Raw genomic sequence first — 55,974 nt, forward strand, 5'->3', positions numbered from 1 at the left:
CGTCCGCCCAGCTGCCGGCACTTCCGTCGGCCAGTGCCTGCGCCACCGGGTGGCGCGACAGCCCGGCCAGGCTGCGGGCGACGTTCAGCAGCGCGTCGGCATCGGCGCCCTGGGCCCAGTGGCGACGCAGCTGCAGCCGGTCCTCGCTGAGCGTGCCGGTCTTGTCGAAGACGACGGTGTCGATGGCGCACAGCCGTTCCAGCGCCGCCAGGTCCGTCAGCAGCAACCCGCGCCGAGCAAGCGCGCCGCTGGCCGCGAGCCAGGCCGCAGGCGCGGCCAGCGTCAGCGCGCAGGGGCAGGTGACGATCAGCACGGCCACTGCGACCGCGACGGCGCGCGAAGGATCCAGCCACCACCAACCGACGCCCGCCACCAGCGCCAGCAGCAGCACGACCGCCGTGAAGCCCGCAGCGACACGGTCCAGCACGCCGTTGACAAAAGGCCGCTGGCTCTGGGCCTGCTGCATCAATCGCACGATGCCCTGCGCCGTCGTGTCTGCACCCACGCGCTGCACGCTGACGGTGAAAGAGCCGTCCATATTGATACTGCCCGCCACGACCGCATCGCCCGCCGTCTTGGCGACCGGCGCGGATTCGCCCGTCAGCAGGGCCTCGTTGGCCCAGCCCTGGCCGGACAGCACACGGCCGTCGGCCGCGAAGGCCTCGCCGGCCGCGACGCGGATGCGGTCGCCCACGTGCAGGGCCTCGGGCGCGACGCGTTCACTGCTGCCGTCCTCGCGCAGCCGCTCGGCCGCCGTTGGCAACGCACCGGCGACCGCTTCCAGCGCATCCGCCGCACGATGCCGCGCCCCCAGTTCGAACCAGCGCGCCAGCAGCAGCAGCGCGACGAACATCGTCAGCGAATCGAAGTAGACCTCGTAGCCCAAAGGCCCGCCGGGGTCGAACAAGGCGCCGGTGCTGGCCACGAAGGTGACGGCGATGCCCAGCGCCACCGGCACATCCATGCCCAGCCGCCCTGCCCTGAGCTGTCGCCAGGCGCCAACCATGAAGAGGGCGGCCGAAAAGGCCATGACGGGCAGCGTCAGCACCCAGCTGGCCCAGCGCAGCAGACGGTCCAGGTCGGCGCTGAGCTCACCCGGGGCGGCGACATAGGCCGGCGTCGCCATCATCATGACCTGCATCATCAGGAAGGCGGCGACAAAGAGCCGCCACAGGGCCTGGCGCCTTTCCTGCCTGCGCAGCTCGCGCGCCGGCGCTGCGACGTCGGGCGTGGCCCGGTAGCCCGCCACCTGCAGCGCGGCCAGCACGTCGGCGAGCGTGAGCTGTGAAGGCAACCACTGCAAGGCCAGCCGCGCCGACGCCGGATTGACGCTGGCACCGCGCACGCCCGGCAGTTTCAGCAGCGCCGCTTCGATCAATCCCGAGCAGGCCGCGCAATGCATGCCTGCCACCTGGAACTGTGACAGCGCCACACCGCCCCGGCCATCGGGCCAGGTCGTGAAGGGGGCGAGGAGGCGGGCGTCGGCATCAGCCGCACACAAGCCGGGAGGGGGTGCACTCACGCCGCCAATCTAGACGGCACGCCCCGCCGCCCCCATGACCTGGGTCAAGCTTTTGCGGGAACACATATTGCGTGTGCTCCAGCGCCTGCAGCATTTCAGGAGGTCACTCATGTCGGATCTGTCGATACCCGTGGACGCCGCCAACGACGCGTCCGCCACACAGTTCTCCCATGTCAAGCCCGGAGACACGCCCTGGCGCCCCGACGGCCTGAGAGATTTCTTCCTCTACCGCGACCTGGGCGTGGCCGAGGCCACGGCGGGCAAGGTCATCGCGCACCTTGTGAAGGCGAACATGGCCCCTGAAAAGGGCACGGGATGGCACCGCCATGAGGCGGAGTTCCAGATCGTGCTGATGACCAAGGGCTGGGCCAAGTTCATGTACGGCGACCAGGTGACGCTGGTCGAGGCCGGCGACTGCGTGCACCAGCGCCCCGGCATCGTGCATTACCTGTTCGACTACTCGCCGGACATGGAATACCTGGAGATCGTGTCGCCGGCCGACTTCAAGACGGTGGACATGCCGGCACCCTGCGAGGTGCCGATCCCGGCGCCCTGGGCGTGAAGCTCAAAAATCCATGTCGAGCTGCTCGATCTCGTCGGGCTCCTCGCGCGCCGCTGCGGTCCATTCCTTCAGCTCCGGCATCGCGCTGATGGCCTTGCAATAGGCCATGCAGGCGGGATTCAACGGCACGTCATAGGTCATGAAGCGCGTGACGACCGGCGCAAAGAAGGCGTCGGCCGCGCTGCGCTTGGCACCAAACAGATAGGGGCCGCCGTAGCGCGCCAGGCAGTCGGTCCAGATTTCGGTGATGCGCTCGATGTCGGGCTTGGCCCCGGCCCAGATCTTGTGGCGCGGAAAGTGGCCCTTGAGGTTCATGGGCAGCGACGCGCGCAAATTGGCAAAGCCGGAGTTCATCTCGCCGCAGATGGCCCGCGCATGGGCCCGCGCGACGCGGTCCGCGGGCCACAGGCCGGCTTTGGGAAAAAGCTCGTTCAGATACTCGGCAATGGCCATGTTGTTCCAGACCGTCACGCCGTCATGCCGCAGGCAGGGCACGCGGATGGAGGGCGCAAGCAGCAGCAGTTCCTTGCGCGCATCCTCGTCGTCGGGCGAGACCATGATCTCATCGAAGGCCAGGCCGGCGAAGCGCGTCAGCAGCCAGCCGCGCAGCGACCACGAGGAGTAGTTCTTGCTGCTCAGCGTGAGCGTGGCCGCGGGTGTCGCGGCCTTGGATTTGCGCGCCGGTGCTGGAGCGGTTTTCGCCGCCTTGGCGGCGGGGCGGGTCGGCGTGGCAACGGGCATGGCGTCTCCTTCTCGGTCTGGGCACTCCATCGACGCAAGGCCCATGCCATGCTGGCGCGCTCCTTGCGTCGCTCCTGGCATCACCGGCCTTGCAGGAGCAACCATGTACCCCGCCTACCAGGCCCATACCGATCTGCTGTGGCCTCTGCGCATGGCCACGCGCATGTCGCTTCCCTTCCTGCAGCAGCCCGGCATTGCTGACGCCAGCTGGCTGCCTGCGCGTCAGTGGTCGGCGGCAGGCAAGGTCTTCGAGCTGGCCCAGATCACCCACACCCGCCCGCCCTGGCGCATTGGTGAGATCGTCAGCGGCGACGAGCGCTGGCCTGTCACCGAAGAAACCACGCTGACCACGCCCTTTGCGACGCTGCTGCGCTTTCGCAAGGAAGGCGCGCCGGAGCAACCCAAGGTGATGGTGGTGGCGCCGATGTCGGGCCACTTCGCCACGCTGCTGCGCGAGACGGTGCGCACGCTACTGCAGGACCATGATGTCTACATCACCGATTGGCACAACGTGCGCGACGTGCCGCTGGCGGCCGGCCGCTTCGGGCTGGACGAATACACCGGCCACCTGATCGACTTCCTGGCCGCCATCGGCCCGCAGGCCCACGTGGTGGCCGTCTGCCAGCCCTGCGTCAGCGCGCTCGCCGCCGTGGCGCTGATGGCCGAGGACGACCACCCAGCCACGCCGGCCAGCCTGACGCTGATGGCCGGCCCCATCGATTGCCGCGTCAGCCCCACCGCCGTCAACGAACTCGCCACCAGCAAGCCCATCTCGTGGTTCAAGAAGAACCTGATCAGCCATGTGCCCTGGCAGCACGCGGGTGCGGGGCGGCGCGTCTACCCGGGCTTCGTGCAGCTGTCGGCCTTCATGAGCATGAACAAGGACAGGCACACCAACGCCTTCAAGGACTACTACAAGCACCTCGTCGCCGACGAGTTCGACAAGGCCGAGGTCACGCGCGTGTTCTACGAGGAATACCTTGCGGTGGCCGACCTCGCGGCCGACTTCTACCTGGAGACGGTGGAGCACGTCTTCCAGACCTACGACCTGCCGCGCGGCGAGATGTTCTTCAGGGGCCGCCGTGTAAACCCGGCGGCCATCCGCCGCACCGCGTTGCTGACCGTGGAGGGTGAGCGCGACGACATCTGCGCTGTCGGCCAGACGCTGGCCGCCCAGGACCTCGCCAGCAGCCTGCGGGCCTATATGCGCACCCACTACATCCAGCCCAACGTCGGCCACTACGGCGTGTTCAGCGGGCGGCGCTGGCAGCACCAGGTCTACCCGCTGGTGCGGCATGTGATCCAAGTTTCCCAATGACAAAGGCCGGCATCAGCCGGCCTTTGCATCGGAGCAAAACCGATCAGGCGAAGTTGCTTTCAGCGAATTGCCAGTTCACAAGGTTGCTCAGGAAGGCCTCGACGAACTTGGGGCGCAGGTTGCGGTAGTCGATGTAGTAGGCGTGTTCCCACACGTCGACGGTCAGCAGCGCCTTGTCAGCACCGGTCAGCGGCGTGCCGGCGGCGCCGGTGTTGACGATGTCGACAGAGCCATCGGCCTTCTTGACCAGCCAGGTCCAGCCCGAGCCGAAGTTGCCGACGGCGCTCTTGACGAAGGCTTCCTTGAAGGCGGCATAGCTGCCCCACTTGGCGTTGATGGCGTCGGCCAGCGCACCGCTGGGCTCGCCGCCGCCTTGCGGCTTCATGCAGTTCCAGAAGAAGGTGTGGTTCCAGATCTGGGCGGCGTTGTTGTAGATCGGGCCCGGATTCGGCGCCTTCTTGATGATCTCTTCCAGCGTCAGGGCTTCGTACTCGGTACCCTTTTGCAGGTTGTTGAGGTTCACGACGTAAGCGTTGTGGTGCTTGCCGTGGTGGAACTCCAGCGTTTCCTTGCTGTAGTGCGGGGCCAGCGAGTCGATCGGGTAAGGCAGCGGGGGCAGCGTGTGTTCCATCGTGGAGTCCTCAGGTGTTGGGGGGAAGGGAAACGCAAAGATTGTAGGGAGAGCCAATCACCCCTGCGGCGAAGGCTGTACCCCCAGAACGCGCAAGTCGAGGCTGCCGTCGGCCAGCACCGCACGCACCTCGGCGCCGGGCAGCAAGGCATGCACGGACGTCACCGCGCCGCCGGCGCCGTCGTCCAGCCAGGCGTAGCCGCGCGCCAGCACATGCTGCGGGTCCAGGGCCTGCAGGCGGGCCTGCAGCGCGTCCAGCCGAGTGTGCTGACGCGCCAGGATCTCGTGGTGCGCGCGTTCATGGCGCTGCTCCAGGTGGGTCAGCCGCTGGCCCTGCAGTTCAACGCGCCGCCGCGGCGCCGCGCTGGCACGCTGGGCGAGCAGTTCCAGCAGGCGGCGCTGGCGGGTCAGTACATCACTGGGGCGGGACAGGCGCAGCGCGAGGCGATCCAGGCGCTGAGCCAGGGTTTGCAGGCGGTGGTCGATGCGCAGGGTGAGGCTGCGCTCCAGCGCACCGAGGTGCTGCAGCAGGCTGGCGCGCGACGGCGCCGCCAGCTCGGCGGCGGCCGTGGGCGTGGGCGCGCGCAGGTCTGCGGCCAGGTCGCACAGTGTCACGTCGGTCTCGTGGCCGACGCCGCAGACGATGGGCAGGGCCGAATTGGCCACCGCGCGGACGACGCGTTCGTCATTGAAGGCCCACAGGTCCTCCAGCGAGCCGCCGCCGCGCACCAGCAGCAGCACGTCGACCTCGGCCCGCTCGTTGGCGCGCCTCAGCGCTTCGACCAGCGCCGGCGGCGCTTCGGCGCCCTGCACCGGACTCGGGTAGACCAGCACCTCGACCTGGGGCGCTCGCCGCGCCAGCGCCGTCAGCACATCGTGCAGGGCGGCACCGGCCGCCGACGTGATGACGCCGATGCGGCGGGGGTGGGTGGGCAGCGCGCGCTTGGTGTCGGCATCGAACAGGCCCTCGGCCGTCAGCCGCGCCCGCAGCGCGAGGAACTGCTCGTACAGCGTGCCGGCACCCGCACGGCGCATGGCCTCGACGACGAACTGCAGCTCGCCGCGCGGCTCGTAGACGGCGACGCGGCCGCGCACCTCGACCAGCACGCCTTCGGCCGGCGCAAAGTCCAGCATGGCGGCGGCGCGGCGGAACATCGCGCAGCGCAGGCTGGCGGCCTGGCCGTCGGCGTCCTTCAGTCCGAAATAGCAGTGGCCGCTGGCGGCGCGCGTGAAGCCAGTGATCTCGCCGCCAACGGCGACGACCGAGAAGCGCTCAGCCAGGCTCTGGCTCACCGCCTCCAGCAAACCAGCCACGCCCCAGACACGACGATTTGAAGCGGCTTCGCGGGGCTCAATCACGCGCAAACCCAATGCCGGCGCGGGCCGGGAAGTCCACAGCCGCGCCAATACTGGGCTGGCGGGCAATTTCGGCTCATTTCGCCCGTCACAGAGCTGTCATGAGCACATAAGGCCTTGTTTTTCAATTCGAATTCCACTGCTCAAACTTGAGGCAACTTGTCCAAGGCCTTGATTTGACGGCCTCTGCAGGCCAGCGCCGCTGCGTTGCCCACAAAGTTATCCACAGTAACGGTGGATTGTGAGAACGCTTTCGCAGTGGCGGAGATCGGCCGAGGCGCGCAAGGCTGGGGCCATAATCCCGCGCACTCATCCGGCCGTCAGCGGCCGTTTTTGTGACCGGCCTGCTGGCCTTTTCATCGACGGGGACGCCCTTGTTTTCGATCATACAAGCCGCCGGTTGGCCGATCTGGCCCTTGCTCCTGTGCTCCGTGGTGGCCCTGGCCCTGATCATCGAAAGGCTGTCCAGCCTGCGCGCCAGCCGCATCCTGCCGCCGCGGCTGCTGGAGGACGTCATGAACGTCAGCGCCCAGCAACTGCCCGCGCCGGACATGATCGACCGCCTGGCCGAAAACTCGCTGCTCGGCGAAGTGCTGGCTTCCGGCCTGCGCGCTGTGACTGCCGAGCCGCAGATGCCCGAGGGCAAGCTGCGCCTGGTGTTCGAATTTGCTGGCCGACGCGCCGTGCACCAACTCGAGCGCTACATGAACACACTGGGCACCATCGCCACGGCCGCGCCGCTGCTGGGCCTGATGGGCACCGTGGTCGGCATGATCGAGATCTTTGGCAGCCAGACACCCGGCGGCGGGAACCCCGCACAGCTGGCCCACGGCATCTCCATCGCGCTCTACAACACCGCCTTCGGCCTGATGATCGCCATCCCCTCGCTGATGTTCTACCGCTACTTCCGCGGCCGCATCGAGGAGTACGTGCTCGAACTCGAAGCAGCGGCCGACCGCATGCTGGGCCAGCTGCGCCGGTACACAGCCTGAACGCGCCGAGAACGCCATGCGCTTTCGCTCCCCACACCGCGAGCCGCCGGAGATCAACCTGATCCCCTTCATCGACGTGCTGTTGGTGATCCTGATCTTCCTGATGCTGTCAACGACGTACTCCAAGTTCACCGAGCTGCAGATCACCCTGCCCTCGGCCGACGCGGAGAAGTTGAAGGACAGGCCGCAGGAGGTCATCGTCGGCATCGCCGCCGACGGCCGCTTCGTCATCAACCGCCAGCCGGTGGAAGGCCGCTCGGTGGACCTCCTGATCGCCGCGCTGCGCCAGGCCTCCGGCGGCAACGCCGACGCGTCGCTGATCATCTCGGCCGACGCAGCTACGCCTCACCAGGCCGTCATCAACGTGATGGACGCCGCGCGCCGCGTCGGTCTGACGCGTGTCACCTTCGCCGCGCAGACCGACGCTCGCTGATCGGCTCCAGCAGCAGTGGCTGAGCGGCGGTGCGCTGTCGGTCGCGCTGCTGCCGCTGAGCTGGCTCTACCGCGCGCTGCTGGCGCTGCGCCGTCTCGCTTACCGCATGGGGCTCAAGCGCGTCCAAACACTGCCCGTGCCCGTCATCGTCGTCGGCAATTGGATCGTCGGTGGTGCCGGCAAGACGCCGACGACGCTGGCCTTGCTGGAGATGTTGCGCACGCACGGCCTGCGTGCCGGCGTTGTGTCGCGTGGCTATGGCCGCGAGGGCGACGGCGCGCGTCTCGTCACTCGTGTGTCGACGGCGCGCGAAGTCGGCGACGAGCCCCTGCTCATCCATCTGCGCAGCGGTGTGCCGGTGGCGGTCGGCCGGGATCGCGTTGCTGCCGCGCGCGCGCTGCTGGCGGCCGAACCGGGGCTGCAGCTGTTGGTCAGCGACGACGGCCTGCAGCACTGGCGGCTGCCTCGGGACCTGAGCCTGCTGGTGTTCGATGAGCGCGGCCTGGGCAATGGCCRCCTGCTGCCGGCAGGCCCCCTGCGTCAGCCGCCCGCCGCGCTGGCGGCCAACGAGCTTGTCGTCTACAACGCGCCGCGGCCGAGCACCGCTTTGCCCGGCTTCGTCGCCGAGCGCCGCCTGGCTGGCGCGGTGACGCTGGCCGACTGGTGGGCCGGCAAACCGGCGCAGATGGACACGCTGCTGGCCTTGCGCGAGCGGCCGGGGCTGCTTGCCGTTGCCGGCGTGGCAAGGCCGCAGCGCTTCTTCGACATGCTGGCGGCGCTTGGATTGCGCTTTGACAGCCTGGCCCTGCCCGACCACGCCGACTTCGCGAGCCTGCCTTGGCCGCCCGACGCGGCCGCCGTCCTGCTGACCGAGAAAGACGCCGTGAAGCTGCCGCCCGAGCGCGTCGGCACCCTGCCCGTCTGGGTCGTGGCGCTAGACTTCTCGCCCGGTGCCGGCTTCGAGGCCGCGCTGGACACCCAACTGCAAAAACTCTTCGCTCTCGCCTGATGGATCAACGCCTCATCGAAATGCTGGTCTGCCCCCTGTGCAAGGGGCCGCTGACGCTGCTGCGTGAAGGTGCCGGACTGGAATTGCCGGCCCTGGCCTGCCGCGCCGACCGCCTGGCCTTCCCCGTTCGCGACGGCATTCCTCTGATGCTGGAGAGCGAGGCCAAGGCCTGGGACCCGGACGCCCCCGCGCCACCGGTCGTGCTGGCACCGTGAGCGCCGCGCCGGGCCGCCCCAAGCAAGCTCACTCCCGCTTGGCGGGAGTGAGCCCGGACATGGGATGCCCTGTGGGCATCCCATGCCTGGCGAACGCCTGGCCGCGCTGTCGGCCAGGCAAGGCCGCAGGCCGAAGGGTGCACCAATGAGCTTCACCGTCATCATCCCCGCGCGCCTGGCATCGACGCGGCTGCCGAACAAGCCGCTGGCCGACATCGCCGGCCTGCCGATGATCGTGCGCGTGGCGCGCCGCGCGGCCGAGTCCGGTGCCAGCCAGATCGTCGTGGCGACCGATGCGCCCGAAGTCGCGGCCGCCTGCGCCACCCACGGTGTGCGCGCGCTGATGACGCGAGCCGACCATCCGTCCGGTAGTGACCGTCTCGCCGAAGCCGTCGAGCAGCTCGGGCTGGCTGACGACGCCGTTGTCGTCAACGTGCAAGGTGACGAACCGCTGATCGCACCGGCCATGATCGACGCCTGCGCACTGATGCTGGCCGCCCAGGCCGACTGCGTGATGGCCACCGTCGCGCATGCGCTGACCGATCCTTCTGAGTTCGCGAACCCGAATGTCGTCAAGCTGGTCACCGACAAGGCCGGCCGTGCGCTGTATTTCTCACGCGCGCCCATCGCCTGGTGGCGCGACGGCGGCGGCCAGCCCAACGGCGCGCTGCGCCATGTCGGCCTGTATGCCTACCGCGCCGGCTTCCTGCGTCGCTTCCCCACGCTGGCCGTCAGCCCCCTGGAGCAGATTGAGTCGCTGGAGCAGTTGCGCGTGCTCTGGCACGGCGAGCGCATCGCCGTGCATGTGAGCGACGAGCGGCCCGGACCAGGCGTGGACACACCCGAGGATCTGGAGCGCGTGAGGCGTCTCATCGAGGGTTGACGCGGGTCTGCGGCGTCAGGCTCAGATAAGGCCGCATGCGATACTTGACCGCTGATTTATGCAGGACTTTTTCACAGTCCTGACGAGACGAGGAGACCCATGCGATTGATCCTTCTGGGCGCGCCAGGCGCCGGCAAAGGCACCCAAGCTGCCTTCATCTGCAAGCAATTCGGCATTCCGCAGATCTCCACCGGTGACATGCTGCGCGCCGCTATCAAGGYCGGCACACAAATGGGCCTGGCCGCCAAGGCCGTCATGGATTCGGGCGCCCTCGTCAGCGACGACATCATCATCGGCCTCGTCAAGGAACGCATTGCCCAGGACGACTGCGCCAAGGGTTTCCTGTTCGACGGCTTCCCGCGCACCATCCCGCAAGCCGACGCGATGAAGGCCGCCGGCGTCAAGCTGGACTACGTGCTCGAGATCGACGTGCCCTTCGACGCCATCATCGAACGCATGAGCGGCCGCCGCGTGCATGTGGCCTCAGGCCGCACCTACCACGTCAAGTTCAACCCACCCAAGGTCGAGGGCAAGGACGACGAGACCGGCGAGCCGCTGGTCCAGCGGGAGGACGACAAGGAAGAGACGGTCAAGAAGCGCCTGGATGTCTATTCGGCCCAGACCCGGCCTCTGGTCGACTACTACTCGCAGTGGGCCGCCACGGGCGATGCCAATGCACCCAAGTACCGCCGCATCGAAGGCGTCGGTTCGGTCGACGACATCATGAAGAAGGCCCTGGCCGCGCTGGCCTGAGCGTTCTCACCCCAAGAACAAGCCGCGGCGCGCATGCCCCGCGGCTTTTTTGTCGTCCACAATTGACGTTTACGTCAACCGTTCCCCATACCCAGGAGATCCTCATCATGGAAATTGCAGGCAAGGTGTTCATCGTCACCGGCGGCGCCTCGGGCCTCGGTGAAGGCACGGCCCGCATGCTGGCGGCCCACGGCGCCAAGGTCGTCATCGCCGATCTGCAGGCCGAACGTGGCCAGGCCGTGGCCGCCGAGCTCGGTGGCCTCTTCGTCAAATGCGACGTCAGCCAGGAGGCCGATGGCCAGGCTGCCGTCGCTGCAGCCACGGGCCTGGGCAAGCTGGTCGGCCTCGTCAACTGCGCCGGCATCGCGCCGGCCATCAAGACAGTCGGCAAGGATGGCGCCCACCCGCTGGCGGCCTTCAGCAAGACCATCACGGTCAACCTGATCGGCAGCTTCAACATGATCCGCCTGGCCGCCGAGGCCATGGCCAGGAACGAGCCGGAACCGACTGGAGAGCGCGGCGTGCTGATCTCGACGGCGTCGGTCGCGGCCTATGACGGCCAGATCGGCCAGGCGGCCTATTCGGCGTCCAAGGGCGGTGTGGTCGGCATGACGCTGCCCATCGCCCGCGACCTGGCTCGCAACGGCATCCGCAACATGACCATCGCCCCAGGTATTTTCGGCACGCCGATGCTGTTCGGCATGCCCCAGGAGGTGCAGGACGCGCTGGCCGCGAGCGTCCCCTTCCCGAGCCGCCTGGGCAAGCCCGAGGACTACGCCAAACTCGTGCACCAGATCGTCACCAACGACATGCTGAACGGCGAGGTCATCCGCCTGGACGGCGCGATCCGCCTGGCACCGAAATAACGCCCCTCGTCCGGTCTCGCCCTGCTGTACGCGGGCGCGCCCAGCTGGGTTCCCCGAGGGGACGGCGATGCTTGCGGCATCGAGCCGCAAGCATCGCCAAGCGGGCCGGCTCGATGAACTGGAGTCGGACACAAGCAGTCCCTGCGGACTGCTTGTGCCTACGGAAGGCCATGGGCCTCTGGCCCATGGCAGGCCCAGCGCTCGGCCCGGAATACCAGTATCGAACGGGCAGCGAAATGAAAAAGGGCCTGGTTCGCACCAGGCCCTTTTCATTTAGAGATCCCCAACGATCAGCGCTTGGCTGAACGCGACTGGATGACCCACAGGCGCGCCAGGTCAGCGGCGCCTTCATTGCCCTTGACCGATTTCCAGGCCGCCTGTGCCTTGGCGCTTTCGCCAGCCAGCTGGTGGGCCAGGCCGAGGTAGAGCTTGGCGTCTTCGGGGCGCTTCAGATCGCCCTTGGCGATGCCTTGCTCGATCTGCTCGATGCCCTTCTTGGCGTTGCCGCCAAAGGCATTGGCCAGCCCCAGCTTGACGAACTCGTTGCCGTCCTTGGCATCCGCGGCAGCCTTCTCGTTGGCCGCTGCAGCGGCCTTGGCTTCGCCAATTTTCTTGACCATCAGGTCGGCCAGGCGCTTGTGGCGGGCGCCTTCGGCCCCCTGACCCAGCACGCCCGCGGCCATGCCCTTGTCAACGACCTGCTTGCCCTCTTCCGGATAGCCGGCCTGAGCGGCCAGCTGGGCCATCTCCATGTAGTCTTCGGCACCGCGCGACATGTTGCCCGTGACCAGGCGCAGGCGATAAAGATCCAGCGCGTAGCGGCTGCTGTCGAAGCTCTTCTTCTGCGGCAGGCCGCCCAGGATCTGGGCCCACAGTTTGGGATCCGGATAGAAGTTCAGCAGCTTCTCAGTCGCCACGGATTCCGCGTTGCCGTCGCCCTTCTTCTGGGCCGCGAACAGCAGCAGGTTGAGCTTGTCCTTGGGTAGCGCACGGCCCGCACGCTCGTCGGCAGCGATTTCGTCCAGCGTGTCCTTGATGGTCGATGTCATGTCGCCGGACAGGAACTGTGCGTTCTGCTGCACCTGCTTCATGGTCGGGCTGTTGCCGCCTTCCTTGAAGTAGCGCTGCGCCCAGGTCAGGGCCTTGCCGTTGTCGCGGTTGCGCAGATAGGTGCCAGCGATGGCCTCCATGTACTGCAGCTGCTGGGCCTGGCCCAGCTTGCCCGCGCCTTTGAGCACGTCAAAGGAGCGCGCCATCGTGTCGGGATCGTTGGCGCCCATCGCGGCGGAGAAACGCACACCTTCGATGGCGTTGGTTTCGCCGGCGGTGCGTCCACCCACGGCTTCGGCATCGCGCAGCTTGCCTAGCGCTTCCTTGTACTTGCCGGCCTTGACCAACTTGCTGGCCTCGGTCAGCGGCGTGCCGACTTCCTTGCGCACGCTGTCCTGGGCGGCCGCCTGGCTGAAGCCGAACTCCGCGCCGGGCGCGCCGTTCAGGGTCAGGGCCAGGGCGCCAACGGCGACGGCCACCATGGTTTTCAGAGTCTTCAACTTGCTCTCCTGCAAAGCAAAAACGCGCCGCCCTTTCGGGCAGCGCGCATCACAGTATCGTGGTCAGCGGTCCCGCAGACGTCACTTGACGAATTGCTCGTTACCAACCATGCCCATCTTCTTGACGCTGTTACGCTGGGCCGAGGCCATTACCGCCGCAACGACGCCGTAGTCCACCAGCTTGTTCGGCTTGATATGGATTTCAGGCTGATCGCTGATCGGCATCGCGCCGATTTCCTGCATCTTGGCGTCGACTGCGTCCTTGCTGTTCGCCAGCGCAGCTTCATCCCAGTAGACAGTGCCGTCGAAGTCGATCATGACGGTGTGCACGACCGGGTCTTGCTGAGGCGGCGTCGTGCTCGGCGGTGGCATGTCCAGGTTGACCGTATGCAGCTGGATGGGGATGGTGATGATGAGCATCACCAGCAGCACCAGCATCACGTCAATCAGCGGCGTCGTGTTGACGTCCATCATGACTTCGGGGTCACCATCTCCCGACGAACTTCCGACATTCATTCCCATGTTTGACTCCTGGGATCAGTTGCGAGCCGGCGGCTCGGTGACGAAGTTGACCTTCATGATGCCGGCACGCTGGCTGGCGAAGATCACGCGACCGACCGACTCGTAGCGCGCCTTGTCGTCGCCGCGAATATGGACCTCGGGCTGCGGGTTCTTGACCGACTCCTTGCCGAGGCGCTTGACCAGCTCCTCCATGTCGGGAATCAGCTTGGTACCCCAGTAGACGTCACCGTCCTTGCTGACCGAGATTTCGATGTTTTCCGGTTTGGTGACGCGAATCTGGTTGGTCTCCTTGGGGAGATTCACCGCGATCGACTGCGTCACCACCGGCACGGTGATGAGGAAGATGATCAACAGCACCAACATCACGTCCACGAGGGGCGTGGTGTTGATGGTCGAGACCACCTCGTCATCGCCGGAAGAGGATCCGACGTTCATGCCCATGGCATTGGCTCCTTTACGAGCGGCTGCTCAGGGATGAATTAGCGCTTGGCGACCGAGCGGTTGCCCATCAGCACGCCGTGCAGATCGCCGGCGAAGGAACGAACCTGGCTCATGACACCCTTGTTGCGGTTCACCAGCCAGTTGTAGCCCAGCACGGCCGGAACGGCGACGACCAGACCGATAGCGGTCATGATCAGCGCGGCGCCCACGGGGCCGGCGACCTTGTCGATGGAAGCCTGGCCAGCCAGACCGATGGCGGTCAGCGCGTTCAGGATGCCCCACACCGTACCGAACAGGCCGATGAAGGGAGCGGTCGAGCCGACGGTCGCCAGGAAGCCCAGGCCGGCGGAGATCTTGGTGTTGACGTCGGCAACGGCGCGGTCGACGTTCATCGTCACCCAGCTGCTGTGGTCGATGTTCTCGGTCAGGGCGCCCTCATGGTGCTCCGAAGCCTCGATGGCGGTGGTGGCGATGTAGCGGAAGGCGCTTTCTTCCTTCAGGCTGCGGATGCCATCGGCCAGGCTGGCCTTCTTGAAGAAGGTGGCGCGGACTTCCTTGGCTTCGGAGGACAGCTTGCTCGTGTCCCACAGGCGCACGACCAGGATGTACCAGGAACCCATGGACATCATGGCCAGGATGAACAGCACGACCTGGTCGACAACGTTGCCATGGGCAACGATGTTGGCCAGACCATAGGGGTTGTCTTGCGGCTTGGAGGCGGCAGCAGCCGGAGCGGCGGCGGCGTCAACCACGGCGGCCGAGGCGGCGTCGGCCGGCTTCTGATCTTGCGCGTGGGCAGGCGAAACGGCCAGGGTCGCGACCATGGCGATGGCGGCAAGGAAGCCGGTGATGCGAGAAATCATGGAGTCAACTCCTAGGAAAAATTCTGTTTTGATGCGGTTCTGAAAGCGCCGGTCTGGCGCCGGGTTCTAAGCAGGTCTCTTAGTCGATCTTGAACTGGAACTCCTGCTCGAACACGTGATCGCCCGGGCATTCGTAGGTATCACGCAGAGTAGCTTCGATGGCCTGGATCAGGGCGCGCTGCGCCTTGCGATCCACGCCACCACGCTGCGAGGTGATTTCAACGGCTGTGACACGGCCTGCCTTCACGGTGGCGATAGCCTTGTACAGAGCTTCGCCGCTCCAGTTGACCGACGGCATTTCAGGCTTGCCCATCTTGGTGCAGACCATGGCCGCCTTGACGGGGCCTGTGCGAGCAGGCGGAGGCGGTGCAGCGACCACCGGCGGCGGTGCCGGGCGAATGTCGGCGGCTGGCGGTTGAACCTGCGTGGAAACGATGGCCGGGGCCGGCGGCGCGGGTGCGGTCACCTGGAACTCGGGCGGCGGCACGAAAGGCGGAGGCGGCGCCTTGAGATCCGGCGGCGGAGGCACCACCTTCTCTGGCGGCGGCGGCGGTTTGACCTTCTCTTCGATCACCTTGACGTCGATGGGACCGGTGACCTTCTTGACGATATCGCGAGCCAGACCGCTGGCCAGCGCGTAGATGGCCACGACGTGGATCAGGACGACGATGCCGAAGCCCGTGAACCGGGATGCGCCCTGCTTCTCCTGCGCAAAATTCATGCGCGCTCCTTCTTGCAACTACAAATCACAGTCAATGACTCTTCTCGGACAAGCGGCCACCGCCACGGCGAAAGTTGCGCTCCTGCCGTGAACTGGTTCCCGAAGGGCGTGGATTCTAAATCGCGGAAGCAACGATTCCGCCTCGTCGAAAACACGCAGTGCCGCCGGTGTGTAAAGCCTCTTTACACCTGTTCAAGGCAAAAAAAACGCCCGGTGGCAGTAGAGCCGTCGGGCACGCGTTTCATCGCCACGAACCAGGCGCAGCGAGAGACTACACCACCGGCCAAATCTGGCCATGCCGGCATCTTAGCCGTCGCTTTTGTCACGACTTCCTGGGGCTAACCCGGGCAAGCGAAACAGCGCGATTACATGCATCTGGACACAAAAGGCGGACAAAGCCGGAGGGTTCAGGCGAGGCCACCCTTTCAAGCAGCAATCAACCACCCGGTGATGGCGTTGCGTTGGCCCTGGGCAAACGGCGGCACATAGGAGACGAAGTGGGTTTGCGGCACTGCAAACAGCGAGAGTGAATTGAAATGCGGGAAGAAGCTGTCGCTGACGGTGCCGTCGCGCTCGCTGAAGTTCAGCAGACCGCCCCAGTCCGGTCGCCATTGCCGCGTCAGGTTGATGACATAGGCCAGGCGTCGGTCTTCGATGTCAACGTGATCGTCGTGGGCGAGCAGGAAGCTCCCCGGGGCATACATCGTCGCCTGGGCGTACACGCGGTTGACCTCCCGCACGCCGGTGATGTCGCGCATCACGTTCAGAAAGTTCTCATCGGCCATCCAGCGTATGAAACGTGCCAGTAGCCCGGTTTCGCCGCGATTCATTGCATCCGCGAGGGATTCAGTAAAAAAGGAGAACTGAAATTGGCGGCGAGCGACTTCCATGATGCCGTTGCTCAGATGGCTTCGCTGGTTTTCACCGAGCCCGCGCAGTTGCTCGCCCGTCAGCCGACGGTCGCCCTCAGCGTCGCGATAGCACAAGCTCCAGTCGATAGCTTCGACGGCGCGAGCCAAGGCATCGGCGACATCCGGTTTGAAGAAATCGCGGATCAGTAGGCGGCGGTCACGGCCGAACTGCGCAGTGAGCTGGTTCAGGTCGAGAGCCGGATTGATGTAGTCCATGGAAAGGTTGAACGTCAACAAAAAAGCAGGCCCGAAGGCCTGCTGGATTCTGTTCGATCGATGCGGATCAGAACTTGTAGTTGGCGCGCACGTAGAAGCTGCGGCCCTTGACGTCGGCGTAGGTCGGGTCGAAACCGACCTGGAAATAGTCTTCCTGGACCGTCGTCGGCGGCTTTTTGTCGAGCAGGTTCAAGACGCCGGCTGTAAGGACCAGGTTCTTCACGCCCTTGTATTGGCCCTGCAGGCTCCACAGGTCGTACTTGGGCACGTGACGCACCTCGTCGTAGTCGCGATAGCCGCTTTGACGGAAGTAGCGAACGCCGCCTGCCCAGGCGTCGGTGTCCCAGTCGAGGCTGACGTTTTGCTTGACTCGCACCACCGGGCCACCCCGCAGGTACTTGCCCAAGGTGTCTTCAACATCACCCGTCACGACATTGGTTTCGCTACTCTTGGTGACGATAGTCGCTTCCCAGCTCGGTGTGAGGCTGCCCATCGCGGTGCGAATGCGGTACTTGGCCGAGAGGTCGAAGCCCGAGACCTTGGCCTGGCCGACGTTCTCCAGCGAAGCCTCGACGTGGTCGAGATAGCCCTGGGCGTTCTTGACCAAACGGCTGGAGTAGACCGAGGTGCTGGTCGTAGCGCCGGTCTGGTGGGAGAACCAGTCCTTCAGGATGTCGTCGCCGCTGAGTGCCTTGATGCCGTCCGTGATCTTGATGTCGAAGTAACCCACTTCCATCGACAGATCCTTGATCGGCTCAAAGACCATGCCGATCGTGGCGGTCTTGGACTTCTCAGGCTTGAGGTTGCGGTTGCTGTTGTTGATCACCGTCAGCTGCGTGTCGCAGTAGTTGGGATCGGGGAACTGCGCGCAGCCCTTGAGGGTGTTGTAGTACGGATCGGTGAAATTGCCGCCCGTGTTGGTGCCGGCCGAAGGTGCATACAGGTTGTCCAGCGCGGGAGCGCGGAAGCCCTTGCCCACCGAGGCACGCACCAGCAGTTCCTTCATCGGCGTCCAGCGCAGGCTGAACTTGGGGCTGGTGGACGACAGATTGGGCGAGCTGAAGGAACCATCACGCGACTCACCCTTGGCGCCGCTGTAGCGGTCGCCACGAACGGCAGCATTCAGTTCCAAGTTCTTGATGACCGGCAGGTTCAGCTCGGCGTAGATGCCCGTGGTCTTGCGTTCGCCACGCACCTTACCGGCGTTGCCCGAACCACCCACGATGTCGCCGGAGCCGGCGATTTCGGAGTAGCCGTCCAGATACTCTTCCTTGCGGATGTCCAGACCCGCGGCGATGGCGGCGTTACCGCCGGCCATCGCGAACAGTTCGCGCGTTGCGGACAGGTCGAAGGCATTCAACGTCGTCTTGGAGGCGCGGTTGTTGCCGTGCAGTTCGGCTTCCTTCAGCAAGGCCAAACCGACCGCGTCGTTCGGGCCAAAGGGATTCACGTTGCCGGTTTTGAGCACGCGCACCAGTTGCGTGTCAGAGAAATTCCCAGTCAGGAAGTCTTCGCTGGCCTTGGAAGTGGCCTTCATCAGTCCGACCTTGTAATCCCAGCCTGCGAGCTGGCCCTCAGCACCCACGAGGGCGCGGGTCATGCTGTTGGTCACGCTGGTCAGGCGCTGGCCGCCGTCCACCATGCGCCAGGCGATGACGAGGTCACCGCGATAGCCCTTGCTGCTGGACGCGTCCACGGCAGCAGTGGGGTAGTACTTGCCGCCAGCCGGGTACAGGTAGTCATCGCGGCCCGTGGTGCTCGAAGGCGTTTGCGACGAGCCCAGAATGATCTCGTTCTTGGAGTAGGACAGCTCGGCGAACAGCTGGTGATCGGAACTCAGCTCGGCCGTGCCGCGCACCAGACCGCCGATGCGTGTGGATGCGGGGACGATGTCGATCTTGCTGGTGTAGTCGTAGCGGCAGTTGGCGCCGCCCGGGAAGCTGTCCGGCAGCACACAGGTCGGGAACTTGGCGACACCGGGGATGTAGGCACCCGTCGTGGCGTTGTAGGCGTTGGCCGGGAAGGTGTTGCCCGAAGACTTGACAACGCCGATGTCCGGACGATTGCCGGTCGCGGCGAAATCGCGGTCCGCCGCGCGGATCACGTCGTATTCCTGGAAGCTGAAGGTGCCCAGGATGTTGAACTTGTCCTTGGCCAGGTCGCCAAAGCCGATGCCACCCTGTGCCGAGGCGATCTTGCCGCCGATGCCCTGGGGTTGCTCGTAGCCGGCCGTCACTTCACCGCCGCGGAAATCCTTGCGGGTGATGAAGTTGATGACGCCGCCGATGGCGTCGGAGCCATAGGTCGACGAGGCGCCGTCGCGCAGGATTTCGATGCGCTCGATGGCGGCCAGGGGGATGGCGTTCAGGTCAACGCCGGCGCCGGCGAAAGGGTAGATTGCCAGGCGGCGGCCATTCAGCAGCACCAGGGTGCGCTCGCGGCCCAGGCCGCGCAGCGAGGCGCCGGTCTGGCCGGTGGCGGCGGAGTCGCCGATGGACTCACCGAGGGAGCGGCCACCGCCGTTGTTCGAGCTGAGGCGGTCGACCAGTTCCTGGACATTCGAGGCGCCGGACTTGTCGATGGATTCGCGCGTGACGATGGTCAGCGGCACAGCCGTTTCAGCGTCGATGCGCTTGATGCTGGAGCCAGTGATCTCGATGCGTTCCAGCTTTTGTGCGTCCTGAGCCAGCGCGCTCGTTGCGGCCAGGGCCAGGACGGCGCTGGTGATGATGGATTTTTTGAACATTGACACTCCTGAATGGATGGATGCCCGCCTTTGTGGTGAGGCGGTGCTGGCCCTGGGTAGGGCCGATCCTTGGCCTGAGCGATCAGCTCAGATTTGGGGTGCCGGAAGTTTGTGCGGTCGCAGCATCGCCCCCCTCCCCGTACATGCACCTAGGACCGCGCCAATCGGCGGTAAGCCATTGATACGAAACGGTTTCTCGGAGTTACGAGGCCTAGTGTCAAACCCTAGCCGTTGTCTACGCGCGACGTGATCGAGACCAACCGGGGCACCGCCTTCAGTAAAACTTGCGTAAAGCTTGCAGTTGGCTGTCTGAGTACTTCATCACACCTTCCGCGCTCGACGATGCGGCCCGCCTGCATCACGGCGACCTCATCAGCGATGTACTCGACCACGCCAATGTTGTGCGTGATGAAGAGATAGGCCAGGCCCTGCTCGCGCTGCAGTTCGCGCAGCAGGTTGAGGATCTGGGCCTGCACGGAGACGTCCAGCGCCGACGTCGGCTCGTCGCAGACGATCAGCCTGGGCTCGACCGCCAGCGCGCGGGCGATGGCGATGCGCTGCCGCTGGCCGCCGGAGAACTCGTGGGGCCAGCGCTGCAGGGCGTCGCGGCGCAGGCCGACCTGGTCGACCAGGGTGTGCAGGCGCTCGCGGCGGGCGGTAGCGTCGAGGTCGGGGCGCAGCGCGATCAAGCCCTCCTCCAGCACGTCGGCGACGCGCATGCGCGGGTTCAGCGACGCGAACGGGTCCTGGAAGATGATCTGGATGTGGCGCCGCGCCTGCTGCAGCGCCGGACCGGCCAGCCTGAACAGGTCCTGGCCTTCGAAGAGAGCCTGGCCGCTGATGCTGGCCTGTCGGCGCAGCAGTTGCACGATGGCCTTGCCCGAGGTCGTCTTGCCGCAACCGGATTCGCCGACCAGGGCCAGCGTGCGGCCGGCATGCAGCTGGAAGCTGATGCCGTCCACCGCGTCGAAATGACGCGGGCCGCGGTGAAAGAGCGGCGCCTTCAGCGCGAAGCGCACGCGCAGGTCGCGCACGTCGAGCAGCGGCTCGCCCTGCCCCGGCGCCGCTGCCATCAACACCCTGGCGACCGCAGGCTCTCGCGGCAAGGCCTCGCCCGGCTGGCTGTAGAGCAGGCAGCGCACCTGGTGCTGCGGGCCTTCCTCGGTCAGCGCCGGTGCCGTGGTTGCGCAGTGGCTCATGGCCTTGTCGCAACGCGGCGCAAAGCGGCAACCGGCGAATGCCGTCCACAGCGGCGGCACCATGCCGGCGATGGCCGCCAGCGGCTCGCCGCGCCGGGCAGCACCGGGCAAAGCCTGCAGCAGCAACCGGGCATAGGGGTGCTTGGGCGCCGCGAAGAACTCGGCGGCCGGCGCCACCTCGATGATCTGGCCCGCATACATGAGCGCCACTCGGTGGGCCATGCCGCTGACGACGGCCAGGTCATGGGTGATCAGCAGCACGCCGAGCTGGCGCTCGCGCTGCAGGTCGCGGATCAAATCGAGGATCTGCGCCTGGATGGTCACGTCCAGCGCCGTCGTCGGCTCGTCGGCGATCAGGTACTCCGGCTCGGCCGCCAGCGCGATGGCGATCATCACGCGCTGCTTCTGGCCGCCCGACAGGCGGAACGGGTAGTCGTCGATGCGGCGCTGCGGCTCGGGAATGCCGACCCGGGCCAGCCAGTCGATGGCCTTGGCACGCGCCGCGGTGCCGCGCAGCGGCGTATGGGCTTCGATAGCCTCGACGATCTGGTCACCCACGCGCATGACCGGGTTCAGGCTGGTCGAGGGTTCCTGGAAGATCATCGACACCCGGCCGCCGCGCACCTCGCGCATGCGGCTCTCGGGCAGCGCCAGCAGGTCCTGCCCGTCCAGGCGCACGGCACCACCGGCGATGCGGCCGTTCTCGGGCAGCAGGCGCATCAACGCCAGCGCCGTCATGCTCTTGCCGCAGCCGCTCTCGCCGACCAGCGCAAAGGTCTCGCCGCGGGTCAGCGCGAGATGCAGGCCGTCGATGGCACGCACGAGGCCCGCGTCGGCATCCAGTTGAACCCGCAGGTCGTCGATCTCAAGCATCGGCGACCCCCTTGCGCTGGAAGACACGCGGCCGGGTGGAGCGGGCCTTGGGATCGAAAGCGTCGCGCACGCCATCGGCAAACAGATTGGCCGCCAACACCAGGCCAACCATGAAACCGAAGGCCGCCGCGAAACTCCACCAGACCACCGGGTCGCGCGACATCTCGGCGCGGGCCAGGTTGATCATGCTGCCGAAGCTGTTCATGACCGGGTCGACGCCGACGCCGACATAGGTCAGCACGGCTTCGTACAGGATGAGTTCGGAGAAGCTCAGCACGACCGTGATCAGGACCAGGTGCATGACGTTGGGCACGATGTGGCGGGCCATGATCGCCAAGTCGCCGACGCCAAAGGCCGTCGCCGCCTGCACGTAGTCAAGCTCGCGCAGCTTCAAGGTCTCGGCGCGCACAAGGCGGCACAGGCCGGCCCAGCCGGTCAGGCCGAGGATGAGGCAGAGCATCAGCATCTTCACATCCGACCGTTCGGCGGCCGTCTCGAAGAGCTCGGGGTTCTTGTCCAGGAAGACCTGCACCATCAGCACGCAGGCGGCGATCAGCAGCACATTGGGCACCGAGCTCAGCATGGTGTAGAGGTACTGGATGGCCTCGTCGACCCAGCCCTTGTAGTAGCCGGCCAGCACGCCGAGCAGCAGCGCGATGGGCAGTGTGGCCAGCGTAGCCAGCGCGCCAATGACGAAGGCGGTGCGCACACTCTTGAGGGCTTGCACGAGCACGTCGTTGCCGGTGCGGTCGGTGCCGAAGACGTGGTAGTGCGGCATCAGCGCGATGACGGGCCCGGCCAGCAGCGCGATGACGGCCAGCATGATCAGCATGGCGCGCAGCGGGTAGTAGGTGCGGTCGGCAGCAAGATCGGCCAGCCCGTGGCGCCAGCCACCGTGATGACGGGCCAGGGCCGCGGCGGTCAGCGCGACCATCACCCCGACGGCCAGCAGGCCGCCCGCCAGGCCCAGGGCAGCGCGCGCAACGACGTCGGCCGACCATTGCGTCGCCGGGTCGGTCAGGTGCGCGCCACCGAACTGCAGGCGCGGGTAGTCGCGGCTCACTTGGCCGTGGGCGTCGGAGACGCTTTCCTTGTTGAAGCCACGCGTGCCCAGCGGCAATGAGTAGCTGACCTCACGCATGCCGATCTGGCGCTGCAGGACCAGGTCGAGCAGCGACAGCGTGCGCGTGTCGTAGACGGCGGCCTCACCTTGGCCCGACAGCAGCGCATGTCGAAGGTGGATGCTGTCGGCCAGAGTGAGGAGCAGGAAGAGTGCCATGACAACGCCGGCACACGCGGCGACCGGATCACGCAGCACGCGCCGCCACGTCGCACGCAGATTGGCTTGGCGCCTCACTCGCAACGCGTAAGCGACGACGGCCGCTGCCACCAGCCACAGCGCGATGTCGGTCCAGAGCAGCACCAGTTTCATGTCCGCGCGGCCGTCCGAAGGGCATGAGCGCCCCCTCGGGGGGCAGTGAACGAAGTGAACGTGGGGGCCATCGTCATGAAAGCCTCACCCGCGGATCCACCCAGGTGTAGGCGATGTCGATCAACGCATTGCTGGCGATGTAGAGCAGCGCGCCGAGGAAGACCATGGAACGCACGATGGCGAAATCCTGACCCGTGATGGCCTCGATGACGAAGGCGCCCAGGCCCGGTATGCCGAAGAAGCTCTCGAACACCAGGCTGCCGAGGAAGACGTAGGGCAGATAGCTGCCGGCGCTGGTGATGATGGGAATGAGGGCATTGCGCAGCACATGGCGGCTCAGCACCCGGCCCTCGCTCAGGCCCTTGGCGCGTGCGGTGCGCACATAGTCCTTGCCCATCTCCTCCAGGAACATCGCGCGGTACAGCCGCGCCTCGCCACCCAGCCGCGACAGCAGCGACAGCAGGATGGGCAGGGCCAGGAACCTGACCGCATCCAGCCCCGGCGCGAAGCCGTTCATCGGCACCAGCCTGAGCACACGCGCAAACAGGAACTGGCCGACGATGATGTAGAACAGGCTGCTGATGGACAGCATCAGCACGCACAGCACCACGCCCCAGAAGTCGATCTTGCTGTGCCGGAAGAACACCAGCAGCAGCGCGAAGGCGATGCTGACGATGACCTGCAGGATGAACAGAGGCAGTGCCAGCTGCAGGCTGACGCCCATGCGCACCTTGATCTCGTGGCCGATGTTGATGGCCTGGCGCGCATCGCTCTTGCCGAAGTCCAGTGCGAACAGGCTGATGGAACGGTCCCACAGGATGGTGTGCGTGACCCGCTCCGCCCCAGTCTTGCTGGCGTCGAAGTACAGCGGCTTGTCATAGCCGCGCTCGGTCTTCCACTTCTCGATCTGCTCCTGCGTGACGCGCTTGCCGCCGATGTTCAGCCGCGCCATGTCGTCGGGCGTGTTGACCGAGAAGAACAGGAAGAAGGTGAAGAGATTGACACCGACGAGGATGGCCAGGCCATAGCCCAGGCGGCGCAGCATGAAGCCCAGCATCAGGCTTTCCTCTCGGTGGCTTGTTCACGGGCCTGCCAGGCGCGACGCGTCGCGATGAAGACAGCCAGCCCACCGCCTGCCAGCAGCAGCAGCGGCCACCAGACCGGCCGATTCCACTCGGCGATGCTGCGCGTGCGCTCCTGCGCATCCACGCGCAGGTAGCGGGCGCGGTCACGCACGACGACGCCCGGCTTGCCGTTGTGCACCCAGCGCTGGAAAGCCACGCCAGAGTAGCTCCAGAAACCCCAGGCCCATGGCGAGTCCTGGCGGGCGACGTCGTTCATCTGCGCCATGACCCGCGCCTTTTCAGGCCCGTCCTCCAGCGACTGCAGCTTGCGGAACAGGCGGTCGAACTCCGGGTTGGCGTAGTTGGCCGTGTTCTCGCCCTCGTGCAGGCTCTTGCTGTTGGGCCCATAGAGCAGGAACAGGAAGTTCTCGGCATCGGGGTAGTCGGCGAACCAACCCCACCAGAAGATCTGGTGCTTGCCCTTGAGGATCTTTTCCTGGAACTGGTTGAAGTCGGTGGCCCGGATGTCGAGCTGGATGCCGAGCTTGGCGAACTGGCGCACCATCCAGTCGTTCTCGGCCTTGAGCTCGGGCGTGATGACGCGCTGGAAGTCGTAGTTCAGCACCAGCGGCTTGCCGGTCTTCACGTCACGGCCGTCGGGGTAGCCGGCTTCGGCCATCAGCTTGAGGGCGTCCTGCAGCGGCCGGCGCACGGGCTTGCCGTTGACGAGCGTGTGCGTCACCGGGTTGAACTCACCGGGCTCGCCCTCCTTCGATCCGAACACACCCGGCGGGATGGGGCCGTGGGCCGCGTCGCCGCCCTTGTCGCGGAAGATGCGGCCATAGCCCTCCTCCCAGTCGATGGCAATCGAGATGGCCTGGCGCAGCGCGCGGTTGCGCTTCTGCTGTTCGGGCGTGTCGCCCTTGCCGACGACCGGGTCCAGCCAGTTGAAGCCGAGGTACCAACTGCTGATGTCGACATCCATCGGCAGCTGGAAGCCACGCTGCTCGAAGAAGGCCCGCACTTCGTCGGAGTCGTCGCGGTCGACCGCGAGGTTCACGCCCCAGTCGGCGCGGTCCATCTCCGGCAGGTCGAGATAGCCCTGCTTGAACAGCTCCTTGATCGGCACCTTCTCCTTCACGTTGATGGCCACGACCTTGTCGACGAAGGGCACGCGCTTGCCGCAATCCGCCAGCCGCCCGGCCTCAGCGTCGCCAGGGCTGCCATCGCAGGGGTAGGTGTCGGGCCGGTAGTTGGGGTTGCGGCTCATCACATGGCGGCGGTCCTGCACATACTCCGTCATCATGAAGGGGCCACTGCCCACCGGCCACTGATTCCAGGTCAGCGAATTGGCGGCCATGCCGGGCTGGGCGTAGAAGGCGTCCACCTCCCAGGGGATGGCGGCCGTGAAGTTGGTGGCCAGCCAGTAGCGCCACTGCGGGTAGCGGCCCTTGAGGCGGATGCGCAGCAGGTGGTCGCCCACGGCCTGAGCACCGGCGAGCGGCCAGCGGCGCAAGTCCAGGAAGGGCTTGTCCGCCAGGCTCTCGGCTTGGCCGGCCAGCTGGCTGGCGCTTTCGCGCTTTATCTGCGCAACATAGTCCTTCAGGCCCAGGACATGCTCGGAGAACACGGCCTGGACCGGGGTCTCGATGCGCGGGTTGGCGTGGCGCTTGAGCGCATAGACGAAATCCTCGGCGACCACCTCGCGCGTGCCCAGCTGCTTGAAATCGAAGGGGCTGCGCTTGTCACCCAGCTCGCCGGGCGTGAGGTGGTGGTAGAGGTAGCCGCCCTTGGCGTCTTTCGCAAAGGCCGGGTGGGGCGACCACTTCAGGCCCGGGCGGATGGGAATGTCGTAGACCGCCTCGGCGATCTGCTCGTCCGGCGCGTCGTCGGGCAGGCGCTGGCCCTTGGCATCGAGGTAGTAAGGCTGCGCCAGTCCGGCGGCCGCGCGTGGGATCAGCGTGTAGGGCCGCTTCAGCGGGTGGTAGCCGTAGGGCGGCTCGCTGATCTCGTAGGTGTAGGTGCTTTCGGGGGCCGTGTACGACGAGGTCGGATCCAGATAGCGCGGCGAGCGCTCGGCAAAGGCCATGTAGAGCGTGTTCTCGCGCTCGGCGCCGAGAGGATGGGGGCTGTTGTTGCAACCGGACAGCAGGCCGAACGCCAACGCGCTCAAGGCTCTCACCGCCCAACCGAAAACTCCCGCCACGCCGACACCCTCAAACGACAAGCGCCCCGGCGGCAGGCCGAGGCGATAGCGGGAATCATAGTCGGGCACTCGTCTATACAACGCTGCCCGCCCCCGAGAAAGCGGCGAGGAAAAACCGGGGTGACTTCAGTGATGGTGATGGTCGTGACCGCAGTCATCGCCGCAGTCGTCATCGTGGTGATGCGCGCCGTGCGCCAGGCGCGGGTCCGACTGCCAGCCCAGGATGGCCTCGCGCCGCTGCACATAGAGCTCCACCGTGCCACCCACCGGCAGGCAGACCTTGGTACGCACATGGCCGAACGGCAGGCCGGTCAGCACCGGCGTTTTGGTGCGGGCGCGCAGCGCGGCGACGGCGTCCTTGATGCCATAACCACGATCCAGCGGCGACTTGGCCGCGCCGCTGAAGTCGCCCAGCAGCACGGCCGCCTGCGCATCGATGACGCCGGCCTGCTGCAGCTGCAGCAGCATGCGCTCGACGCGGTAGGGATGTTCGTTGACGTCTTCCAGGAACAGGATGCCGCCCTTGACCTTGGGCCAGTGCGGCGTGCCAAGCAGCGAGCACAGCACGCTGAGGTTGCCCCCCCAGAGCCGCCCGCGCGCCTCCAGGCCGTCGAAGCCACCGGTCGGCTCGCGGAAGCCTACGGCCTCCAGCGCGCCGCTCATGGCTTCCAGGAAGCAGTCGCGCGTGACCTCGTCGACACCGCCATCGGCCTCACTGCGGCCGAAGTCGTCGCAGGCCAGCGGGCCGGCCCACATCGACAAACCCTTGTGGCGAGCGATCAGGCCGTTCTGCAGCGCCGTGAGGTCGCTGTAGCCGACCCAGCGCGTGCCCTGCTCGACGCTGCGCGCGATGCGGCCCCAGTCGAGCTGGTCGAGCAGGCGCGTCAGGCCGTAGCCACCACGCGTGGCCAGTGCCACCGAAGGCGCAGCATCGGCAATGCGATGCAGGGCCTCGAGGCGCGCCGCGTCGTCGCCAGCGAAGCGTTGATGCTTGGCCAGCGCATCGGCGTCGGTGCTGACCTCGAAGCCCAGCTGCGTCAGCCGCCTGGCGGCGCGCTTCAGCGGCTCGGCCTTGGCCAGGACACCCGACGGCGTGAACAACGTGAGTGAGGTCATCAGGATTCGTCCAGTTCGGTGGCTTCGCCGGTCGGGATCAGGCCCTGACGTTCGGCACGGCGCGCACGTGCGGCCTCGCGGCGTTCGGTGAAGAAGTCGCGCAGCAGCTGCGCCGACGCGTCCGCCAACAGCCCGCCTTCGACGGCGGTGTGGTGATTGAGCTGCGCCTGGCCGAACAAGTCGATGACCGAGCCGGCCACGCCCGTCTTCGGGTCGCGCGCCGCGAACACGACGCGCTTGAAGCGCGCATGCATCAGCGCCATCGCACACATCGCGCAGGGCTCCAGCGTCACGAAGAGCTCGCACTCGGGCAGGCGGTAGTTCTCCAGCAAAGTGGCGGCGTGGCGCAGCGCGACGATCTCGGCATGGGCCGTCGGATCATGCGTCGTGATCGGGCGGTTGTAGCCGGTGGCGATGACCTGATCACCGCGCATGATGACGGCGCCCACCGGGACCTCACCCACCAGCCAGGCGTTCTGCGCCTGGTCCAGTGCGAGCCGCATGGCTTGCTCGTCGGCTGGCGTGAAGATAGGCACTGTCATGAAGGCAGGCAGTTTAGAGCGATGCCGCTGACCGAGACGCCTGGTCGTAAAGCCCCGACAGCAACCGCATCAGCTGCGCGCTGTCGCCGATGTCCTGGTTCTGCTGGCCGCTGTCCGCCAGCGCCTCCATCAGGCAGCGCTCACGCACCTGGCGGTAGGCCTCGCACAGCGCCTGGCCCTGCTCGGTGGTTGAGAAGAAGGCCTCCTTGCCGATTTTCTCGCTGCTCACCAGCCCCATGCCGACCAGCTTGCGCAGCGAGTAGGCGACGACATGGGTGTCCTCCACGTTCAGCACGAAGCAGATGTCGGCCAGCTTCTTCTTGCGGTCGCGGTGGTTGACGTGGTGCAGCAGCGAAATGTCCAGCGCCGCCAGGTCTTTCATGCCGGCGGCGGCCATGCAGCGCACCATCCAGCGGTTGAAGGCATTGCTGACGACGATGAGGCCGAACTCGAACTCCGACAGCTCGGCGCTCTTTTCAGACACCAGATGCGAGGAAGACACGATGCTGCGAACCATGATTGACATGATAAACACGTCTCGAATACAAATCGTATACGTTTTATTGAAATTCAAATGAGTACCGCGCTGCCCGACCTCCTCATTCGCCCCCTGGGCGAAGCGGCGCTGTGCTGCGCGGTCGATGCACCCATCGCGATCGAACACCAGCAGCGCATCTGGCAACTCGGCGCAGGCCTGGCGCAGGCCGAAGGCGTACTCGGCCTGATCCCGGGCATGAACAACCTGACGCTGACCTTCGACCCGCTGCACACCGACGGTCAGGCGCTCGAGCAGGCCGCCCGCGCGCTTTGGGCCAGGCCGCTGCGGCGCCAGCAGGCGGGCCGCCTCGTCGAGATTCCCGTCAACTACGGCGGCGCGCATGGCCCCGACCTGGGCGACGTCGCCACGCACTGCGGCCTCTCGGTCGACGAGGTCGTGCAACGCCACACCGAGGCCGAGTACATCGTCTACTTCATCGGCTTCCAGCCCGGCTTTGCCTACCTCGGCGGGCTGGACGCCTCGTTGCACACGCCGCGCCGCAGCGAGCCCCGCACGGCAGTGCCGGCTGGCAGCGTCGGCATCGGCGGCGCGCAGACCGGCATCTATCCGCTGGCCACGCCGGGAGGTTGGCAGCTCATCGGCCACACCGCCCTGCCCCTGTTTGACCCCAAGGCCGAGCCGCCCACGCTGCTCGCACCGGGTGACCGCGTGCGCTTCGTGGCGGACCTCGCATGATCGAGTTGCTGCGCGCCGGCCCGCTGACCACCGTGCAGGACCTCGGCCGCGAGGCCTGGCGCGACCGCGGCATCAGCCGCTGCGGGGCGCTGGACGACATCGCGCTCGCCTGGGGCAATCTGCTCGTCGGCAACCCCGTCGACGACGCCGGCCTCGAGTTCACCCTCGGCCCCGCCACACTGCGCTTTGGAGCCGACTGCTGCATTGCCGTCACCGGCACCGATGCCGACGCCAGCCTCGACGGCCGCCCGCTGCGCCCCTGGTGGCGGCAGCGCGTGCAGGCCGGYCAGACGCTCAAGCTCGCCGCGCCGCGCGAGCGCATGCGCAGCTATCTGCTGGTTTCCGGCGGCATCGCGCTGCCCGCCGCCCTGGGCTCGCGCAGCACCGACCTCAAGGCCGGCTTCGGCGGGCTCGGTGGTCGCGCGCTGCGCGATGGCGATGTGCTGCCGCTGGCCGCGCCCGAGCGCTTGCCCGCTCGCAGCATCGGCATCCGCGCGCCTGACTGGGGCGCGAGCGTGCGCGTGCTGCCCGGCCCCGAGCACAAGGACTTCTCTGCCACTGCGCGCGAAGCTTTCTGGGCGGCCGACTGGCAGCTCACGCCGCAAAGCAATCGCATGGGTTACCGCTTTGCCGGACCCGCCCTGAAGCGCGAGCGCGGCGCCGAGCTGGCCTCGCACGGCGTGCTGCCTGGCGTCATCCAGGTGCCGCCCTCGGGCCAGCCCATCGTCTTGCTGGCCGATGCGCAGACGACAGGCGGCTATCCCAAGATCGGCGTCGTCATCCGCGCCGACCTGTGGAAGCTCGGCCAGCTGCGCCTCGGCGCCACATTGCGCTTCACCCCCTGCACCACCGACGAGGCCCTCGCCGCACTGCGCGAGCGCCAGGCCACGCTGGCCCAACTGAGGACTGCCCTATGCATGTCGACCTGAACGCCGACCTCGGCGAAGGCGCACCCGACGACGCCGAGCTGCTGGCCCTCGTCAGCTCCGCCAACATCGCCTGCGGCTGGCATGCCGGCGGTGCGCGGCTGATGCAGACGACCGTGGTCGCAGCACTGGAACGCGGCGTGGCCATCGGCGCCCACCCCAGCTACCCCGACCGCGAGAACTTCGGCCGCAGCGAGATGCAGCTCGCACCGGCCGATGTGAAAGCCGACCTGATCTACCAGATCGGTGCCCTCGACGCCCTGGTGCGCGCGGCCGGCGGCCGACTGCATCACGTCAAGCCGCACGGCGCCCTCTACAACCAGGCCGCGCGTGATCCGGCATTGGCCGATGCTGTCGCCGCCGCCGTGCTCGACGTCAACCCAGCACTGGCTCTCTACGGCCTTGCCGGCAGTGAACTGCTGAAAGCGGCCGAGCGCACCGGCCTGCGCGCCGTGGCCGAGGTGTTTGCCGACCGCGGCTACCGCGCCGACGGCAGCCTGGTGCCGCGCAGCCTGCCCGGCGCCTTCGTCGAAGACACCGACGAAGCCGTCGCCCGCACGCTGCGCATGGTGCGCGAAGGTGTCGTGCAGGCCGTCACCGGAGAGATCGTTCCCTTGCAGGCCCAGACCATCTGCCTGCATGGCGACGGCGCCCACGCCCTCGCTTTCGCCCGGGCGCTGAACCAAGCCCTCACCCAAGCCGGCGTGCAACTGCGCCCCTGACCGGAGTCTTTTTCATGACTGCAGACGTTTCCCTGTGGCCGCTGATCGGCGTCGCCGTCGTCATCGTCGGCTTCGTGCTGCGCTTCAACCCCGTCCTCGTCGTCGCGGTGGCCGGCATCGCGACCGGCCTCGCGGCCAAGCTGCCGCCGGACCTCATCCTCGCCAAGCTCGGCACCGGCTTCGTAAAGACGCGCAACCTGCCGCTGACCCTGCTGCTGCCCCTGCCCATCATCGGCCTGCTGGAGCGCCACGGCCTGCGCGAACGTGCCCAGACTTGGATCGCAGGCATACGCTCGGCGACGGCGGGCCGTCTGCTGGTCGTCTACCTCTTCATCCGCGAGACCGCCGCGGCGCTGGGCCTGACGTCGCTGGGCGGCCATGCCCCGATGGTTCGGCCCCTGGTCGCGCCCATGACCGAAGCCGCCGCCGAGAAGACCCACGGCCCCGTGCCGCAGGCCGTGCGCGACAAGTGGAAGGCCATGGCCGCAGCGACCGACAACGTCGGCCTCTTTTTCGGCGAGGACATCTTCGTCGCCTTCGGCTCCATCGTGCTGATGCAAACCTTCCTGGCCGAGAACGGCATCGTCACCGACCCGCTGCACATCGCGCTGTGGGGCATCCCGACGGCCATTGCCGCCTTCGTCATCCACGCCGCGCGGCTGATCCGGATGGACCATCGCCTGCCGCAGGACATCGCCCGCGCCCGTGCTGAAGAGGAAGCCAAGCCATGACCGCCCTCCTCAAGCTCGACCAGCTCTTCCTGCTGACCGGCGCCGCGCTGCTGATCGTCGCCTGGCTGACCTGCCGCGACCACAGCAATCCGCGGCGCTGGAGCAGCGGCCTGTTCTGGGCCCTGTGGGCCGTCATCTACCTGGTCGGCGACAACCTGCCGCCCGTCATCTGCGGGTTGATCGTCCTCATGCTCGCCGCGCTGGGCGGGCTCGGCGGCGTGTCCATCGGCAAGCATGGCCAGCGGGAGCCGGCCGAACGCCAGGCCAGCGCCGCGCGCCTGGGCAACAAGCTCTTCCTGCCCATCCTGGCCATCACGACACTGGCCCTGGTCGGCACGCTGACGCTGAAGGACGTTCACCTCGGCGGCCTGCTGCTCGTCGAACCCAAGAACGTCACGCTGATCAGCGTCGGCCTCGGCGCGCTGGTCGGCCTGGTTGGCGCCTTGTGGATGACGCGCGAACGCCCCATGCAGGCCCTGCGCGAGGCGCGCCGCCTGCTGGAGACCATGGGGCCGGCGGTCCTGCTGCCGCAGCTGCTGGCCACGCTGGGCCTGTTGTTCACCGACGCTGGCGTCGGCAAGGCCGTGGCCCATCTCACCACCAGCTATATCCCCGTCGACAACGCCTTGTTCGCGGTGGCGGCCTATGCCCTGGGCATGGCCCTGTTCACCATGGTCATGGGCAATGCTTTCGCGGCCTTCCCGGTCATGACGGCCGGCATCGGCATCCCCATCCTGCTTGGCATGCACCACGGCAACCCGGCCGTGATGGCCGCCATCGGCATGTTCTGCGGCTACTGCGGCACACTGATGACGCCCATGGCCGCCAACTTCAACATCATCCCCGCCGCCCTGCTCGAGCTGAAGGACAAGAACGCCGTCATCCGCGCGCAATGGCCCACGGCGCTGCTGCTGCTGGGTGTGAACATCGTCCTGCTGAAATTCCTGATGTTCTGATGCAGGACGAGTTGTTCGGCGGCGACTTGCCGCTCAAGCGCCCGCGCGGCGTGCAGCCCGCGCCGCCCATGGCCGCGGACGAAGCGCTTGCTGCGGCGTTGTCGCCTCACGTGCACCTCGGCACCTCGACCTGGAGCTACCCCGGCTGGGAGGGGCTGGTCTGGGCCGGCAAGCACAGCGAGGCCACGCTGTCCAAGACCGGCCTGACCGCCTACGCCGCCCACCCGTTGCTGCGCGCCGTGGGCATCGACCGCGGCTTCTACCGGCCGATTGCGGCCAGCGACTTCGAGCGAAATGCCAGCCAGGTGCCGCCGGGCTTTCGATTCACGGTCAAGGCACCCAGCCTCGTCACGGATGCGCTGCTGCGCAGCGAGGACGGACGCGGCCAGGAACTCAACCCGCTGTTCCTGGATCCGACGGCGGCAATGCAGGATTTCATCGAGCCCGCTTTCGAAGGCCTGAGCGCCACGATAGGCGCCCTCGTCTTCCAGCTCAGCCCCTTGCCCGGGCCGCTGCTTGCGCGCATGAGCGAGCAGTTCGACCGGCTGCATGCACTGCTGCTGGCCCTGCCCAAACCACCTGTGGGCGTCATCGCTGTCGAGGTACGCGACGCTGCCTGGCTGACTCCGGATCTCGCGGCCCTGCTGCGCGACACGGGCGCGCGCTACTGCGTCGGCCTGCATCCCAAGCTGCCGCCGCTGGCCGAGCAACTGCCGCTGCTGCGCGCGCTGTGGCCGGGGCCGCTGGTGGTGCGATGGAACCTGAACCGCCTGCACGGCCCCTATGGCTACGAAGAGGCCGAGAAGCGCTATGGCGAGTTCAACGAGATGCTGGACCCCGACCCCGAGACGCGCGCCGAATTGGCCCGCATCATCCGCGGCACGGCGGGCGCGGGGCAGGATGCTTTCATCACCATTTCCAACAAGGCCGAAGGCTCGGCGCCGCTGAGCGTTCGGGCGCTCGCTCAAGCCATCGTCGACGGCTGACTCAGCGCTTGGCCGGCAGCTGGGGCTCCGGCAGATTGCCGCCCTCTGCTTCCCAGCGGCTGACATCTTCGCGATGCTGCTTACCGTCGTGGCGCACGCGGCGTTGGTGATGCTTCTGGCCCAGGTGCTGGACCAGCTTCATGGTCAGGGCCGAGGTGGCGAGGACGGCAAGAACGGGCTTGAGGATCATGGTGGCCTCCGCTGGCAGGGATTGCTTGATCGTGGTCGATCCGCAACCACGCGCCCGTCGGCCGCCAGCTTCACGGGCTGTAGGAGCAGACCTCAGCCCTGCAGCGGCCAACGTGCGATGACGTCATGCTGCGTCAGGCCCTGGGGGCTGGAAACGAGGACGAGCTCGCTCGCCGTCCAGCCCGCCAGGTCGACCTCCCAGGCAGGCGCCGGGCGCTTGTCGTAGCGCAGCGTCAGATGGGGCTCATAGTCCTTCACTGCCGGCAGGCCATGGTCAACCAGTCGATCAGCCAGCGCGTCGCGCAGCTCGCGCACCGCCTCCAGGCTCTGGCCGCCGGTCAGGACGAAGGGGTGCTGGAGTGCGCCTTCGCGACCCCAGCTCGCAAAGCGCTCGAAGCCGACGTCGAAGGCCGGCCAGACAAGCTCGGCCGCCGCGCGCATCGCCCGCGCCACGAGCTGCGGGTCAGGCTCACCCTCGAAGCGGCCGAAGTAGTGCAGCGTGATGTGGAAGATGCGGCTCGGCCTGAACCGCGGCACGAGGCCGCGCGCCACATGTTCGGCGGCTGCGGCGCGCGCAATGCGCTCGGCCGCCTGTTCATCCGGCCGCAGCGCGAAGAAGAGCTTATGGCCGGCCACGGCCTCAATTGGTGGCAGCGGAGGCGGCCTCGGCCGCACGCTTGGCGGCTTCGTCGACGCTGCTCTGCACCTGCTCGCCAACGGCCTTTGGCATGGGCAGGGCGGCACTGGCCGCCGGTGAACCAGGCGGCGGCTTCAAGGCCGAGGCCTGCTTCTTGACCAGCGACAGCACGATGGCCGCGACGATGACGAGGGCGAGAAGGCTGAAGGCTGCGCGCATGAATTGCTCCGTGAAGGCGCGGCAGCTTAACGCTCCGGCCGCGAACCCTGAAGCCCACGCGCCACGCAACGCTGCCGCAACGCCTGGCCACCACAGTCGCTGCATGTCGATGGACGAGAACACCACCCGGCTGCGAGCACTCGCGGCGCCGCGCTGCGGTCTGCTCACCTGGTGGGCACCGGGGCCGGGTGCGTTCAGCGCCCGCGTGGTGCTGGACGATGGCAGCCAGCGCGACTTCGACAGCCCCTTCGAGCTGGCGCGCTTCCTGAGCACCCCTATGTCGAATGCACCGGCCACGTCGAGCGGCCTGCGCTGACCTCGCACAATCCGCGCATGCAAGAACCGTCGGGTGCCGAGCTGGAGTTGCGCGTGTTGGGGCCGGTGCGCCTTTGGCGCGGTGGCCATCCCGTGGCGTTGACGAACCGCAAGACGCAGGCGCTGCTGCTGGTGCTCGCGCTGGACGGCGGCGCCAGCCGCCCGCATTTGTGCGCGCTGCTGTGGCCGGATCTGGACGAACCCAGCGCGCGCCGCAACCTGCGCCGCGAGTTGGCGCGGCTGCGCGAGGCGGGCGTGCCCGAATCCTTTCGGGCCGATGACGACCATCTGCACCCTGGCGATACGCTGCGTTGCGACCTGCTGCTGGCCGAAGCCATGCCCGAGCTGGCGCTTGCGGGCTGGCCGGGCGAGCTGGCGGACGGCCTGCAGCTGGACGACGCGCCGCAGTTCGCGCCGTGGCTGAGCGCCGCGCGCGAGCGGGCACTGCGACTGCGGCTGCGCGCGCTGGAGGCCGCGGCCGCAGCCGCCGAGGTGCGCGCCGACCTGCCCGCCACGCTGGGCTATGTGCAGACCCTGCTGAGCGAGGACGGCCTGCAGGAGCGGCATCACCGCCAGGCCATGCGCCTGCTGGCTGCCACTGGCCAGCGCGAGGCGGCATTGCGCCAGTTTGAGCGCTGCCAGGCCATGCTGGCGGCCGAGCTGGGGCTGGCGCCCATGCCCGAGACCGTGGCGCTGGCGCAGTCGCTGCGCGGCAGCGCGCCGGCTGCCCCGCCCTTGCCCATCCGCCCCCCGCAGGCCTGGCCGGAGCGCCTGCCCTTCGTCGGCCGGGCCACCGAGGTGGCGCGGCTGCAAGGCGCCTGGGCGCGCCGCACCGCAGTCGTCATCGTCGGCGAGGCTGGCGTCGGCAAGACCCGCCTGGCCACCGATTTCGCGGCCTCGCAGGGCGCCTATGCGCTGGTGCGCTGCCGCAGCGGCGACCATGACATCGCCTTCGGTGCCTGTGCCCGCGTGCTGCGCGTGCTGGCTGGCGAGCCGCCCGACCTGCGCGGGCTGGACGACTGGATCGTGGCCGAAGTGACCCGGCTGCTGCCCGAACTGGGCCCGGCACCGGCGCCGCTGCGCACGCAGGCCGAGCGGCTGCGCTTCGACGAGGCCTGCATCCAGGCCTGGCTGGCGCTGTCGCGCGGCGCCTTCGACGCCCTCGTGCTGGATGACTGGCAGCTGGCCGACCCCGCCAGCCGCACGCTGCTGGCCCGCGCCGCCGCACGCCGCCGCGAGGCCGGCTCGGAAGGCACCATCGAGCTGGTTTGCTGGCGCGGCGCCAGCGACGACCCCGAACTGCTGGGCTTCAGCGCGGCACTCGCGGCCGAGACGGTCGCGCTCGGTCCCTTGTCGGCGGAAGCGGTGTACGAGCTGGTGCGCCAATTGTCCGGCGCCGCCGACCCGGTGCGCTTTGCCGAGCGCCTGTGCAGCGCCACCGGCGGCCACCCCTACTTCATCTCGGAGACGCTGCGCGACCTGGCCGAGACTGCGGTGCTGGACGTCGACGAGCAAGGCCGCTGGCGCACTCCGTTCGACGCCGTGACGCAGGACTACCGCGAGCTGCCCATGCCCGCCAGCGTGCGCGAGGCCGTGCTGGCGCGGGTGCGCCGACTGGACGCGCAGACGGCACGCCTGCTCGAAGCGGCCGCGCTGGCCGGTGAGCCTTTCGGTGCCGCCTGGCTGGCCTCGGCCTGCGCGCTGTCGGAACTCGAGACGGTGCAGGCGCTGGAGCAGGCAGCACGCGCCCAGCTCGTGCGGGCCCATGCGGCCGGCGGCTATGCCTGGGCGCACGACCTGGCACGCCAAGCGCTGGACTCGGCCCTGGAGCCGGTGCGGCGGCGCCTGGTGCACCACCGCCTGGCGCTGGGGGCCGAAGCGCTGGGCGCAACCGCCGAGGCCGCGCGCCATTTCGAAGCCTGCGGCGAGCCCCGACGTGCCGTCGCCCACCGGCTGGCCGCTGGCGATGCCGCCCGCGCGCTGGCGGCACTGGGCGAAGCGGCGCGGCATTGGCAACACGGCTTGGCCGACGAGCCGACGCCGCCCCAGGCCGCCATGCTGCTGGCCCGTTTGCTGGAGGCTGAAAACGGCCTGGGCCGCCGCACCGAGGCCGAGGCCTGCCGGCAGCGCCTGGAAGACCTGTGCGCAGGCACCGCACTGCCGCCCGATGTCGAGGTGGACGCGGGCCACGCTCTCGCCCGCTATCTCGTGCGCGGCGAGGGCGCCCAGGCCGCACTCGCCCTGCTCGACGCGCTGCCCCCGCCGACCGACGACAGCCAGCGGCTGCGCGGCTTGTCGCTGCGCATGGACGCGCTGCAACGGCACGGCCGAATCGACGAGGCTCGCATGCTGGGCGATGAGGCGCTGACCCTCGTCCACCCCGCCCACCCCGAACGCGCGGAGCTGCTGGCATCGCTGGCCATGCTGGAGTTCTCCGCCGCGCATTTCGATGCGGCTGTCACGCGTGCCGACCAATTCGTCACCGCCAGCCGGCAGCGCGGCGACGGCATGCTGATCGCCCGCAGCCTGCAATTGCGCGGCGCCTTCCAGGCCGAGCGCGGCAACGTGGACGCCGCCGAGGCCGACCTGCGTGAGGCCGCCGCGCTGGCCGGGCGCTTCGGCAACCGGCCCACGCAGCTGTTCTCCCTGTACAACCTGGCGGTCACTTTCCTGCAGCAAACGCGCCCCGGCGACGCGCTGCCGGTGGCCCTGGAAGGCTGGGCCTTGTGCGCCGACCAGAAGGGCAGCGAGGCCAGGACGATGTTTCGCGCGCTGTTCATCGACGCCTATTTCATGCTCGGCGACTGGGGCCGCACCTGGGCCCACATCGAGCCGGCCATCGACGAGATCATCGCCATCGGTCAGCCGATGTCTATCGCCGGCATCGCCATGGCGGTGCTGGAGCCGATGGCGGTGCTGGGCCAGTGGCCACGCGCCGCGGCCCTGCTCGCGGCGCTGGACCACGATGCGCTGGCCCAGTCGCCGCAGGCTGGGCAGCCGGTCTGGCTGGCTTGCGCGGTGGGCGCGCTGCTGCGCGGTGAGGTGAGTGAAGCGCGAAGCTGGTTGCGGCGCCTGGGGCCGCCCGACGAACTCGAGAACCCACGTGTCCGGCAGCGGCTCGCGCTAGTGGACGCCCAACGCTGTTGCTGCGAAGGTGACCTCGCCGGCGCGCTGGCGCGGTTGCCCGACGACGACGCGCCGGGCATGAACGACGAACTGAGGCTGCGCATGCTGGCGGTGCGCTGCCGCGCCGGTGCCGACGCGTCACAGCTGGCTCTGGCCCGGGCGGTGCTCGATGACCCCCGCACCAACGCCACCGCCGCGCTGGAGCTGGCGCAGGCGCTGGGCGGCAAGGTGCTCGCAGCCCGGTTGGAACGCCTGGGCGCCAGCCTGGCCGACTGGCCCGAGATCCAGGCCAGCTTGCGCACCACCTGGCTCTGAACAGGCGCGCCGCAACGGCGCGGCAACGGCCGCGTTCTACCGTGGCGGCACCGCATCTCGGAGCACGCCATGAAACTGATCGCATTCCTGATGGCCGGCCTGCCGGCCGGCAGCGCCCAGACCGACAACGGCATCGACTGGACCGTGGCTGCGGTCGTGCCTGAACCGTGGCTGGTGGGCAGGCTGGCCCGGCGCCGGCTGACAACACGCAGGGCGCCGTTATTGATCAGATGCGCACGACTTGCCGCGGCGGCCTCATTGCTGACCCTGTCGCTTTCAGCGACGGCGGCCGGTGTCTTTGTGGAGGCGCTCCTGCTCACGCAAAGTGCCGACAACGTCATCACGACCGGCTCCTGCACACCCGGCAGCACCGCTTCTTTCGAGTGCGTGGGGTTCGGTCGGTTCATCGGGCTCGGCTCGCCAACGACAGACACCGGCACTGTGACCCATCTGCGTTCGGTATTCGACGCCGGCAACGTCTCGCAGGTGCCGAACTTCGTGATGAACGCCAGGGCACGCGCATTCGCATCCTTCGGCCAACTGCACGCGTCCACCTTCGTCCAGATTCAAGGTGCGGGCGGCAACGACGTCTCCATCGGTGGACGCGCCACGGCGCAGTTGACGGATCGCGTGACCATCAACTCGACCGTGCTGCCCGCCGGAACCCCCGTGTCGGTCAAGGTGTTGATGGACGTGAGCGGGCAAGGCGGCGGGCGGCTCTCCTTCGGCATCAACCAGTTCAATCAAAACGTGGACGTGTCGGACGATTTCGGCGGCGACGCGTTGAAGGACTACGAAACGACCTTCTCCGCCAAAGTGGGTGAGAAGGTCAGCGTCACCTATGGGCTCGTGGCCTTTACGCGAATGTTTTCCAACGGCTGGGGGCCAGGCGATGTGCTCAATGGGCGCAACAACAGTGCCGACTACGGCAACTCCGCCTACCTCTACATGGGCGGCCTGGACCCCGCGCTGGGTATCACGCTGCAAAGCGACAGCGGCTTCACCTACGCCGTGCCTTCGGCGGTGCCCGAACCGGTTGCGGCATGGCTGCTGCTGATCGGGCTGCCTGTGCTGGCGTGGCGGGCTCGCAAGCTGAACCGTCGCGTTTGAAGGGCGTGGCGCGGGGTGCCGGGCCGACAGGCACAAGTCAGGCACCCGTCAGGCACTTCATCCTTCTTCACCCGCTCGATACCAGCCGGCAGCCTGCCCGCCGCAGCATCCCTCGGCGGCCCAGCCTTCTTCGGGCCGTCACCAGAAGGGAGGCGTATGCAAAAGTCATTGGCAGCGGCGGCTCGCATCGGCGGGGTTGTGGTTCTCGCTTTGCAGCTCTGCGTCGGCGCGTGCGCGGCGCCGCTGGAGGCCGACATCCAGCGCAAGGTGCGCGAGGCGACCTTTGAAGTCGTCCTGCCCAAGCCGGCCCAGGAGTCCGTCACCTACGACAAGCCCTGGCAGGAGCTGATTCCCTACCAGCTGCGCTCCGACAAGTACGTGTCGATAGGGACTGCCTTCGCCATCGGCCCGAACCAGTACGCCACGGCGATGCACGTGCTGATCGCAGCGTTCGGCGACTCGCGCGGCGAGCCGATGTTGCGCGACGCGGACGGCAAGCTCTATCCGATCGCGCAGATCACCAAGGGCTCTATCGACCAGGACTTCGCGGTGTTCACGCTGGCCAAGCAGCCGGATCGTTCCGCCTTCCTGGAACTGAATGACAAGCCGGAGCTCAACGAGACGGTCTACGCCGTCGGCAACGCACTCGGCGAGGGCGTCGTCATGCGGGAAGGGAACTACACGTCGGACACGCCGGAAGACGAGAGCGGGCGCTGGAAGTGGATGCGATTCTCCGCGCCGATATCGGGCGGCAACAGCGGCGGACCACTGATCGACGCCAAGGGCAGCGTGATCGGCCTCGTGCGCGCCATGCGCACCACCGAAAACACGCTGAACATTGCCGTTCCCGCCACGCTCGTGAAGACCGCGCCAGATCACCTGGTGAGCGTGGATTCGCGCGCCGTCGCCGGCTTCGCCGTCTTCGACAAGACGCGGTCGGGACGATTCAAGACGGACATCACTGCGCCAAAGAGCTTCGCCGAGCTGTCGGTGGCCTATATGAAGGCGGCGGACGAGTTCAATACGGCGCAGCTGCGCGGGCTGCTCGCCGACAACGCGAACGAGACTTTCCCCCGCGGCAGCGGCAGCGAACGGCTGCTTCACGGCCTCTACGAGCGCAGCGCGCCCGCCATCGTCGTGCAGAACGGCAACGGCAACTGGATCTTCACTCAGCCGAGCTACACGCGGCTCGATCTTGGCCGCGAGGGCTGGCAGGACTCGGCCAACTTCAAGGGATACCTCGTGTTCCACCGGCACAAGCCGAACAACGTCAATCAGGCGAAGTGGTATTCGGACGCCCAGATGGCCAGGGAGGTGGTGCTCAAGGCGTCCCCGGCCACGATCCACATCAATGCCGAGAATGCCAAGATCGTTTCAATGGGCGCTCCGACCGAGGACACCCTCTTCACCGACTCCTGGGGCCGGGTCTGGCAAGTGCGCGCCTGGCACATCACCACCTGGTTCGGCAGCGACTGGCTGGTCGAATTCGACCTGCCCGTGCCCGACGGTACGGTCGGTTTCGAGAGCAGGGTCTCCACGCTGGGGCGCGATTTCCAGATCGAGCGGATGAAGCTGCTGACCGGCTTCTTCGCGGCGTCCTACGAAGGAAAGCTCTCGCAATGGGACCGCTTCCTGTCACAGCGGCCCCTGCTGCCCAAGCCGCTGGCGGCATCGGTGCTGCATATCGACTTTGGCCGCAGCTTCGCCTTCGACGATCGCCGCTTGGCTTTCAGCTACGGGCCCGAGTTGCAGAAGATCGATCAGGACGGCCGCCTGCGGCTGGACTTCGCATTCACCCGTGACGCCGCGGATGCCCAGTTGGGCATCGCAGGCATCGTGGCCTACAACGCCGACGAGAAGACCGAGATCGACGTCTTCCGCCATGGGACACCCGCAGAGGCCGGGAGCGAGGCCGCGAAGACGGAATGGCGCAAACGGCTTCATCACGCCCATCCCTACGACGGCGTTGCGCTGACCGCGAACGACCGGCAAATGATCAGCACGATCTATGGCGTTGCGGATGCCCAGCCGGCCCCGGACGTCCTCTACACCTTCCAGTACCGGGCCGAGACCGGCACGCCGCAGGACCGGATGAAGGCCAAGCTCGACCTGCTGATGCAACAGGCGAAGGTCAACGAGCGCTGATCGCGCGGCGGTACGCTCGCCCGACCGAACCGCGACGGCACGATGGCCGCGAGGATGACGAGGGCGAGAAGGCGGAGGGCCGCTCGCACGGCGGGATGTGGTTGAGTTGATGAGATGCACAGCCCCCTGCTGCCTCGCTTGATCCAGCGCAAGGCCGCATCTACCTGTGCTGCCTAGCATGGCCCGAACCACAACGGAGACCCGCCATGCTGCTGCGCCTGCTTCTGCTCGCCGCGATCACCACGTCCACGCTGGCTCAGGGCGCACCCGCTCTGCCAGTCGTACAGGCTCAGCTGACCAGCCCGCCCTTCGTGCCGCCACCGACCGGGCGCAAGTCGCCGGCCAAGGTGATCGTCGAGCTGGAGGTCGTCGAGAGAGACATGCCCATCTCGGAGGGCGTCAGCTACACCTTCTGGACCTTTGGCGGCACCGTGCCGGGCAGCTTCATCCGCGTGCGCCAGGGCGACACGGTGGAGTTCCACCTGAAGAACCACCCGAGCAGCAAGATGCCCCACAACATCGACCTGCACGGCGTCACCGGCCCCGGCGGCGGCGCGGCCTCCAGCTTCACGGCGCCGGGCCATGAATCACAGTTCACCTTCAAGGCCCTCAACGAAGGCATCTACGTCTACCACTGCGCCACCGCGCCGGTGGGCATGCACGTGGCCAACGGCATGTACGGCCTCATCCTCGTCGAGCCGCCCCAAGGCCTGCCCAAGGTGGACCATGAGTTCTACGTCATGCAGGGCGACTTCTACACGACCGGCAAATACCGCGAGAAGGGCCAGCAGCCCTTCGACATGGAAAAGGCCATCGCCGAGCAGCCGACCTATGTGCTGTTCAACGGCGCCGAGGGCGCGCTGACCGGTGACAAGGCGATCAAGGCCAAGGTGGGCGAGAGCGTGCGCCTGTTCGTCGGCAACGGCGGCCCCAACCTGGTGTCGAGCTTCCACGTCATCGGCGCCATCTTCGACAACGTGCGCTTCGAGGGCGGCACGCTGGCGCAGAAAAACGTGCAGACGACGCTGATCCCCGCCGGCGGCGCGGCCATCGTCGACTTCAAGGCCAAGGTGCCGGGCAGCTATGTGATGGTCGACCACTCCATCTTCCGCGCCTTCAACAAGGGCGCGCTGGCCATCCTGAAGATCGACGGCCCCGAGGACAAGAGCATCTATTCCGGCAAGGAGGTCGACTCGGTCTACCTGGGTGACCGCGCCGCGCCCAACCTCGGCGCCGTGACCGCCGCCACCGCGGCCGCCGCGGGCGGCACCTTGACGGCCAAGGACCAGATCGCCGCCGGCCAGGCGCTGTTCGCCGGCACCTGCTCGGTCTGCCACCAGGCCAACGGCGCCGGGCTGCCGGGCGTGTTCCCGCCGCTGGCCAAATCCGACTGGCTGGGACAGGACGCCAAGCGGGCCGTCGGTGTCGTGCTGCACGGCCTGTCGGGCAAGGTCAAGGTCAACGGCAAGGACTACGACTCGGTCATGCCGCCGATGAACCAGCTCAACGACGACGAGGTCGCCAACATCCTGACCTATGTGCTGAACAGCTGGGGCAATGTGGGCGGCAGCGTCTCGGCCGACGAGGTCAAGAAGCAGCGTGCCGCCAAGCCCGCCACCACCAACCAGGCAGCACACTGATGGCCCTGGCCAGCGCGTTGCTGGGCTTGGCCGGCGCGGCCTATGTGGCCCTGCCGGCCGGCACGCTCAACAGCGTGCTGGCCCGCGACACCGACCGCGAGCCGACGCGCGTCGCGGCCTTCCAGATGCGCGAGACGCCCGTCACGCGTAGCGAGTTCGGCCGCTTTCTGTCCACCCACACCGAATGGCAGGCCAGCCGCGCGCCTGAGGCCTTCGCCGGTGCCGGCTATCTGCGCCATTGGGCCGAAGTCAGCGCCGAGGCCGGCGGTGAGGACACCCCCGTCACCGAGGTCAGCTGGTTCGCCGCCCAGGCCTATTGCGAGTCCGAGGGCGGCCGACTGCCGACCTGGTACGAATGGGAATACGCCGCCGCGGCCGACGCCACGCGCACCGACGCGCGCGGCGACCCGGCCTGGCTGGCGCGCATCCTGGGCTGGTATGCCCGCCCGGCCAACCGCGCGCTGCCAGCAGTAGGGGGCTCGGCGAACGTCTACGGCGTGCGCGACCTGCACGGCGTGGCCTGGGAATGGGTGGATGACTTCAACGCCCTGCTCGTCAACGCCGACAGCCGCAGCGCCGGTGACCCGGACCGGCTGAAGTTCTGTGGCGCCGGTGCCATCGACCTGCAGGACCGCCAGAACTACGCCGTGCTGATGCGCGTGGCGCTGCTCTCTTCTCTCAGCGCGGCCGACAGCACCGGCAGCCTGGGCTTTCGATGTGCTCGCGAGGTAAAGCCATGAAACGATTTCTGATCTGGGCCTGGCTGTCGCTGGCCGGCGCGGCCATGGCCGCCCTGCCCGGCGATTCGGTCTACCAGCTGGATGCCAGGCTGACCAACCAACAGGGCCAGGTGATCCGCCTGGATGGCGGACGCGGCCAGCCGGTGCTGGTCAGCATGTTCTACACCTCCTGCCAGTTCGTCTGCCCGATGCTGATCGACGCGGCGCGCGACACCGAGGCGGCGCTGACCGAGGCCGAGCGCCGGCGCGTGAAGGTGCTGCTGATCAGCTTCGACCCGGCGCGCGACACGCCGGCCAGGCTGGAAGCCATGGCCAAGGAGCGTGGGCTGGACGCCTCGCAATGGACGCTGGCCCGCACCGACCCGGCCACGGTGCGCAAGATCGCCGCGCTGCTGAAGTTCCAGTACCGCGCCCTGCCCGACGGAGAGTTCAATCACAGCGCCGAGCTCATCCTGCTCGACGGCGAAGGCCGCATCACGGCGCGCACCTCCATGCTGGCCGGCGCGGATGCAAACATGGTCAACGCGATCCGCAAGCAGGTGGCGGCGCGCCAGCCCTGACCGTCAACGGCGGCGCGTCGACACCACGAAGCGAACCAGCCGGCGCTGCGCGTCCGCCGTAACGCCAAAGGACAGCGTGCCCCACTCCCGCTCGTACACCAGATAGACCGGCACGCTGCCGGGGCGAAAGCGCGGCGACGGGATCTCGGTCTTGAAGTCGAGCCCGTAGTGCGTGCCGATGGCGGTCCCGTCGATGCCGCCATCCTCGCGCAGCGTTGCACTGAGGAAGACGGCGCCGTCGCCAATGTCGGCGTCGGGCATGCGCAGGTCGATCGCTTCATACGCCCCGCCCTTGCCTGCAGCCGGCGCCCAGGCCTCAATGGCGGCTGTGTCGGCATCCGGGTCCCGCACCAGGGTGACGCCGAGGAGGCTTGAGACCTTGGCGGGATCCAGCGCTGGCTCGGCCACCAACTGGTCAATCATTGCGAAGAGGGTCAGGTCGCTCATGGGCTGGCGCTCCGAAAGGGGTGCGGGCTTCAAAGATCAGGGGAAGAGGGTCACGCCGCTCAAGTCAGCGTAGTCGAGCTGCTTGGCCGGCTCGGACGCATGGGCACTGTTCCAGGTGTCGATATGGCCGCGGCCATAGTAGGTCTTGTAGTCTTCATGGGTCGTGCTGGTGATGAGGTCGCCAAACTCCTTGGCCATCTCCTGGCGCGCCGTGGCCTCGTCGATGTCGCCTTTTTCCAGCTTGTCGTAGATCGCCATGAACTTGCCGGAGGCGTCGGCCGGCACCTCGCTCACCACGCCCTCGGCCGCATGTTCCTTGGCGGCCCGGCAGGCCACGAGCTGGGCTTCGCCTTCGTCGATGAAGTCCACCTCGGTGGCCTTGCGCACATATTCCAGCCCGTCCGCCACGCTGTTCAGCGTGGGCTTGGGCGGCGGCGTGAACAGCGCGTGGCCGGTCTCGTGCGCCAGCCCACCCAGGGCCTCGTCGAGCGGGTCGCTGGGGTCGATGGCGATGGTCTTGTTGACCTTGTCGCAGTAGCTGCCCCCGCCCGGCTCGTTGAGCTTGATGACCCATTTGTCCTGCTGCAGCTTGACGATATTGGTCTTGAGCGTGGGCGACTGGGCCAGCTTCTCGTTGATCCCCTTGAGCCCCTTCTTGATGGTCTTGCTGCCCTTGGGCACTTTCTCCAGCGGCGTTTCGGCGAGCTGGTTGGTCTTGTCGACCACGGTCTGGGCCAACTTCTTCAGCTCGCTGTCCGACATCGGCTTGTCGGTCTTGCCGAGCTGGTTCTTCAGCGCCTGGTCGAGGATGCGCTTTTGCTCGTCGTTGAGCTTGGCCGAGCCCTTGAGCTGCTTCAGCTCGGTGCCCGTCGAGCCGAACTTTGCGGTGCCGCTGTCGACATTGGCCTTGCGCGCCACCGCCCTGGCGCAGTCGGCCACGGCGGTCTTGAATGCCGGCAAGGCCTTGATGGCGTCGACATAGGCCGTGATGGTCTTGGGGTCGGCGGGCAGCTTGGCCTTGGCCTGAGTGACCGCATCGAATGCGGCCGTCAATCCGCTCGGTGCCGTGGCCGGCAGGGCCTTGAGCGCCTTGTCGATCTCCGCCTTGTTGTCGTCGTATTTCTTTTTCAGCTGCTGCAGGGCCTTGGTCTCGACCTTGAGGTAGTCAGCCACCTTCCTGCCCAGCACGTCCAGGGCCTTGGCAGCCAGCACGAAGTCCTGCAGGGTCTTGGGGTCAGCCACCAGGCCATTGCGGGCGCTCTGCACGGCGGCATGCGCCGACTCAACGCCGGGCGGTGCCGCACCGGGCACCTTGGCCAGATCGCCCTGCTCGAGCTTGAGCTTGGCGGCGTCGTACTTGCCCTTGGCCGTGGCCACCGGGTCGTTCTTCGTGGGTTTGGCGTCGACCGACTCCAGCACCTCGCGCACGGCGGTCCGGGCGCCTCCTCGCTTGGGCAACTGGTCGGGCGGCGTGGACATGGGGAGCGCTCCTTCGGGGCGTCAAGGCCGCAGGGCCTCCGGCGGGATGGGGCGCGAGGATAGGAGCTCCCCGTGACCACGGTCAAGCCAGGACGCCGGCATCACACAGGAGTTCCAACGGCGATGCCGGGCGTCAGCAGGCGCTCCAGCAACTGCCGCACGCTGGTGATCTGGCTGCCGAAGGGCAGCCCGCCGCGGCCGCGGAAGAACAGGCCCTTGTTGACCTCGCCCCGCAATGCCGACCCCAGGCGCTGGTCAATGCAGAACTGGCCCCAGCCCTTGAGGCCGTCGCGCAGGCCGCACTGGCTCAGGCAGTCGAAGGCCATCGTGCAGCGCTGCTTGAGCTGGGCCACGGCCTGCAGCCTTTCCTCGGCCTTCAGGTATTTGCGAAGCCACGGCGTCATCACCGCGCGGGCGGGCAGGCCGGCCACGCTGGTGAACTCGACCAGGTCCTCGTCACGCGCTTCCACCAGCACCTGCTTGAAGTTGGGGTGGGCGTCGCACTCCTCGGTGGCGACGAAGGCCGTGCCGAGCTGGGCCGCGTCGGCGCCCAGGGATTGCAGGCGCTGGATGTCCTCGCAGCAGCGCACGCCGCCGGCGGCGATCAGCGGCACCTGGCCCTCCACGCCAGCGTCGCGGATCAGCTGGCGCACCGCAGGCAGCACGGTCTCGAAGTCGAAGCGCACGTCGCCCAGGTCGGCCACGCGCGCCGCGCCCAGGTGGCCGGCGGCATGGCCCGGGTGCTCGATGATGATGGCGCTGGGGATGCGCTGGCGCCGCTCCCATTTGCGCCACAGCAGCGCCACGCCGCGCGCGTCGCTGAGGATGGGCACGAGGGCCGTATTGGGGTGGTCCTGGGCCAGCTCGGGCAGGTCCAGCGGCAGGCCGGCGCCCACCACCAGCGCGTCCACGCCCTCCTGCAGCGCCGTGCGCACCGAGGCCGCGTAGTCGCTCACCGCGCGCATCACGTTGACGGCCAGCAGGCCACGCCCGCCGGCAATCCCGCGGGCCAGGCGGATCTCGCGCGCCAGTGCCTCCTGGTTGGCCTGCTGGATGACGGTCTTCTTGTTTTCGTCGCTGTCGCGCATGCCTTCGCTGCGCGCCATCAGGTCAGGGTGGTGGCGGCGCAGATCCACCGAGGCGATGGTGCCCCAGGCGCCCTGCGCGGCGACGCTGCCGGCCAGCCGATGGGCCGAGATGCCCACGCCCATGCCGCCCTGCACGATGGGCAGCAACTGCCGGCCGCGGATCAGCAGGGGTTTCAGGCTGGCCATGGCCATGCGGTCGAGAAGCGAAGGAGTGGTCATGGCGTGGGCGGATGAAAGGCGGAAGGGGCGATGCTGGGCGCAAGCGCCCCGCACCACTTTGATCTGGTGCAAGGTCAGGTGGATTCGTCAACCGCCCAGCACATGCATGTCCGCACGCTCGGGCTGTAGCAGGCGCTGCTTGTCGCGCTGCTCGGAGTAGGCGTCGCCGCGCTGCGCCCAGATGCCGGCCAGGTGCTCCCGCAGCTCCGTCTCGCCGCCCTGGGAAGCGCGCAGCAGCGGGCGCAGATCGTGGCCCTGGGGTGCGAACAGGCAGGTGAAGAGGCGGCCGTCCGCCGTCAGCCGGGCGCGCGTGCAGTCGCCGCAGAAGGCATGGCTGACGCTGCTGATGAAGCCGATCTCGCCCGCGCCGTCGGCGTAGCGCCAGCGCTGCGCCGTCTCGCCGCCACGGGTGGCGGGCAGCGGCAGCAGCGGCCAGCGCGCGGCGATGCGCGCACGCAGTTCGTCGCTGGGCAGCACCTCGTCCATCTTCCAGCCGTTGTGGCAACCGGCGTCCATGAACTCGATGAAGCGCAGCACCACGCTCGAGCCAAAGTGCTCGCGGAAGTGCCCGGCCAGCGGCAGCGCTTCGCCGTCGTTGACGCCACGGCGCACCACCATGTTGACCTTGATGCGCTCGAAGCCCGCGCGCTGCGCCGCCTCCAGCCCGCGCAGCACCTCGGCCACGGGGAAGCCGACGTCGTTCATGCGCTGGAAGACGGCGTCATCCAGCGCATCGAGGCTCACTGTGAGGCGGTTCAGGCCGGCGTCGCGCAGCGCAGCGGCCTGGCCGGCCAGCAGGCTGCCGTTGGTCGTCAGTGCCAGGTCGGGCGGCGTGCCATCCAGCGTGCGCAGCTCGGCCAACTGGCGGACAAGCCCGGCCAGGTCGCGGCGCAGCAGCGGCTCGCCGCCGGTCAGGCGCAGCGTGCGCACGCCCAGGGCCAGAGCCTCGCGGGCGACCTGCACGATCTCCTCGAAATTCAGCAGCTGCGCCTGTGGCAAGAAGCGATGGCCGGGGCCGAAGCGGCTGCGCGGCATGCAGTAGCTGCAGCGGAAATTGCAGCGGTCGGTCAGCGAAATGCGCAGGTCGCGCCAGGGGCGCTGGCGGCGGTCGTGCAGCGTGCCGTCCAGCGGTGCCAGCGAGGCGATCACACGGGGCATCCAAAGCAAAGGGGCTGTCCTTGCGTCCATGCCGGCATTCTGGGCAGCGGCCCCGGCCCGGCCCATCCGGCCGTGGCAGGACTAGGGCACTGGCGACCTACTCCTTTTGGGCGATGGCCGCCTCGTCCGCCCGCCGCGCACGCCGCGGCGGCAGCGCGTTACGGTGTCGACCATGAACATCGAGCATTTCAACGACCTGCTGGCCATGGCCCGTGCCCAGCCCGAGCCGCAACGGCTGCTGATGGTTTTCACCACGGCCGAGTGCGAACCCGACGCGACGCCCGAGCAGCGGGCCGCCCATGCCGCCGGCGAGGGCGGCGTGCTGCGCCCGCTGATGTGCGTGGACAAGGACCCGGCCGAGCTGCAGGACTTCGCGACCCTGGCCGCCGAGGCGCGCCACGCCGGGCCGGCCTGGCAACTGATGTTCACCGCTGCCCTGGCCGGCCGCACGACCACCAGCGAGATCCAGCGCATGCTGGAGCTGTTGACCAAGCGCGTGGAGACCGGTGAGTTCGGCGGGCTGCTGTCGTTCAACCCGACTGGCGAGACCGTGTTTATCGGCTAAACGATGGGGACGCCGCTGGCGTCCATCCCGTCTTCCTCGCTGCTCAGCAGGTAGGGCCCGGTGCCGGCATTGTCGGCGCGCGAGGCGGGCACGAAGGCGCCAACGGCCACGTCGAACACGTGCACCTCGCCGTCCTCGATGACGTAGTGCCAGCCGTGCAGCGTCAGCGACCGCGCCTCGACGCGCTCGCGCACCATCGGGTAGTCCATCAGCCGCTCCAGCTGCAGCACGATGGCGCGCTGCTCGGTGCGGCGCATCACCTCGGGGCCGGGCTCGGCCACCGGCAACGCGGCCTCGCGGCCCAGGTCCAGCCAGCGGGCGAGGTTCTGCGCGGCCGGCGCCACCTCGCCGTACAGCGCCCGGATGGCGCCGCAATGGCTGTGTCCGCAGACGATGATGCGGTGCACCTGCAGGTTCAGCACCGCGTACTCGATGGCCGCCGCCGTGCCGTGGAAGCCCTGGCTCTGGTCGTACGGCGGCACGAAGGCGCCGACGTTGCGCACCAGGAAAAGCTCGCCCGGGCCGGCGCCGGTCAGCAGATAGGGCACGAGGCGCGAATCCGAGCAGCCGATGAACAGCGTCAGCGGATGCTGGCCATCGTCGACGAGATGCCGGAACAGCGAGCGCTGCTGAGGGAAGGCGTCCGTCTGGAAGCGGCGCAGGCGTTCGAGCAGCTCGTCGGGCATCACTGCACCAACGGTGAACTCGCTTGCTGAAGCTCGACACCTTCCAGTCGCGCGTCCGCGGCCAGTGTCTGCAGGTACTGGCGCAGCGCGCTGATCTGATGCAGCTGGCGCATGCGCTGGGCCACGGCCTCGCGCACCTGCTCGAAGGCCGGCAGCCGCCCCGGCTCGCGTGCGTCGATGGCGGCGATGTGCAGTCCGAAGCGGCTGTGCAGCAGCTGCGGCAACACGCCGATCTCGCTGCGGCCGAACAGCTCCTTGGCGAACTCGGGCGCGCAGTCGTTCGCCGTCAGCCAGCCCAGCCGCCCGCCCTCGGCGCCACTCGGGCAGTTGGACAGCATCTTCGCCGCTTCGTCAAAAGCGGCCACGTCGCTGGCACGCAGCTGGATCAGATGCCCTTCCGCGCGCTGGCGCAGCAGGCTCACGTCCACGCCGGGCGTGACGGCGAACAGGATGTGCCGCACCTGCACGCGCTCGCCCTGCGCGTAGTGCCTGGCGTTGGCCTCGTAGTGGCGCAGGCAGGCCGTCTCGTCCGGCTCGGGGCCGGCCAGCTCCCGGGCAATCAGCGCCTCGATGGCCTGGCTGGCCGCCTCGCTCAGCGCTCCCTCGCGCGGCGCGGGGTCGTCGGCTGCGAGCAGGCCCAGCTCGATGGCGCGCTGGCGCAGCAGCTCGGTGCAGGCGCGCTGGCGCAGCGCGGCCTCGTCCAGCGCCTCTTCGACGGCGGCGATTTCGATGTGGTTCACATGAGCCATGGCGGACCTCACTTCGGCAGGTTCAGGCGGCGCGAGCGCACGACCTGGTAGGGACGCAGGACGTAGAAGACCGACGCCAGCCCGCTCCACACATGCACGAGGCGGCTGAACGGGAACAGCAGGAAGATCGTCATGCCCAGCACCATGTGGACCTTGTAGGGCCAGGCCAGGGCCACGAGGCCGCTCGCGTCGGGGTTGAAGGTGACGATGCGCTGCGCCCAGTCGCTCAGCACCAGCATGACCGTGCCGTCGGCGTGCGCCAGCGAGAACGGCAGCGTGATGAGGCCCAAGCTGAGCTGCACCCACAGGATCCACAGGATGGCCAGGTCGGTGCGGTGGCTGGTGAGGCGGATGCGCGGGTCGGTCATGCGGCGCCAGATCAGCATCGACAGGCCGATGAAGCAGAACGTGCCGGCCACGCCGCCAGCGACGATGGCCAGCATCTGCTTAGTTGCCGGGCTGATGAAGTGCTCGTAGACGGCATGAGGCGTCAGCATGCCTACCGTGTGGCCAACGAACAGAAACAGGATGCCGGCGTGGAAGAGGTTGCTGCCCCATTTCATGCCCCGGCTGCGCAGCAGCTGCGAGCTGTCGCTCTTCCAGGTGTACTGATCACGGTCGAAGCGGGCCAGGCTGCCCATCAGGAAGACGGCCAGGCAGATGTAGGGGTAGACGACGAACAGGAAGTTGTGGACGGCGTTCATGCCTGGGCTCCCGGTTGATGCGCACTGGGCTTGCGCACGATGTGGATGGGCTGCGGCTGCTCGGGCCGCGACTGGCCGGCCGACGAGCAGCCGCCGAAGGCCTCGGGCTCGGCCCAGTCTTCGTCGAGCTCGGGCTCGGGCGGAATCTCGACGCGCTCGGCGCGCTCGCCCGCCAACTCCAGCGCGGCGGCCAGCACGCTGGCATAGGGGCTCTGGCGACGCTTCAACGCGCTGAAGATGGACCGCGTGATGTGAGCGATCTCGGCGAGGAAGTCGTGTGCCTCGCGGGCCGGCTGCGTGCTCGCGTACTCCAGCACCACGGCCAGGTGGTCGGGCAGCTCGCCGGGCGCGAGGTACAGGCCCGCACGCTCGTAGGTCTGCTGCAGGTCGACCATGGCCGGGCCACGCTCGCGCGAGTCGCCGTGGATGTGCTCGAACAGGTGCAGGGCCGTGCCGCGGCCGCGGTCGAAGAGGTCGACGAAATCGGCTTCCACGGCGAAGGGGTCGTCGCGATGAAGATGCTGCAGCAGCGCGCACAGCTCGTCGATGCGAGCCGCCGGCAGCGCGGCCTCGGCGCGCAGGGCCTGCTGCAGCTCGGGCACGGCGGCACGCAAGGCCGCATCCGGGTAGCGCAGCAGCGCGGCGAGCACGCGCAGGCTGTAGGGGGCGTGGGTGGGTTTGGTGAACATGGCGGCCCTCAGATCGTTGCCTTGATGGGGATGGTTCGCTTCTTCTCCGAGCCGAAGAGGCTCGTTTCCGTCACGCCCTCGGAGCAGCCGTTGCCGAAGCTGAAGCCGCAGCCGCCGCGCACGTTGAAGGCGTTCTCGGCGTACTCGCGGTGCGTCGTCGGGATGACGAAGCGGTCCTCGTAGTTGGCGATGGCCATCACGCGGTACATGTCCTGCACCTGGGCTTCGGAGAGGCCGGCCTGATCGAGCACGGCCAGGTTCTTCACGCCGTCCACGTGCACGCCGCGCTGGTAGGCGCGCATGGCCAGCATGCGCTCCAGCGCGCCGACGACGGGCACGGTGTCGCCCGCGGTCAGCAGGTTGGCGAGGTACTGCACGGGGATGCGCAACTGCTTCACGTCGGGCAGCTCGCCCACCTCGCCCAGCTGGCCGGCGTTGGCCGCCGCGCTGATGGGCGACAGCGGCGGCACGTACCAGACCATGGGCAGCGTGCGGTACTCGGGGTGCAGCGGCAGCGCCACCTTCCAGTCCACGGCCATCTTGTAGACGGGGCTGTTGCGCGCCGCTTCCAGCCAGTTCTCCGGGATGCCGTCAGCCCGCGCCTGCTTGATGACGGCGGGGTCGAAGGGGTCCAGGAAGAGGTCGAGCTGGGCCTGGTAGAGGTCCTTGTCGTTGGGCGTGGCGGCGGCCTCAAGAATGCGGTCGGCGTCGTACAGCAGCACGCCGAGATACCGGATGCGGCCGACGCAGGTCTCGGAGCAGACCGTGGGCTGGCCCGCTTCGATGCGCGGGTAGCAGAAGATGCACTTCTCGGCCTTGCCGCTCTTCCAGTTGTAGTAGATCTTCTTGTACGGGCAGCCCGACACGCACATGCGCCAGCCGCGGCACTTGTCCTGGTCGATCAGCACGATGCCGTCTTCCTCGCGCTTGTAGATCGAGCCCGACGGGCAGCTCGCCACGCACGCCGGGTTCAGGCAGTGCTCGCACAGCCGCGGCAGGTACATCATGAAGGTGTTCTCGAACTGGCCGTAGATGTCCTTCTGGATGTCGTCGAAGTTCTTGTCCTTGCTGCGTTTGCTGAATTCGCCGCCGAGGATCTCCTCCCAGTTCGGGCCCCACTCGATCTTCTCCATGCGTTGGCCGGTGATGAGGCTGCGCGGGCGGGCCGTGGGCGCATGCTTCATCTCGGGGGCCGACTGCAGGTGGTCGTAGTCGAAGGTGAAGGGCTCGTAGTAGTCGTCGATCTCCGGCAGGTTGGGGTTGGCGAAGATCTTCATCAGGAGCTTCCACTTGCCCCCCTGGCGCGGTTCCAGCTTGCCGTCGGGCTTGCGGATCCAGCCGCCGTTCCACTTGTCCTGGTTCTCCCATTCCTTGGGATAGCCGATGCCGGGCTTGGTCTCCACGTTGTTGAACCAGGCGTACTCGACGCCGGGGCGGCTGGTCCAGACGTTCTTGCAGGTCACCGAGCAGGTGTGGCAGCCGATGCACTTGTCCAGGTTCAGGACCATGCCGATCTGTGCGCGAATCTTCATTTGCTTGCTCCTCGGGTTCTCAGGGGTTTTCGCCTTGGGCCTGGTAGGCCGCGGCGAGGTGGTCGTCACGCGGGGTGTCGAGCCAGTCCACCTTTTTCATCTTGCGCACCACGACGAACTCGTCGCGGTTGGTGCCGATGGTTCCGTAGTAGTTGAAGCCGTAGCTGTACTGGGCGTAGCCACCGATCATGTGGGTGGGCTTGGTGACGATGCGCGTCACCGAGTTGTGGATGCCCCCACGCACGCCGGTGATCTCGCTGCCGGGCGTGTTGATGATCTTTTCCTGCGCGTGGTACATCAGCGTCATGCCGGGGTTCACGCGCTGGCTGACCACCGCACGGGCCGCGATGGCGCCGTTGATGTTGAACAGCTCCACCCAGTCGTTGTCTTCGATGCCGGCGCTTTTCGCGTCGTCCTCGCTGAGCCAGATGACGGGACCGCCGCGGTTGAGCGTCAGCATCAGCAGGTTGTCGCTGTAGGTGCTGTGGATGCCCCACTTCTGGTGCGGCGTGATGAAGTTCAGCACGATCTCGCGGTTGCCGTTGGGCTTGATGTTCTGGATGCCGGCCGTCGTCTTCAGGTCCACCGGCGGGCGGTAGCTGCTGAAGCCCTCGCCGAAGGCGCGCATCCAGGCGTGGTCCTGGTAGAACTGCTGGCGGCCGGTCAGCGTGCGCCATGGAATCAGTTCATGCACGTTGGTGTAGCCGGCGTTGTAGGAGACCTTCTCGCTCTCCAGCCCGCTCCAGGTCGGTGAGCTGATGATCTTGCGCGGCTGCGCCTGGATGTCGCGGTAGCGGATCTTCTCGTCCTCGCGGTGCAGGGCCAGGTGCACGTGCTCGCGGCCGGTGGCCCGGCCCTGGGCTTCCCAGGCCTTCACGGCGACATGGCCGTTGGTCTCGGGCGCGAGTTGCAGGATGACCTCGCAGGCGTCGATGTCGCTGACGATGCGGGCGCGGCCTTCGGCGTTCACGCCGTTGAGCTCGGCGAGCTGGGCCACCTCCGTCTTGGTGTCCCAGCCGATGCCCTTGCCGCCGTTGCCCAGCTTCTCCATCAGCGGGCCCAGCGCCGTGAAGCGCTCAAACGTGGCCGGGTAGTCGCGCTCGACGACGGCGATGGTGGGCGCCGTCTTGCCGGGGATGAGGTCGCACTCGCCCTTCTTCCAGTCCTTCACGCCGAAGGGCTGGGCGAGCTCGGCCGGCGTGTCGTGCATCAGCGGCGACAGGACGACTTCCTTCTCCACGCCCAGGTGGCCGATGCAGACCTTGCTGAAGGCTTTGGCGAAACCCTTGTAGATCTCCCAGTCACTGCGCGACTGCCAGACCGGGTCCACGGCCGCTGACAGCGGGTGGATGAAGGGGTGCATGTCGCTGGTGTTGAGGTCGTTCTTCTCGTACCAGCTGGCGGTGGGCAGCACGATGTCGCTGTACAGGCAGGTCGTGCTCATGCGGAAGTCCAGCGTCACGAGCAGGTCCAGCTTGCCCTGCGGCGCTTGGGCATGCCAGCGCACTTCGTTGGGCTTGGCGTCGTCCACGCCGAGGTCCTTGCCCTGCACGCCGTTCTCGGTGCCGAGCAGGTGCTTGCAGAAATACTCGTGGCCCTTGCCGCTGGAGCCCAGCAGGTTGGAGCGCCAGACGAACATGTTGCGCGGCCAGTTCTGCGGCGCGTCGGGGTCTTCGCAGCTCATCTGCAGCGAGCCGTCGCGCAGGCCGCGCACGACGTAGTCCTTGGGCTCCATGCCGGCGGCAGCGGCATCCTTCACCACCTGCATCGGGTTGGTCTTGAGCTGCGGCGCGCTGGGCAGCCAGCCCATGCGCTCGGCGCGCACATTGCAGTCGATCAGGCTGCCGGCGAACTCGGCACGCTGGGCGTCTGTCGCCAGTGGCGACAGGACTTCGTCCACGTCCAGCTTCTCGTAGCGCCACTGGTCGCTGTGGGCGTAGAAGAAGCTGGTGCTGTTCATCTGGCGCGGCGGGCGCACCCAGTCGGTGGCGAAGGCCAGCGGCACCCAGCCGGTCTGCGGGCGCAACTTCTCCTGACCCACGTAATGCGCCCAGCCACCACCGCTCTGGCCGATGCAGCCGCACATCATCAATAGGTTGATGACACCGCGGTAGTTCATGTCGCAGTGGTACCAGTGGTTCATCGCGGCGCCGATGATGATCATCGACTTGCCCTTGGTCTTGTGCGCGTTCTCGGCGAACTCGCGCCCCACGCGGATGACCTGCGCGCGCGGCACCCCGGTGATGGCTTCCTGCCAGGCGGGCGTGTAGGGGGCGTTGTCGTCGTAGCTCCTGGCACCCGAGCCGAAGCCGCGGTCGATGCCGTACTGCGCGGCCTGCAGGTCGAAGACGGTGGCGACAAGCACCTCGCCGTCCTGCGTCTTCAGCGTGGTGGCCGGCACGCGGGCGCAGTGGCTGACGCCGT

Annotated in this window: 54 protein-coding genes (1 of these 54 only partly in view); 23 read left to right on the forward strand and 31 right to left on the reverse strand. The window is 67.7% G+C overall.

Going from position 1 to position 55,974, the window contains the following annotated elements; genetic code table 11:
• Positions 1-1,522 (reverse strand): heavy metal translocating P-type ATPase (locus tag AC1DW0_RS19460; RefSeq protein WP_477947460.1); only part of this gene is annotated, 1,522 nt, incomplete at its 3' end.
• Positions 1,523-1,631: 109 nt separating this feature from the next.
• Here AC1DW0_RS19460 and AC1DW0_RS19465 point away from each other — a divergent pair.
• The gene (locus AC1DW0_RS19465; RefSeq protein ID WP_477947462.1) at positions 1,632-2,084 is read left to right on the forward strand and encodes a cupin domain-containing protein; all 453 of its coding nucleotides are present in this window, start codon (positions 1,632-1,634) and stop codon (positions 2,082-2,084) included.
• 3 nt (positions 2,085-2,087) lie between these two features.
• Here AC1DW0_RS19465 and AC1DW0_RS19470 read toward each other — a convergent pair whose 3' ends face one another.
• A complete protein-coding gene (locus AC1DW0_RS19470) occupies positions 2,088-2,825 on the reverse strand; it encodes a glutathione S-transferase family protein (RefSeq protein ID WP_477947464.1) in 738 nt (245 codons plus the stop codon).
• Between the two features lie 103 nt (positions 2,826-2,928).
• Here AC1DW0_RS19470 and AC1DW0_RS19475 point away from each other — a divergent pair, with 103 nt between their 5' ends.
• A complete protein-coding gene (locus tag AC1DW0_RS19475) occupies positions 2,929-4,143 on the forward strand; it encodes a polyhydroxyalkanoate depolymerase (protein WP_477947466.1) in 1,215 nt (404 codons plus the stop codon).
• Between the two features lie 43 nt (positions 4,144-4,186).
• On the opposite strand, the gene AC1DW0_RS19480 is transcribed toward AC1DW0_RS19475, so the two are convergent.
• Positions 4,187-4,774 carry a superoxide dismutase gene (locus AC1DW0_RS19480; protein ID WP_477947468.1) on the reverse strand — a complete coding sequence of 196 codons (588 nt, stop codon included), beginning with the start codon at positions 4,772-4,774 and terminating at the stop codon, positions 4,187-4,189.
• A gap of 57 nt (positions 4,775-4,831) precedes the next feature.
• Entirely contained in the window at positions 4,832-6,133 is a 1,302-nt protein-coding gene (gene xseA / locus AC1DW0_RS19485; protein WP_477947470.1) for an exodeoxyribonuclease VII large subunit, read from the reverse strand.
• A gap of 371 nt (positions 6,134-6,504) precedes the next feature.
• On the opposite strand from xseA, the gene AC1DW0_RS19490 reads away from it, so the two are divergent.
• The 7 genes from AC1DW0_RS19490 (at position 6,505) to AC1DW0_RS19520 (ending at position 11,281) form a co-directional block, all read left to right on the forward strand.
• On the forward strand, positions 6,505-7,122 hold the full coding sequence (locus tag AC1DW0_RS19490; protein WP_477947472.1) for a MotA/TolQ/ExbB proton channel family protein: 618 nt from the start codon (positions 6,505-6,507) through the stop codon (positions 7,120-7,122).
• Between the two features lie 16 nt (positions 7,123-7,138).
• Entirely contained in the window at positions 7,139-7,555 is a 417-nt protein-coding gene (locus AC1DW0_RS19495) for an ExbD/TolR family protein (RefSeq protein WP_477947474.1), read from the forward strand.
• Complete coding sequence (gene lpxK / locus AC1DW0_RS19500; protein ID WP_477947476.1) at positions 7,521-8,564, forward strand: tetraacyldisaccharide 4'-kinase; 1,044 nt, start codon at positions 7,521-7,523, stop codon at positions 8,562-8,564. Before AC1DW0_RS19495 ends, lpxK begins: the two co-directional genes overlap by 35 nt.
• Positions 8,564-8,779 carry a Trm112 family protein gene (locus tag AC1DW0_RS19505; protein ID WP_056197799.1) on the forward strand — a complete coding sequence of 72 codons (216 nt, stop codon included), beginning with the start codon at positions 8,564-8,566 and terminating at the stop codon, positions 8,777-8,779. Before lpxK ends, AC1DW0_RS19505 begins: the two co-directional genes overlap by 1 nt.
• A gap of 145 nt (positions 8,780-8,924) precedes the next feature.
• Entirely contained in the window at positions 8,925-9,662 is a 738-nt protein-coding gene (gene kdsB, locus AC1DW0_RS19510; RefSeq protein ID WP_457324281.1) for a 3-deoxy-manno-octulosonate cytidylyltransferase, read from the forward strand.
• A 99-nt stretch (positions 9,663-9,761) separates the two neighbouring features.
• The gene (gene adk, locus AC1DW0_RS19515) at positions 9,762-10,415 is read left to right on the forward strand and encodes an adenylate kinase (protein WP_477947478.1); all 654 of its coding nucleotides are present in this window, start codon (positions 9,762-9,764) and stop codon (positions 10,413-10,415) included.
• Between the two features lie 107 nt (positions 10,416-10,522).
• Positions 10,523-11,281, forward strand: a complete 759-nt coding sequence (locus tag AC1DW0_RS19520) for a 3-hydroxyacyl-CoA dehydrogenase (protein WP_056197804.1) — start codon at positions 10,523-10,525, stop codon at positions 11,279-11,281.
• A 290-nt stretch (positions 11,282-11,571) separates the two neighbouring features.
• Here AC1DW0_RS19520 and AC1DW0_RS19525 read toward each other — a convergent pair whose 3' ends face one another.
• The 14 genes from AC1DW0_RS19525 to AC1DW0_RS19590 form a co-directional block, all read right to left on the reverse strand.
• Positions 11,572-12,831, reverse strand: coding sequence for a hypothetical protein (locus AC1DW0_RS19525; protein ID WP_477947480.1), 1,260 nt, complete (start codon positions 12,829-12,831; stop codon positions 11,572-11,574).
• Positions 12,832-12,912: 81 nt separating this feature from the next.
• A complete protein-coding gene (locus AC1DW0_RS19530) occupies positions 12,913-13,353 on the reverse strand; it encodes an ExbD/TolR family protein (protein ID WP_200955287.1) in 441 nt (146 codons plus the stop codon).
• Positions 13,354-13,368: 15 nt separating this feature from the next.
• Positions 13,369-13,794 (reverse strand): ExbD/TolR family protein, encoded by a 426-nt coding sequence (locus tag AC1DW0_RS19535; RefSeq protein WP_056197810.1) that lies wholly within the window; start codon positions 13,792-13,794, stop codon positions 13,369-13,371.
• Positions 13,795-13,832: 38 nt separating this feature from the next.
• A complete protein-coding gene (locus AC1DW0_RS19540; protein WP_056197812.1) occupies positions 13,833-14,657 on the reverse strand; it encodes a MotA/TolQ/ExbB proton channel family protein in 825 nt (274 codons plus the stop codon).
• 79 nt (positions 14,658-14,736) lie between these two features.
• Positions 14,737-15,378 (reverse strand): hypothetical protein, encoded by a 642-nt coding sequence (locus AC1DW0_RS19545; RefSeq protein WP_056197813.1) that lies wholly within the window; start codon positions 15,376-15,378, stop codon positions 14,737-14,739.
• Between the two features lie 425 nt (positions 15,379-15,803).
• Positions 15,804-16,505 (reverse strand): 2OG-Fe(II) oxygenase, encoded by a 702-nt coding sequence (locus AC1DW0_RS19550; RefSeq protein ID WP_457394580.1) that lies wholly within the window; start codon positions 16,503-16,505, stop codon positions 15,804-15,806.
• A 67-nt stretch (positions 16,506-16,572) separates the two neighbouring features.
• The gene (locus AC1DW0_RS19555; protein ID WP_457349908.1) at positions 16,573-19,251 is read right to left on the reverse strand and encodes a TonB-dependent receptor; all 2,679 of its coding nucleotides are present in this window, start codon (positions 19,249-19,251) and stop codon (positions 16,573-16,575) included.
• Positions 19,252-19,475: 224 nt separating this feature from the next.
• Complete coding sequence (locus AC1DW0_RS19560) at positions 19,476-21,323, reverse strand: ABC transporter ATP-binding protein (protein WP_477947483.1); 1,848 nt, start codon at positions 21,321-21,323, stop codon at positions 19,476-19,478.
• Positions 21,316-22,755 (reverse strand): ABC transporter permease, encoded by a 1,440-nt coding sequence (locus AC1DW0_RS19565; RefSeq protein ID WP_477947485.1) that lies wholly within the window; start codon positions 22,753-22,755, stop codon positions 21,316-21,318. The genes AC1DW0_RS19560 and AC1DW0_RS19565 overlap by 8 nt, the downstream gene beginning before the upstream one ends.
• A 73-nt stretch (positions 22,756-22,828) precedes the next feature.
• On the reverse strand, positions 22,829-23,812 hold the full coding sequence (locus tag AC1DW0_RS19570; protein WP_457324536.1) for an ABC transporter permease: 984 nt from the start codon (positions 23,810-23,812) through the stop codon (positions 22,829-22,831).
• Positions 23,812-26,001, reverse strand: coding sequence for an ABC transporter substrate-binding protein (locus AC1DW0_RS19575; RefSeq protein ID WP_056199576.1), 2,190 nt, complete (start codon positions 25,999-26,001; stop codon positions 23,812-23,814). The genes AC1DW0_RS19570 and AC1DW0_RS19575 overlap by 1 nt, the downstream gene beginning before the upstream one ends.
• A gap of 150 nt (positions 26,002-26,151) precedes the next feature.
• The gene (locus AC1DW0_RS19580; protein WP_457349898.1) at positions 26,152-27,141 is read right to left on the reverse strand and encodes an LD-carboxypeptidase; all 990 of its coding nucleotides are present in this window, start codon (positions 27,139-27,141) and stop codon (positions 26,152-26,154) included.
• Positions 27,141-27,683: a tRNA adenosine(34) deaminase TadA gene (gene tadA / locus AC1DW0_RS19585; protein ID WP_457443175.1), complete on the reverse strand. Its 543-nt coding sequence runs from the start codon at positions 27,681-27,683 to the stop codon at positions 27,141-27,143. Before tadA ends, AC1DW0_RS19580 begins: the two co-directional genes overlap by 1 nt.
• A gap of 13 nt (positions 27,684-27,696) precedes the next feature.
• Complete coding sequence (locus tag AC1DW0_RS19590; protein ID WP_056197829.1) at positions 27,697-28,209, reverse strand: winged helix DNA-binding protein; 513 nt, start codon at positions 28,207-28,209, stop codon at positions 27,697-27,699.
• 48 nt (positions 28,210-28,257) lie between these two features.
• Between AC1DW0_RS19590 and pxpB the strand changes: the two genes are divergently transcribed.
• Genes pxpB through AC1DW0_RS19620 form a run of 6 tightly spaced genes read left to right on the forward strand, consistent with a single transcriptional unit; the run spans position 28,258 to position 33,238 of the window.
• On the forward strand, positions 28,258-28,917 hold the full coding sequence (gene pxpB, locus AC1DW0_RS19595; protein ID WP_157281628.1) for a 5-oxoprolinase subunit PxpB: 660 nt from the start codon (positions 28,258-28,260) through the stop codon (positions 28,915-28,917).
• Positions 28,914-29,846, forward strand: coding sequence for a 5-oxoprolinase subunit C family protein (locus AC1DW0_RS19600; RefSeq protein ID WP_056197831.1), 933 nt, complete (start codon positions 28,914-28,916; stop codon positions 29,844-29,846). Before pxpB ends, AC1DW0_RS19600 begins: the two co-directional genes overlap by 4 nt.
• Entirely contained in the window at positions 29,831-30,565 is a 735-nt protein-coding gene (pxpA, locus tag AC1DW0_RS19605) for a 5-oxoprolinase subunit PxpA (RefSeq protein ID WP_056197833.1), read from the forward strand. The genes AC1DW0_RS19600 and pxpA overlap by 16 nt, the downstream gene beginning before the upstream one ends.
• Positions 30,566-30,579: 14 nt before the next feature.
• Positions 30,580-31,296 (forward strand): DUF969 domain-containing protein, encoded by a 717-nt coding sequence (locus AC1DW0_RS19610; RefSeq protein WP_056197835.1) that lies wholly within the window; start codon positions 30,580-30,582, stop codon positions 31,294-31,296.
• The gene (locus AC1DW0_RS19615) at positions 31,293-32,252 is read left to right on the forward strand and encodes a DUF979 domain-containing protein (RefSeq protein ID WP_477947491.1); all 960 of its coding nucleotides are present in this window, start codon (positions 31,293-31,295) and stop codon (positions 32,250-32,252) included. The genes AC1DW0_RS19610 and AC1DW0_RS19615 overlap by 4 nt, the downstream gene beginning before the upstream one ends.
• Complete coding sequence (locus AC1DW0_RS19620; RefSeq protein ID WP_477947493.1) at positions 32,252-33,238, forward strand: DUF72 domain-containing protein; 987 nt, start codon at positions 32,252-32,254, stop codon at positions 33,236-33,238. The genes AC1DW0_RS19615 and AC1DW0_RS19620 overlap by 1 nt, the downstream gene beginning before the upstream one ends.
• A 1-nt stretch (position 33,239) precedes the next feature.
• Here the strand turns inward: AC1DW0_RS19620 and AC1DW0_RS19625 are convergent, their stop codons facing one another.
• The 3 genes from AC1DW0_RS19625 to AC1DW0_RS19635 form a co-directional block, all read right to left on the reverse strand.
• Positions 33,240-33,428, reverse strand: coding sequence for a hypothetical protein (locus AC1DW0_RS19625; RefSeq protein WP_056197841.1), 189 nt, complete (start codon positions 33,426-33,428; stop codon positions 33,240-33,242).
• A gap of 92 nt (positions 33,429-33,520) precedes the next feature.
• A complete protein-coding gene (locus AC1DW0_RS19630) occupies positions 33,521-34,063 on the reverse strand; it encodes a 2'-5' RNA ligase family protein (RefSeq protein ID WP_477947495.1) in 543 nt (180 codons plus the stop codon).
• Positions 34,064-34,067: 4 nt separating this feature from the next.
• On the reverse strand, positions 34,068-34,283 hold the full coding sequence (locus AC1DW0_RS19635) for a hypothetical protein (protein ID WP_457321476.1): 216 nt from the start codon (positions 34,281-34,283) through the stop codon (positions 34,068-34,070).
• Between the two features lie 103 nt (positions 34,284-34,386).
• Between AC1DW0_RS19635 and AC1DW0_RS19640 the strand changes: the two genes are divergently transcribed.
• The 7 genes from AC1DW0_RS19640 (at position 34,387) to AC1DW0_RS19670 (ending at position 44,234) form a co-directional block, all read left to right on the forward strand.
• A complete protein-coding gene (locus tag AC1DW0_RS19640) occupies positions 34,387-34,599 on the forward strand; it encodes a hypothetical protein (protein ID WP_157281630.1) in 213 nt (70 codons plus the stop codon).
• 17 nt (positions 34,600-34,616) lie between these two features.
• A complete protein-coding gene (locus tag AC1DW0_RS19645) occupies positions 34,617-38,039 on the forward strand; it encodes a BTAD domain-containing putative transcriptional regulator (RefSeq protein WP_477947497.1) in 3,423 nt (1,140 codons plus the stop codon).
• Between the two features lie 69 nt (positions 38,040-38,108).
• Positions 38,109-39,149 (forward strand): hypothetical protein, encoded by a 1,041-nt coding sequence (locus tag AC1DW0_RS19650; protein ID WP_477947499.1) that lies wholly within the window; start codon positions 38,109-38,111, stop codon positions 39,147-39,149.
• A gap of 210 nt (positions 39,150-39,359) precedes the next feature.
• On the forward strand, positions 39,360-41,294 hold the full coding sequence (locus AC1DW0_RS19655; protein ID WP_477947501.1) for a S1 family peptidase: 1,935 nt from the start codon (positions 39,360-39,362) through the stop codon (positions 41,292-41,294).
• A gap of 206 nt (positions 41,295-41,500) precedes the next feature.
• Complete coding sequence (gene nirK / locus AC1DW0_RS19660) at positions 41,501-42,934, forward strand: copper-containing nitrite reductase (protein ID WP_477947503.1); 1,434 nt, start codon at positions 41,501-41,503, stop codon at positions 42,932-42,934.
• On the forward strand, positions 42,934-43,674 hold the full coding sequence (locus AC1DW0_RS19665) for a formylglycine-generating enzyme family protein (protein ID WP_477947505.1): 741 nt from the start codon (positions 42,934-42,936) through the stop codon (positions 43,672-43,674). Before nirK ends, AC1DW0_RS19665 begins: the two co-directional genes overlap by 1 nt.
• Complete coding sequence (locus AC1DW0_RS19670; RefSeq protein ID WP_477947507.1) at positions 43,671-44,234, forward strand: SCO family protein; 564 nt, start codon at positions 43,671-43,673, stop codon at positions 44,232-44,234. The genes AC1DW0_RS19665 and AC1DW0_RS19670 overlap by 4 nt, the downstream gene beginning before the upstream one ends.
• A 3-nt stretch (positions 44,235-44,237) precedes the next feature.
• Here AC1DW0_RS19670 and AC1DW0_RS19675 read toward each other — a convergent pair whose 3' ends face one another.
• The 4 genes from AC1DW0_RS19675 to moaA all read right to left on the reverse strand — a co-directional run bounded on the left by AC1DW0_RS19675 (position 44,238) and on the right by moaA (position 48,625).
• The gene (locus tag AC1DW0_RS19675) at positions 44,238-44,681 is read right to left on the reverse strand and encodes a hypothetical protein (RefSeq protein ID WP_457349872.1); all 444 of its coding nucleotides are present in this window, start codon (positions 44,679-44,681) and stop codon (positions 44,238-44,240) included.
• A 36-nt stretch (positions 44,682-44,717) separates the two neighbouring features.
• Positions 44,718-46,160, reverse strand: coding sequence for a hypothetical protein (locus AC1DW0_RS19680; protein ID WP_477947510.1), 1,443 nt, complete (start codon positions 46,158-46,160; stop codon positions 44,718-44,720).
• A gap of 101 nt (positions 46,161-46,261) precedes the next feature.
• Positions 46,262-47,467: an NAD(P)H-dependent flavin oxidoreductase gene (locus tag AC1DW0_RS19685; protein ID WP_477947512.1), complete on the reverse strand. Its 1,206-nt coding sequence runs from the start codon at positions 47,465-47,467 to the stop codon at positions 46,262-46,264.
• Between the two features lie 87 nt (positions 47,468-47,554).
• On the reverse strand, positions 47,555-48,625 hold the full coding sequence (gene moaA, locus AC1DW0_RS19690) for a GTP 3',8-cyclase MoaA (protein ID WP_477947514.1): 1,071 nt from the start codon (positions 48,623-48,625) through the stop codon (positions 47,555-47,557).
• A gap of 172 nt (positions 48,626-48,797) precedes the next feature.
• On the opposite strand from moaA, the gene AC1DW0_RS19695 reads away from it, so the two are divergent.
• Complete coding sequence (locus tag AC1DW0_RS19695) at positions 48,798-49,190, forward strand: hypothetical protein (protein ID WP_056197871.1); 393 nt, start codon at positions 48,798-48,800, stop codon at positions 49,188-49,190.
• On the opposite strand, the gene AC1DW0_RS19700 is transcribed toward AC1DW0_RS19695, so the two are convergent.
• The 6 genes in view from AC1DW0_RS19700 to AC1DW0_RS19725 are tightly spaced (at most 19 nt apart) and all read right to left on the reverse strand, a layout consistent with a single transcriptional unit that may run on beyond the window.
• Complete coding sequence (locus tag AC1DW0_RS19700; protein WP_056197873.1) at positions 49,187-49,876, reverse strand: carbonic anhydrase; 690 nt, start codon at positions 49,874-49,876, stop codon at positions 49,187-49,189. The genes AC1DW0_RS19695 and AC1DW0_RS19700 overlap by 4 nt on opposite strands.
• A complete protein-coding gene (locus AC1DW0_RS19705) occupies positions 49,876-50,625 on the reverse strand; it encodes a peptidylprolyl isomerase (protein WP_082532687.1) in 750 nt (249 codons plus the stop codon). The genes AC1DW0_RS19700 and AC1DW0_RS19705 overlap by 1 nt, the downstream gene beginning before the upstream one ends.
• 8 nt (positions 50,626-50,633) lie before the next feature.
• A complete protein-coding gene (gene narI / locus AC1DW0_RS19710; RefSeq protein WP_477947516.1) occupies positions 50,634-51,329 on the reverse strand; it encodes a respiratory nitrate reductase subunit gamma in 696 nt (231 codons plus the stop codon).
• Positions 51,326-52,018 (reverse strand): nitrate reductase molybdenum cofactor assembly chaperone, encoded by a 693-nt coding sequence (gene narJ, locus AC1DW0_RS19715; RefSeq protein ID WP_056197879.1) that lies wholly within the window; start codon positions 52,016-52,018, stop codon positions 51,326-51,328. The genes narI and narJ overlap by 4 nt, the downstream gene beginning before the upstream one ends.
• Before the next feature lie 8 nt (positions 52,019-52,026).
• Complete coding sequence (gene narH, locus AC1DW0_RS19720; protein ID WP_056197881.1) at positions 52,027-53,550, reverse strand: nitrate reductase subunit beta; 1,524 nt, start codon at positions 53,548-53,550, stop codon at positions 52,027-52,029.
• A 19-nt stretch (positions 53,551-53,569) separates the two neighbouring features.
• Positions 53,570-55,974 carry the 3' portion of a nitrate reductase subunit alpha gene (locus AC1DW0_RS19725; protein WP_477947519.1) on the reverse strand. It continues 1,387 nt past the right edge of the window, so 2,405 of the gene's 3,792 nt are visible here — the last part of the coding sequence; its start codon lies beyond the right edge, outside the window; its stop codon occupies positions 53,570-53,572.

The organism is Roseateles sp. P4_D2 (assembly GCF_056401875.1).

What these genes read in the sequence shown, in the direction of transcription:
- AC1DW0_RS19640 (WP_157281630.1), top strand. Translation starts at nt 34,387, where the DNA reads ATGTCGATGGACGAGAACACCACCCGGCTGCGAGCACTCGCGGCGCCG.
- AC1DW0_RS19680 (WP_477947510.1), bottom strand. Translation starts at nt 46,160, where the DNA reads ATGTCCACGCCGCCCGACCAGTTGCCCAAGCGAGGAGGCGCCCGGACC.
- AC1DW0_RS19620 (WP_477947493.1), top strand. Translation starts at nt 32,252, where the DNA reads ATGCAGGACGAGTTGTTCGGCGGCGACTTGCCGCTCAAGCGCCCGCGC.
- AC1DW0_RS19625 (WP_056197841.1), bottom strand. Translation starts at nt 33,428, where the DNA reads ATGATCCTCAAGCCCGTTCTTGCCGTCCTCGCCACCTCGGCCCTGACC.
- nirK (WP_477947503.1), top strand. Translation starts at nt 41,501, where the DNA reads ATGCTGCTGCGCCTGCTTCTGCTCGCCGCGATCACCACGTCCACGCTG.
- AC1DW0_RS19535 (WP_056197810.1), bottom strand. Translation starts at nt 13,794, where the DNA reads ATGGGCATGAACGTCGGATCCTCTTCCGGCGATGACGAGGTGGTCTCG.
- AC1DW0_RS19695 (WP_056197871.1), top strand. Translation starts at nt 48,798, where the DNA reads ATGAACATCGAGCATTTCAACGACCTGCTGGCCATGGCCCGTGCCCAG.
- AC1DW0_RS19650 (WP_477947499.1), top strand. Translation starts at nt 38,109, where the DNA reads ATGAAACTGATCGCATTCCTGATGGCCGGCCTGCCGGCCGGCAGCGCC.
- AC1DW0_RS19470 (WP_477947464.1), bottom strand. Translation starts at nt 2,825, where the DNA reads ATGCCCGTTGCCACGCCGACCCGCCCCGCCGCCAAGGCGGCGAAAACC.
- kdsB (WP_457324281.1), top strand. Translation starts at nt 8,925, where the DNA reads ATGAGCTTCACCGTCATCATCCCCGCGCGCCTGGCATCGACGCGGCTG.
- AC1DW0_RS19615 (WP_477947491.1), top strand. Translation starts at nt 31,293, where the DNA reads ATGACCGCCCTCCTCAAGCTCGACCAGCTCTTCCTGCTGACCGGCGCC.
- AC1DW0_RS19520 (WP_056197804.1), top strand. Translation starts at nt 10,523, where the DNA reads ATGGAAATTGCAGGCAAGGTGTTCATCGTCACCGGCGGCGCCTCGGGC.
- moaA (WP_477947514.1), bottom strand. Translation starts at nt 48,625, where the DNA reads ATGCCCCGTGTGATCGCCTCGCTGGCACCGCTGGACGGCACGCTGCAC.
- AC1DW0_RS19610 (WP_056197835.1), top strand. Translation starts at nt 30,580, where the DNA reads ATGACTGCAGACGTTTCCCTGTGGCCGCTGATCGGCGTCGCCGTCGTC.
- pxpB (WP_157281628.1), top strand. Translation starts at nt 28,258, where the DNA reads ATGAGTACCGCGCTGCCCGACCTCCTCATTCGCCCCCTGGGCGAAGCG.
- AC1DW0_RS19565 (WP_477947485.1), bottom strand. Translation starts at nt 22,755, where the DNA reads ATGAAACTGGTGCTGCTCTGGACCGACATCGCGCTGTGGCTGGTGGCA.
- narI (WP_477947516.1), bottom strand. Translation starts at nt 51,329, where the DNA reads ATGAACGCCGTCCACAACTTCCTGTTCGTCGTCTACCCCTACATCTGC.
- AC1DW0_RS19480 (WP_477947468.1), bottom strand. Translation starts at nt 4,774, where the DNA reads ATGGAACACACGCTGCCCCCGCTGCCTTACCCGATCGACTCGCTGGCC.
- AC1DW0_RS19580 (WP_457349898.1), bottom strand. Translation starts at nt 27,141, where the DNA reads ATGACCTCACTCACGTTGTTCACGCCGTCGGGTGTCCTGGCCAAGGCC.
- AC1DW0_RS19675 (WP_457349872.1), bottom strand. Translation starts at nt 44,681, where the DNA reads ATGAGCGACCTGACCCTCTTCGCAATGATTGACCAGTTGGTGGCCGAG.
- AC1DW0_RS19645 (WP_477947497.1), top strand. Translation starts at nt 34,617, where the DNA reads ATGCAAGAACCGTCGGGTGCCGAGCTGGAGTTGCGCGTGTTGGGGCCG.
- AC1DW0_RS19670 (WP_477947507.1), top strand. Translation starts at nt 43,671, where the DNA reads ATGAAACGATTTCTGATCTGGGCCTGGCTGTCGCTGGCCGGCGCGGCC.
- AC1DW0_RS19555 (WP_457349908.1), bottom strand. Translation starts at nt 19,251, where the DNA reads ATGTTCAAAAAATCCATCATCACCAGCGCCGTCCTGGCCCTGGCCGCA.
- AC1DW0_RS19475 (WP_477947466.1), top strand. Translation starts at nt 2,929, where the DNA reads ATGTACCCCGCCTACCAGGCCCATACCGATCTGCTGTGGCCTCTGCGC.
- AC1DW0_RS19560 (WP_477947483.1), bottom strand. Translation starts at nt 21,323, where the DNA reads ATGCTTGAGATCGACGACCTGCGGGTTCAACTGGATGCCGACGCGGGC.
- narH (WP_056197881.1), bottom strand. Translation starts at nt 53,550, where the DNA reads ATGAAGATTCGCGCACAGATCGGCATGGTCCTGAACCTGGACAAGTGC.
- AC1DW0_RS19505 (WP_056197799.1), top strand. Translation starts at nt 8,564, where the DNA reads ATGGATCAACGCCTCATCGAAATGCTGGTCTGCCCCCTGTGCAAGGGG.
- tadA (WP_457443175.1), bottom strand. Translation starts at nt 27,683, where the DNA reads ATGACAGTGCCTATCTTCACGCCAGCCGACGAGCAAGCCATGCGGCTC.
- pxpA (WP_056197833.1), top strand. Translation starts at nt 29,831, where the DNA reads ATGCATGTCGACCTGAACGCCGACCTCGGCGAAGGCGCACCCGACGAC.
- AC1DW0_RS19685 (WP_477947512.1), bottom strand. Translation starts at nt 47,467, where the DNA reads ATGACCACTCCTTCGCTTCTCGACCGCATGGCCATGGCCAGCCTGAAA.
- AC1DW0_RS19570 (WP_457324536.1), bottom strand. Translation starts at nt 23,812, where the DNA reads ATGCTGGGCTTCATGCTGCGCCGCCTGGGCTATGGCCTGGCCATCCTC.
- AC1DW0_RS19540 (WP_056197812.1), bottom strand. Translation starts at nt 14,657, where the DNA reads ATGATTTCTCGCATCACCGGCTTCCTTGCCGCCATCGCCATGGTCGCG.
- AC1DW0_RS19635 (WP_457321476.1), bottom strand. Translation starts at nt 34,283, where the DNA reads ATGCGCGCAGCCTTCAGCCTTCTCGCCCTCGTCATCGTCGCGGCCATC.
- AC1DW0_RS19590 (WP_056197829.1), bottom strand. Translation starts at nt 28,209, where the DNA reads ATGTCAATCATGGTTCGCAGCATCGTGTCTTCCTCGCATCTGGTGTCT.
- AC1DW0_RS19495 (WP_477947474.1), top strand. Translation starts at nt 7,139, where the DNA reads ATGCGCTTTCGCTCCCCACACCGCGAGCCGCCGGAGATCAACCTGATC.
- narJ (WP_056197879.1), bottom strand. Translation starts at nt 52,018, where the DNA reads ATGTTCACCAAACCCACCCACGCCCCCTACAGCCTGCGCGTGCTCGCC.
- AC1DW0_RS19700 (WP_056197873.1), bottom strand. Translation starts at nt 49,876, where the DNA reads ATGCCCGACGAGCTGCTCGAACGCCTGCGCCGCTTCCAGACGGACGCC.
- AC1DW0_RS19665 (WP_477947505.1), top strand. Translation starts at nt 42,934, where the DNA reads ATGGCCCTGGCCAGCGCGTTGCTGGGCTTGGCCGGCGCGGCCTATGTG.
- AC1DW0_RS19550 (WP_457394580.1), bottom strand. Translation starts at nt 16,505, where the DNA reads ATGGACTACATCAATCCGGCTCTCGACCTGAACCAGCTCACTGCGCAG.
- AC1DW0_RS19465 (WP_477947462.1), top strand. Translation starts at nt 1,632, where the DNA reads ATGTCGGATCTGTCGATACCCGTGGACGCCGCCAACGACGCGTCCGCC.
- AC1DW0_RS19705 (WP_082532687.1), bottom strand. Translation starts at nt 50,625, where the DNA reads ATGGCTCATGTGAACCACATCGAAATCGCCGCCGTCGAAGAGGCGCTG.
- AC1DW0_RS19530 (WP_200955287.1), bottom strand. Translation starts at nt 13,353, where the DNA reads ATGGGAATGAATGTCGGAAGTTCGTCGGGAGATGGTGACCCCGAAGTC.
- AC1DW0_RS19545 (WP_056197813.1), bottom strand. Translation starts at nt 15,378, where the DNA reads ATGAATTTTGCGCAGGAGAAGCAGGGCGCATCCCGGTTCACGGGCTTC.